General features: G+C 74.0%; 44 protein-coding genes and 3 pseudogenes. 21 read left to right on the top strand and 26 right to left on the bottom strand.

The features are described 5' to 3' along the window. Nucleotides 1-36 precede the first annotated feature (36 nt). Nucleotides 37-1,413, bottom strand: coding sequence for a DUF4331 domain-containing protein (locus ABTY61_RS36985; protein WP_350509570.1), 1,377 nt, complete (start codon nucleotides 1,411-1,413; stop codon nucleotides 37-39). Between the two features lie 94 nt (nucleotides 1,414-1,507). Then, nucleotides 1,508-1,837, bottom strand: a complete 330-nt coding sequence (locus ABTY61_RS36980) for a hypothetical protein (RefSeq protein WP_350509569.1) — start codon at nucleotides 1,835-1,837, stop codon at nucleotides 1,508-1,510. 428 nt (nucleotides 1,838-2,265) lie between these two features. Between ABTY61_RS36980 and ABTY61_RS36975 the strand changes: the two genes are divergently transcribed. From ABTY61_RS36975 to ABTY61_RS36965, 3 genes are all read left to right on the top strand, one after another. Continuing rightward, complete coding sequence (locus ABTY61_RS36975; protein WP_350509568.1) at nucleotides 2,266-2,535, top strand: twin-arginine translocase TatA/TatE family subunit; 270 nt, start codon at nucleotides 2,266-2,268, stop codon at nucleotides 2,533-2,535. A gap of 29 nt (nucleotides 2,536-2,564) precedes the next feature. Continuing rightward, nucleotides 2,565-3,452 (top strand): twin-arginine translocase subunit TatC, encoded by an 888-nt coding sequence (gene tatC / locus ABTY61_RS36970; RefSeq protein WP_350509567.1) that lies wholly within the window; start codon nucleotides 2,565-2,567, stop codon nucleotides 3,450-3,452. 94 nt (nucleotides 3,453-3,546) lie between these two features. Beyond that, nucleotides 3,547-3,924 carry a twin-arginine translocase TatA/TatE family subunit gene (locus tag ABTY61_RS36965; RefSeq protein WP_350509566.1) on the top strand — a complete coding sequence of 126 codons (378 nt, stop codon included), beginning with the start codon at nucleotides 3,547-3,549 and terminating at the stop codon, nucleotides 3,922-3,924. Between the two features lie 100 nt (nucleotides 3,925-4,024). On the opposite strand, the gene sigK is transcribed toward ABTY61_RS36965, so the two are convergent. The 9 genes and pseudogenes from sigK to ABTY61_RS36920 form a co-directional block, all read right to left on the bottom strand. After that, on the bottom strand, nucleotides 4,025-4,606 hold the full coding sequence (gene sigK, locus ABTY61_RS36960) for an ECF RNA polymerase sigma factor SigK (protein ID WP_350509565.1): 582 nt from the start codon (nucleotides 4,604-4,606) through the stop codon (nucleotides 4,025-4,027). 554 nt (nucleotides 4,607-5,160) lie between these two features. Continuing rightward, nucleotides 5,161-6,045, bottom strand: a complete 885-nt coding sequence (locus ABTY61_RS36955) for an oxygenase MpaB family protein (RefSeq protein ID WP_350509564.1) — start codon at nucleotides 6,043-6,045, stop codon at nucleotides 5,161-5,163. Further along, the gene (locus ABTY61_RS36950) at nucleotides 6,042-6,890 is read right to left on the bottom strand and encodes a YqjF family protein (RefSeq protein WP_502895495.1); all 849 of its coding nucleotides are present in this window, start codon (nucleotides 6,888-6,890) and stop codon (nucleotides 6,042-6,044) included. Before ABTY61_RS36950 ends, ABTY61_RS36955 begins: the two co-directional genes overlap by 4 nt. 168 nt (nucleotides 6,891-7,058) lie before the next feature. Beyond that, nucleotides 7,059-7,238, bottom strand: a pseudogene (locus ABTY61_RS36945) (DUF1295 domain-containing protein); the annotation flags it as partial. A 121-nt stretch (nucleotides 7,239-7,359) separates the two neighbouring features. After that, a complete protein-coding gene (locus ABTY61_RS36940; RefSeq protein WP_350509574.1) occupies nucleotides 7,360-8,631 on the bottom strand; it encodes a class I SAM-dependent methyltransferase in 1,272 nt (423 codons plus the stop codon). After that, a complete protein-coding gene (locus ABTY61_RS36935; protein ID WP_350509576.1) occupies nucleotides 8,628-9,143 on the bottom strand; it encodes a hypothetical protein in 516 nt (171 codons plus the stop codon). The genes ABTY61_RS36940 and ABTY61_RS36935 overlap by 4 nt, the downstream gene beginning before the upstream one ends. A gap of 46 nt (nucleotides 9,144-9,189) precedes the next feature. Continuing rightward, a pseudogene (locus ABTY61_RS36930) lies at nucleotides 9,190-9,459 on the bottom strand (DUF1365 family protein); the annotation flags it as partial. 64 nt (nucleotides 9,460-9,523) lie between these two features. Next, nucleotides 9,524-10,177, bottom strand: a complete 654-nt coding sequence (locus ABTY61_RS36925) for a fasciclin domain-containing protein (protein ID WP_350509563.1) — start codon at nucleotides 10,175-10,177, stop codon at nucleotides 9,524-9,526. Nucleotides 10,178-10,269: 92 nt separating this feature from the next. After that, a complete protein-coding gene (locus tag ABTY61_RS36920; RefSeq protein ID WP_502895494.1) occupies nucleotides 10,270-11,919 on the bottom strand; it encodes a molybdopterin-dependent oxidoreductase in 1,650 nt (549 codons plus the stop codon). Nucleotides 11,920-12,522: 603 nt separating this feature from the next. Here ABTY61_RS36920 and ABTY61_RS36915 point away from each other — a divergent pair. The 3 genes from ABTY61_RS36915 (at nucleotide 12,523) to ABTY61_RS36905 (ending at nucleotide 14,998) form a co-directional block, all read left to right on the top strand. Beyond that, nucleotides 12,523-13,107, top strand: a complete 585-nt coding sequence (locus ABTY61_RS36915) for a sigma-70 family RNA polymerase sigma factor (protein WP_350509561.1) — start codon at nucleotides 12,523-12,525, stop codon at nucleotides 13,105-13,107. Further along, a complete protein-coding gene (locus tag ABTY61_RS36910; protein ID WP_350509560.1) occupies nucleotides 13,104-13,847 on the top strand; it encodes an anti-sigma factor in 744 nt (247 codons plus the stop codon). The genes ABTY61_RS36915 and ABTY61_RS36910 overlap by 4 nt, the downstream gene beginning before the upstream one ends. Before the next feature lie 140 nt (nucleotides 13,848-13,987). Further along, nucleotides 13,988-14,998, top strand: a complete 1,011-nt coding sequence (locus tag ABTY61_RS36905) for an aldo/keto reductase (RefSeq protein WP_350509559.1) — start codon at nucleotides 13,988-13,990, stop codon at nucleotides 14,996-14,998. Between the two features lie 108 nt (nucleotides 14,999-15,106). Here ABTY61_RS36905 and ABTY61_RS36900 read toward each other — a convergent pair whose 3' ends face one another. The 3 genes from ABTY61_RS36900 to ABTY61_RS36890 all read right to left on the bottom strand — a co-directional run bounded on the left by ABTY61_RS36900 (nucleotide 15,107) and on the right by ABTY61_RS36890 (nucleotide 17,293). Continuing rightward, the gene (locus ABTY61_RS36900) at nucleotides 15,107-15,544 is read right to left on the bottom strand and encodes a universal stress protein (RefSeq protein ID WP_350509558.1); all 438 of its coding nucleotides are present in this window, start codon (nucleotides 15,542-15,544) and stop codon (nucleotides 15,107-15,109) included. A gap of 163 nt (nucleotides 15,545-15,707) precedes the next feature. Beyond that, the gene (locus tag ABTY61_RS36895; RefSeq protein WP_350509557.1) at nucleotides 15,708-16,418 is read right to left on the bottom strand and encodes a helix-turn-helix domain-containing protein; all 711 of its coding nucleotides are present in this window, start codon (nucleotides 16,416-16,418) and stop codon (nucleotides 15,708-15,710) included. A gap of 14 nt (nucleotides 16,419-16,432) precedes the next feature. Further along, on the bottom strand, nucleotides 16,433-17,293 hold the full coding sequence (locus ABTY61_RS36890) for a universal stress protein (RefSeq protein WP_350509556.1): 861 nt from the start codon (nucleotides 17,291-17,293) through the stop codon (nucleotides 16,433-16,435). A 294-nt stretch (nucleotides 17,294-17,587) separates the two neighbouring features. On the opposite strand from ABTY61_RS36890, the gene ABTY61_RS36885 reads away from it, so the two are divergent. The 6 genes from ABTY61_RS36885 to ABTY61_RS36860 all read left to right on the top strand — a co-directional run bounded on the left by ABTY61_RS36885 (nucleotide 17,588) and on the right by ABTY61_RS36860 (nucleotide 24,235). Next, complete coding sequence (locus ABTY61_RS36885; protein ID WP_350509555.1) at nucleotides 17,588-18,892, top strand: 4Fe-4S dicluster domain-containing protein; 1,305 nt, start codon at nucleotides 17,588-17,590, stop codon at nucleotides 18,890-18,892. A gap of 38 nt (nucleotides 18,893-18,930) precedes the next feature. Next, complete coding sequence (locus tag ABTY61_RS36880) at nucleotides 18,931-19,743, top strand: FAD/NAD(P)-binding protein (protein ID WP_350509573.1); 813 nt, start codon at nucleotides 18,931-18,933, stop codon at nucleotides 19,741-19,743. Between the two features lie 5 nt (nucleotides 19,744-19,748). Next, entirely contained in the window at nucleotides 19,749-20,531 is a 783-nt protein-coding gene (locus ABTY61_RS36875) for an NADH-quinone oxidoreductase subunit B family protein (protein WP_350509572.1), read from the top strand. Continuing rightward, nucleotides 20,528-21,823, top strand: coding sequence for a Ni/Fe hydrogenase subunit alpha (locus ABTY61_RS36870; protein ID WP_350509554.1), 1,296 nt, complete (start codon nucleotides 20,528-20,530; stop codon nucleotides 21,821-21,823). The genes ABTY61_RS36875 and ABTY61_RS36870 overlap by 4 nt, the downstream gene beginning before the upstream one ends. Nucleotides 21,824-21,828: 5 nt before the next feature. Further along, nucleotides 21,829-22,311 carry a hydrogenase maturation protease gene (locus tag ABTY61_RS36865; protein WP_350509553.1) on the top strand — a complete coding sequence of 161 codons (483 nt, stop codon included), beginning with the start codon at nucleotides 21,829-21,831 and terminating at the stop codon, nucleotides 22,309-22,311. 211 nt (nucleotides 22,312-22,522) lie between these two features. Beyond that, nucleotides 22,523-24,235, top strand: a complete 1,713-nt coding sequence (locus ABTY61_RS36860; RefSeq protein WP_350509552.1) for a sensor histidine kinase — start codon at nucleotides 22,523-22,525, stop codon at nucleotides 24,233-24,235. Nucleotides 24,236-24,250: 15 nt separating this feature from the next. Here the strand turns inward: ABTY61_RS36860 and ABTY61_RS36855 are convergent, their stop codons facing one another. Continuing rightward, nucleotides 24,251-24,949 (bottom strand): response regulator, encoded by a 699-nt coding sequence (locus ABTY61_RS36855; protein ID WP_350509551.1) that lies wholly within the window; start codon nucleotides 24,947-24,949, stop codon nucleotides 24,251-24,253. A 418-nt stretch (nucleotides 24,950-25,367) separates the two neighbouring features. On the opposite strand from ABTY61_RS36855, the gene ABTY61_RS36850 reads away from it, so the two are divergent. From ABTY61_RS36850 to pflA, 5 genes are all read left to right on the top strand, one after another. Then, entirely contained in the window at nucleotides 25,368-26,228 is an 861-nt protein-coding gene (locus ABTY61_RS36850; protein ID WP_350509550.1) for a universal stress protein, read from the top strand. A gap of 250 nt (nucleotides 26,229-26,478) precedes the next feature. Beyond that, nucleotides 26,479-27,150 carry a CBS domain-containing protein gene (locus tag ABTY61_RS36845; protein WP_350509549.1) on the top strand — a complete coding sequence of 224 codons (672 nt, stop codon included), beginning with the start codon at nucleotides 26,479-26,481 and terminating at the stop codon, nucleotides 27,148-27,150. Nucleotides 27,151-27,472: 322 nt separating this feature from the next. After that, nucleotides 27,473-30,136, top strand: a complete 2,664-nt coding sequence (gene adhE, locus ABTY61_RS36840; protein ID WP_350509548.1) for a bifunctional acetaldehyde-CoA/alcohol dehydrogenase — start codon at nucleotides 27,473-27,475, stop codon at nucleotides 30,134-30,136. A 15-nt stretch (nucleotides 30,137-30,151) separates the two neighbouring features. Then, nucleotides 30,152-32,416, top strand: coding sequence for a formate C-acetyltransferase (gene pflB / locus ABTY61_RS36835; RefSeq protein ID WP_350509547.1), 2,265 nt, complete (start codon nucleotides 30,152-30,154; stop codon nucleotides 32,414-32,416). Between the two features lie 73 nt (nucleotides 32,417-32,489). Beyond that, on the top strand, nucleotides 32,490-33,290 hold the full coding sequence (gene pflA, locus ABTY61_RS36830; protein WP_350509546.1) for a pyruvate formate-lyase-activating protein: 801 nt from the start codon (nucleotides 32,490-32,492) through the stop codon (nucleotides 33,288-33,290). A gap of 182 nt (nucleotides 33,291-33,472) precedes the next feature. On the opposite strand, the gene ABTY61_RS36825 is transcribed toward pflA, so the two are convergent. The 10 genes and pseudogenes from ABTY61_RS36825 to ABTY61_RS36785 form a co-directional block, all read right to left on the bottom strand. Continuing rightward, nucleotides 33,473-33,793 (bottom strand): dsRBD fold-containing protein, encoded by a 321-nt coding sequence (locus ABTY61_RS36825; protein ID WP_350509545.1) that lies wholly within the window; start codon nucleotides 33,791-33,793, stop codon nucleotides 33,473-33,475. Then, nucleotides 33,790-33,960, bottom strand: a complete 171-nt coding sequence (locus ABTY61_RS36820; protein ID WP_350509544.1) for an Hsp20/alpha crystallin family protein — start codon at nucleotides 33,958-33,960, stop codon at nucleotides 33,790-33,792. Before ABTY61_RS36820 ends, ABTY61_RS36825 begins: the two co-directional genes overlap by 4 nt. A 94-nt stretch (nucleotides 33,961-34,054) precedes the next feature. Further along, entirely contained in the window at nucleotides 34,055-36,418 is a 2,364-nt protein-coding gene (gene ppsA, locus ABTY61_RS36815; protein WP_350509543.1) for a phosphoenolpyruvate synthase, read from the bottom strand. Between the two features lie 198 nt (nucleotides 36,419-36,616). Next, nucleotides 36,617-37,885 carry an APC family permease gene (locus ABTY61_RS36810; protein WP_350509542.1) on the bottom strand — a complete coding sequence of 423 codons (1,269 nt, stop codon included), beginning with the start codon at nucleotides 37,883-37,885 and terminating at the stop codon, nucleotides 36,617-36,619. Nucleotides 37,886-37,956: 71 nt separating this feature from the next. Next, a pseudogene (locus ABTY61_RS42085) lies at nucleotides 37,957-38,076 on the bottom strand (hydantoinase B/oxoprolinase family protein); the annotation flags it as partial. A gap of 22 nt (nucleotides 38,077-38,098) precedes the next feature. After that, the gene (locus ABTY61_RS36805) at nucleotides 38,099-38,707 is read right to left on the bottom strand and encodes a hypothetical protein (protein WP_350509541.1); all 609 of its coding nucleotides are present in this window, start codon (nucleotides 38,705-38,707) and stop codon (nucleotides 38,099-38,101) included. Nucleotides 38,708-38,947: 240 nt separating this feature from the next. Beyond that, nucleotides 38,948-39,481, bottom strand: a complete 534-nt coding sequence (locus ABTY61_RS36800; RefSeq protein WP_350509540.1) for a flavodoxin family protein — start codon at nucleotides 39,479-39,481, stop codon at nucleotides 38,948-38,950. Between the two features lie 90 nt (nucleotides 39,482-39,571). Further along, nucleotides 39,572-40,450 carry a universal stress protein gene (locus ABTY61_RS36795; protein ID WP_350509539.1) on the bottom strand — a complete coding sequence of 293 codons (879 nt, stop codon included), beginning with the start codon at nucleotides 40,448-40,450 and terminating at the stop codon, nucleotides 39,572-39,574. After that, complete coding sequence (locus ABTY61_RS36790; protein WP_350509571.1) at nucleotides 40,389-40,808, bottom strand: hypothetical protein; 420 nt, start codon at nucleotides 40,806-40,808, stop codon at nucleotides 40,389-40,391. Before ABTY61_RS36790 ends, ABTY61_RS36795 begins: the two co-directional genes overlap by 62 nt. An 86-nt stretch (nucleotides 40,809-40,894) precedes the next feature. After that, nucleotides 40,895-41,128 carry a DUF1918 domain-containing protein gene (locus ABTY61_RS36785; RefSeq protein WP_350509538.1) on the bottom strand — a complete coding sequence of 78 codons (234 nt, stop codon included), beginning with the start codon at nucleotides 41,126-41,128 and terminating at the stop codon, nucleotides 40,895-40,897. Nucleotides 41,129-41,409: 281 nt separating this feature from the next. On the opposite strand from ABTY61_RS36785, the gene ABTY61_RS36780 reads away from it, so the two are divergent. Beyond that, entirely contained in the window at nucleotides 41,410-42,027 is a 618-nt protein-coding gene (locus ABTY61_RS36780; RefSeq protein ID WP_350509537.1) for an Rv1733c family protein, read from the top strand. Between the two features lie 81 nt (nucleotides 42,028-42,108). On the opposite strand, the gene ABTY61_RS36775 is transcribed toward ABTY61_RS36780, so the two are convergent. Then, nucleotides 42,109-44,517 (bottom strand): glycoside hydrolase family 65 protein, encoded by a 2,409-nt coding sequence (locus ABTY61_RS36775; protein WP_350509536.1) that lies wholly within the window; start codon nucleotides 44,515-44,517, stop codon nucleotides 42,109-42,111. A gap of 198 nt (nucleotides 44,518-44,715) precedes the next feature. Here ABTY61_RS36775 and ABTY61_RS36770 point away from each other — a divergent pair, with 198 nt between their 5' ends. The 3 genes from ABTY61_RS36770 to ABTY61_RS36760 form a co-directional block, all read left to right on the top strand. Then, entirely contained in the window at nucleotides 44,716-47,442 is a 2,727-nt protein-coding gene (locus ABTY61_RS36770) for a bifunctional acetate--CoA ligase family protein/GNAT family N-acetyltransferase (RefSeq protein WP_350509535.1), read from the top strand. A 6-nt stretch (nucleotides 47,443-47,448) separates the two neighbouring features. Next, a complete protein-coding gene (locus ABTY61_RS36765) occupies nucleotides 47,449-48,135 on the top strand; it encodes a CBS domain-containing protein (RefSeq protein ID WP_350509534.1) in 687 nt (228 codons plus the stop codon). 305 nt (nucleotides 48,136-48,440) lie between these two features. Further along, nucleotides 48,441-48,803, top strand: a 363-nt coding sequence (locus ABTY61_RS36760; protein WP_502895493.1) for a glycine-rich domain-containing protein, incomplete at its 3' end; no start/stop codon positions are given.

The raw sequence follows: 48,803 nt of genomic DNA, 5'->3' as shown, positions 1-48,803 counted from the left end.
GGTGCCCCGGGCACCCGCACCGCGGCACGCGGCGGGTCAGTTGGACGGGTTGTGGTAGCCGTCGTAGGGGGCGCCGAGGTAGGGGAAGGTGTCCAGGTAGGGGTTCTTGACGTCGGCGGGGGTGAGGCCGTCGGTGATGGCGCTGGTGGCGGCGTCGGGGGTGAAGGACGGGTCGACCAGGGGCAGGGTCAGGCCCGCGACGGCGCGCAGCTCCACGGTGACGACGTCGTCGAAGACGCGGCGCCCGTTGGGGAAGCCCGCGGGGTCGCCGGCGACCAGGCCCAGGATGTTGGGCTTGGCGGCCGGGGGGACGGCGACGTTCAGGCGCAGCATGTCGGCCTGGGTGTCGCCGGTGTAGTTCTGGAAGCCGGGGACGACGCCGGTGGGGATGCCGGTGAGGAGGATGGCGAGCAGGTCGGCGCGCGGCTTGGTGTAGGCGGCCAGGTTGGGGAACACGCCCGGGTACAGGGCCGGGAGGAGCTTGGCGAGTTCGGGCATGGCGACGTACTGGGCGAAGTTCTTGTCGTCGGCCGGGGGCTGGGTGTTCCACAGGTCCTTCTTCCCCATGGGGATGATGACCTCGTTGACCAGCGGGTTGCCCAGCCGGGAGACCTGGACGAAGGGGCCGGTCTCGGTGTCGTGGCCGGTGGTGTTGATGACGCGGGCCTGGCGGCGGGAGGCGGTGGTCCACACGCCGATGGTGGCGTGGGGGTCGCTCACGTTGCCGGGCTTGCGGCCGCCGAAGGTCAGGTCGGTGATCGGGACCTGGAGGGCGATGCTGTGGACGTTGAGGGCCTTGGTGGTGTTCACGCCCGGTGCGGGCTGGGTGAAGGCGGGCATGACGTGCAGCTGCTGGAAGGGGCGCAGGGTGCCGAGGTCGAAGATCGACCCGAGGTCGACATAGAAGCCCTCGGCGCGCTGCCCGGCGAAGACCTTCCGGCCACCGGCCAGTTGGTGCACCGCCGCGGTCGCCAGTGATCCGTAGTCCGGGGTGGACAGCGGGCCGATGTTGCACGGAGGGCAGGCCAGGTGTTCGGCCAGCACGCTGCGGCGGCCGTCGGCCTCGACGCGGGTGACGGTGTAGGTCTGGCGGCGGTTCCAGTTCGGGTCGTCGAGGGAGGTGATCGGCCCGGTGTTGTAGAGGAAGGAGTCGGGGTTGCGGACCTCGACCTGGAAGCGGAACTCGTAGCTGACGTCGGGGCGGCCGTCGTTGTCGTTGTCGATGTGGACGGCGTAGAGGACGTCGTCGCCGAACTCGTAGAAGTTGGGTCCGCCGGCCGGTCCCTGGAGCGGGATGTAGTTGGCGATGAGGGTGACGGTGTCGCAGTCGTCGGGGCTGACGAAGGCGTAGACGTCGGTGCTGTCGGCGACCGGGTCCTTGGAGATCTCGGGGGCTTCGCGGTGGGAGGACACTTCAACCTCACAGGGTGTGCGGGCAGGAGGGTGTGGCCGGCCGGCTCCCGGAGGAGCTGTCGGGAGCCGGCCGGCGCTTCAGGGGACGGGAAGGTCAGGCGAGGGCGCGGGCCAGGGCGGCGGCCAGGGCCGGGTCCTGGACGCGCTGGTGGCGTTCGCCGCTGTACACGTCCAGGTGGCCGGAGCGGATGTCGCGCACGTGCACGATCATCGGCTCGTCGTGGTCGGGCACCGGCGCGCGGTGCGGGTCGGCCGCCGGGGCGTCGTCGGCCGCGGCGGCCGTGCCGGCGCCCGCGCCCGTGACCAGGGTCGCGGCGAGGCCGGCGGCGCCGACCGCGGCGGCCTGGCGCATCAGGCGGCGGCGAGACAGGCCGTTGGGCGGGGTGTCGGCCGGGGTGTCGGCTGCGGGAGTGTCCGGGGACATCGAGACTCCTTCATGTCAGGAGGGAAAGGGGCGAGCCGCCGACTCGGCCTGATGTGCCGTCAGCAACGGTGCACGGTCTTGTCCCGGCGATGCGCACAGGCGGGAAAGACGATGGAAGGCGACGGCCACGGTCCCAGGTGTCGCGAGCCGGTCACGGGAAGTGAAGTGCCGACGCGATGCCCGGGTCAAGGCGGCGCGCAACCGCACGCGGTGGTTCTTCACCTCGCCGGACCAGCCGCGCCGCAGCTCAATGCCCCGGCGCTCGCCCGAGCGGGTGAAAAGGAAAGCAGGGCCCTGCCGGGACCCATCTTGCGCCCGCCACGGCACGAACAGGATGCGACAGGACGCTCCCGCCCCTCTTCCCAGGGACCGGGTGGCGGCGTCGCAGCGGCCATCGGCCATGTACGGAAGATCTGAGGTGCCAGGGCATGTTCCAGACACGCGGGTTGGAGATCGTCATCATCGGCTTGGTGGTTCTCGTGCTGTTCGGAGCCAAGCGGCTCCCGGACTCGGCACGGGCGCTGGGCAGGTCGCTGCGTATCCTCAAGGCCGAAACGAACGCGCTCAAGCACGAAGGCGCGCAGCCGGGCGAGGACGCCGGCGCTGCCGGCCTGCGGGTGGAGGCCGCCCTGCCGGAGGGCGGCTTCGTCGATCCGGCGCCCGCACCTGTGGGCGAGACCGTACGCTCCCCGCGCTGAGCCGGCGTTTCGGACGTGGAAGGGTCACCGTGAAAGCCCGCGAAACCCCCGGCCGACAGGCGGACGACCCGCTCGGTGCCGTGATGCCGCTGCGCGGCCATCTGAGGGAGCTGCGCTCCCGCCTCACGAAGGTGGCACTGTCCCTGCTGGCGGGTTCGGCGCTGGGGTGGGCCGTCCACGAGCAGGTCGTGGACGCGCTGGCGGGCCCTGCCTGCCGGATCACCCACGTGCACGGCGTCGGGGCCGCCACCGCGGCCTGCCCGAACGGATTGCTCGTCCTGCAGGGCGCGTTGAGCCCGCTCAGCTTCTCCTTCAAGGTCGCGCTGGTGGTCGGTGTGCTGCTGGCCAGCCCCGTCTGGTCCTACCAGGTGTGGGCGTTCGTCGCGCCGGGCCTGTACCGCCGTGAGCGCCGCTACGGCCTGGGCTTCGCCGGGGCGGCCGTGCCGTTGTTCACCGCCGGCGCGGCCCTGGCCTACACGGTCTTCCCCAAGACGATCGAGCTGCTGGCGTCCTTCACGCCGGCCTCGTTCGGCCTGGTCCTGCCCGGGGACGAGTTCCTGGACTTCTTCCTGCGGATGGTCGTCGTCTTCGGCCTGTCCTTCCAGTTCCCGCTGCTGCTGGTGGTCCTCAACCTGGTGGGCGTCGTCAGCGCTTCCCGGCTGCGGGGCTGGTGGCGGATCATCGTCTTCCTGATCTTCGTGTTCGCGGCCGTCGTCGTGCCCACCGGCGACCCGCTGACGATGCTGGTTCTGGCCGTGCCGATCTGCCTGCTCTTCCTCGCGGCCCTCGGCATCTGCTCACTGCACGACCGCCGCAAGGCCCGGCGGCCCGATGCGCTGCTGCCCGACGATCAGCCCTCGCCGGCCCCGACCGCCGAGGCCGTGGGCGCCGACGAACCCACCGACGCCGTCCGGTGACCCGCACACCCCCGGGGGCCCCACCGACCGGCCACGGCCTGGCCGCCCACCCCCGATCCGCCCGGTCCACCGTCAACGCCGAAGGGGTCGTCACGTGCTCGATCTGAGCCTGGTCAAGATCGCAGTCCTCACGGCGCTCGCCGTCATCATCTTCGGACCGGAGAAGGTCCCCGCGATGATCGCCGACGCCATGCGCCTGCTGCGTGCCCTCCAGGCGTTCGCCCGCGCCGGCACCGACGAACTCAAGCAGAGCCTGGGACCGGAGTTCGCCGACCTGCAGCCCCAGGATCTGCACCCCAAAGCCCTGGTGGCCCGCGCGCTCACCACCGAGGCGCCGCAGCTGTCCGGCCTCGCCGAGGACATCCGTTCGGCGGTGCAGCCGCTGGGAAACCAGCTGCGTGCGGACCTCGACGCCGGGGCACGCGCAGCCGAGCCGTCCTCGGCAGCTCCCGATGCCGGCACCCGTTCCTGAGCCCGCCTCCGCACACACGCCGTTGAGGCGGTCCGGCCGTACGGCTCTCGAAGCGCACCGGCCGAGCGACTGCCGCCCGCGCCGTACGGTGCGACGCCGTTCATGTGCTGTCCTCCATGAAGGTGCGCAGGCGCAGCAGGGCATCACGCACGCGGGACTTCGCGGTTCCCAGCGGCAGGTTCAGCCGGTCGGCCAGCTCCTGGCCGGACAGGCCCTGGTAGTAGGTCAGTTCGACGGCCTGGCGCTGGAGGTCGGTGAGGCTGCGCAGGCAGTCGCGGACCTGTTCGTGGCGCAGTCGGTGCTCGACCTGTTCGCTGACGTCGTCGAAGGCCGGAGCGTGGTCGAGCAGGCGGGCCCGCCGGTCGCGTTCGGCCGCAGCGCGTTCGGTGCGCACGCGGTCCACAGCGCGGCGGTGCGCCATGGTGGCGATCCAGGCCATGGCGGTGCCCTTGGCCGCCTCGAAGCGGTGGGCCTTGCCCCAGATCTCCAGCAGTACTTCCTGGACGACCTCCTGGGTCTGGGAGCGGTCGCGCAGGACCCTGAGCACGATGAGGAACAGGGCGGCGCTCACGGTGTCGTGGAGCTGGTTGAAAGCGCTCTCGTCGCCGTTCCCGACACGGGTGATCAGGCGGTCGACGGTGGCGTCGGGACGCTCGGTCCCGGGCGGTTCGGGGGATGTCACGTTCTGCTCACCAAAGGGGCCGAGGATGCCGAGTCGGCGCTGCGCACGAGGTCGGGCGGGACAGCGCCTGGGCCGTGCGGACGGCGACCGCGAGGGGACCGTCCGCTCCGGCGGGGCGCGCCCGAAGCCGGTCGGCGCACCGCGCGTGATCCGCACCGCGTCGCTGTTCAAGTCCGGCGACTGCTCGGTCAGTTCATCGAGCGGCCGGGTGTCCGTGCGATCTGAAGGCATCGTGCTCCCGTCTCACGCATGAGCCCGCCGTTCCCGGGCTGACGCGTGGTGGCTTCGGCGCCCTCGGCGGCACGGCTTGCCCGATCCTTCCCGGATTCACCCGACCGGGTGGGACAGCAGCACCGCTGTGTGGGCCGGGCACCCCGAGGACGGACGGCTCCCCGGGCGAGCCCGCCGGGGCCCGAAGCGCAGGGCGGTCCTGGGGCCGAGCAGCCGCCAGGACAGCGAGCGCGTCGTCCGGTTCACGGCGGGCGATGCCGCAGTGATGCTGCGCGAGTCCGTTCCGCGGGGCGGGCGCAGGCCGTGCGCTCGCGCCTGCGCCGTCACGGGACTTCGGAGTTTTCACCGGACCGCGTCCACAGATCCGGGTCGTGCCGCCGCCGGGCCGCGGCCAGATGCGGCCCCTCACGCCAGGACCGGGGTAGCCGCAGGGCGGCTTGCCGCAGCAGCCGGGCCTGCACCGTCACCAAGGGGTCCGCGGCCGGGCAGACGGGCAGGCCGTACAGGCGGCGCGCCCACGGCGGCAGCAGGCCCACCGCGCAGCCGACCAGGGACGCCCAGGCCGGACGCAGCGGGCCGGCGAGCCGGGCCCACCCGTGCAGGGGCGGCAGCACGGCGAACCTCAGCGCTTCTCGGGCCGCCGGCGTCGCCCGGAGCAGCGGGCGCACCGACACCAGGTAGGCGTCCAGTTCCCTCACGGTGGTGGGAACCGGGAACTCCCGCGGGACGCCGACGAGGTGGGCCACCGTCGCCTGCTCGGTGAGGTAGCGGTCCGCTTCGGCGGCGCTGAGGGCCAGCCCGCTTCGGCGGGCCGCGGTCACGAACGAGTCGACCTCCGCGCAGTGGACCCAGGTCAGCAGTTCCGGGTCACCGGCCGAGTAGGACCGGCCGGTTTCCGGGTCGGTCCCGCGCACGTGCTCATGGATCAGGCGAACCCGGCGGACGGCTTCGCGGACTTCACCGCCGGTTCCGTAGGTCACCGCGCCGACGAAGTGCGCTGTCCGGTAGAGCCGGCCCCACGGGTCCTCGCGGAACGCCGAGTGCTGCGCCACCGCGGCCATCGCGAGGGGGTGCAGTGCCTGCAGGAGCAGGGCCCGTAGGCCGCCCAGGACCATGGACGGGTCGGCGTGCACGGTCCAGGACACCGAGTCGGGTGTGAACAGTCCGGCGGCGGGGACCACGGGCGGGTCGGACGGCTCGCCGTTCATCGCCGGCCTTGCGGTGCTGTGCCTGTCCCGGGCCTTCGTCCCGGACCGGTTACGGAGGTCCAGGCGCCGAAACGCACCGGTACGCCCGGTGAGTAGAGCACGCTCGTCGGCGGCCCGTCGACGTCCACGCCTGCCGCGGCGGTCAGGCCTTGGGAGAGCCCGGTGAGCCGCGCCTCGTACAGGGGCCATCGCGGGTGGTCGGTCGGCAGGTGGACGGTGCGGCCCCGGACCTGGGTGTGCAGGCCCCAGCGGGCGGTCAGGAAGTCGGCCAGCGGCCCGGAGCGCTCCAGACGCTCACCGGTGCGCGCGGTGAGCGCGCAGGTCGCGTCCGCACGGCCGGGCCGCCGGGCTCGGGTCACGAGGGAGTAGGTACCGTCGCCGGCCGCGAGGCGCGTCTCGGACCACCGGTAGGGCAGGGCGAGCAGGGCCCGTGCGGTGAGGACCGCGGCCAGCCGAGGGCAGTCGAGCGAGCGGAACACGACACCGCGGCGGCCCTGCCCGTCGACGGAGTAGAGCCGCACGTTCACTTCGGGGAAGCTGCCCAGATAAGGGATGGCGGCCGAGCCGCCGGGGCCCAGGCGTTCCATGGCGAAGGCCACCAGGCCGACCCAGCTGGTGGCGTTGAAGACGTCCGGTACGACTCCGGGTGGCAGAAGCGGCGAGACAGCGGCGGGGCTGACCGGCCAGTGCAGGAAGAGGACGTGGCGCCAGTACTGGGAGAGCAGTGGCCGGCCGACCGGCCGGGCCGGGTCCACCGTCACCGGTTCGATGATCATCCGTACCTCTCCTGCTGGTGTCCTGGCCTCCGATGGTGCGCTCCTGCCGTCGCGTCGGGGAACTCGCAGCGTTGCTGCACCGGAGATCGGTGGAGCTGCCGGGAATCGGTACTGCGGCTTGCTCCGCCACTGCGGTGAGGTACTGGGCGGCCTGCACGGGCAAGGACACGAACCACACGATCGAGGCCTGCGGGAGGAGACCACGCGCAGGGCGTAGGCGTTGCGGCTCCCGGGGGCTTTGGCGAGCATCCGGTCGTAGCGCGGGTCCTCGCGGTGGCCGCGTGAGCGCGACCGGATATGGGCGGTCAGGCCCAGCCCCCACACCGTGACCAGGACCGTGACGAGCAGTCGGCGTTCCGGGTCGCCGTGGCCGGCGGGCAGAGCCCAGCCGGTCCAGGCGACGGCGGTGAAGGCCAGGCCCAGGTGACGTCGACGCCCCGGTGGCGCCCGCTGCTCACCCCGACCGCGAAGGCGGCCGGCAGCACCAGCAGGGCCGCGCCGGCCGTTTCGGCGAGGTTTGCGGCGAAGGCGGCGGCGTTCACGACGACTGCTCCTGGTACCAGCTCGCCGGGGTGGCGGGTGCGCCGCTGGTGCCGTCGGTGGTGGGGCGGACGGCGAGGATCTGGTCCACGCCCATCCTGCGCTCGGCGAAGGCGAGGGAACTGCCGGCCAGGTAGAGCTGCCACAGGCGTACGGTGGGTTCGCCGACCAGGGCGGTGAGCTCGGCGCGGTGCTCGTCGAGGCGTTCGTGCCAGGCGTCGATGGTGCGGGCGTAGTGTTCGCGCAGTGCCTCGACGTTGCGTACCTCCAGGCCGGCGGTCTCCAGGAGGGCGACGGTGTCGCCGACCGGGCGCATGTGCATGTCGGGGGCGATGTACATCTCGATGAACGCCCCGCCGCCCGGTGCCGTCGTGCCACGGGACATCTGCTGGACCAGCAGGCGGCCCTCGGGCCGCAGCAGGCTGTGCAGGCGGCGCGCGAAGGCAGGGTACTGCCGGTCGCCGACGTGCTCGCCCATCTCGACGCAGCTGACCGCGTCGAAGGGGCCGTCGGCGATCTCGCGGTAGTCGCGCAGCAGGACCCTCACCTGGTCGGTGAGGCCCGCGGTATCCACCGCCGCGGTGGCGAAGGCGTGCTGGCGCTTCGAAAGGGTGACGGCGGTGACCTGGGCGCCGAAGTGGCGGGCGGCGTGCAGCGCGAGGGCGCCCCAGCCGCAGCCGACGTCCAGCAGGCGGCTGCCGGGGGTCAGAGCGAGTTTGCGGCAGATCAGGTCGAACTTGGCTTCCTGCGCGCTCTGGAGGCTGTCGTCCTCGGGCGTCCAGTAGGCGCAGGAGTAGGCCATGGCGGGGCCGAGCAGCAGGGCGTAGAACCCGTTGGACAGGTCGTAGTGGTGGCTGATGACCGCCCGGTCCCGGGCCCGGCTGTGCAAGGTCCCGCCCACGCGGGCCCGGCCGCCCGGTGGCTGGGGGCGCGGGCCGAGGACGCCCAGGCGCGCGGCGGCGGCGAGCAGCCCGGGCCAGTCCCGCACGCCCGGGCGCACCGGACCGCGTCCGGCCAGCGCGCGCCGCACCTGCGACAGGGCGGGGGCGAGGTCGCCCTCGACGTCGAGGTCGCCGCTGATCCAGGCGTCGGCCAGGCCGAGTTCGCCGGGCTGCCACAGCAGGCGGCGCAGCGCGCGCCGATTGCGCAGCACCACCGTCGGCGCCCCGTCGGGTCCGGCGGTCGAGCCGTCCCACGCCTTGATCCGGAACGGCAGCGGGCCGGCGAGCAGGTCGGTGAGCAGGTCGGTGAGGCGGGTGGCGGGGGTCATCGGGTGGGCTCCGGGCGGGTGAGGAGGATCTGCTGGACGTCGAGGCAGCCGGTGCGGAGACCGGCCTCGGAGTAGGCGAGGTACAGCTCCCACTCCGGTGTGCTCAGCTCGCGGGCCGGCGGGCGCTGGACGTACAGGCGGCGCAGCCACCGCGCGCCGGTGGGCACCAGCGTCTCGGGAGCGGTGGCCAGTTCGCTGAGCAGCGCGACCAGATCGGGTGAGTCCCAGTCGCCGGCCTGGTAGGACTCCCCGAAGCCGATCAGCCCGCTCTCCCCGATGCGGTGGAAGAACGCTTCGGGCCGAAGCAGGCACAAGGTCGGGGCCGACGTCGGGGCGGGAGCGAGCAGGCGTGCACCGGGCAGTTCGACGCGCGGGCCGCGGCGGCGGGCGATGCGGCCCAGCAGCCGTCGCGCCACTGCGGCGCGGACCGGGACGTGCGGGAGGCGGGCCACGTCCGGCCACTGCCGCACGTCGACTGCCGTGGGCGCGAGGGACTGGGCCGGCGGTGTCACGGAGCGGAACCTCCTTCTGCGGGACGGGGTGAACAGGTCGGGGGTGGACGGGCAGGCCGCGCCGCCACAGCCGGATCCCCTGCAAGCGGATGTGGGCACTGACCGCCCAGGTGGAGATGGGGTGACGGGCTGCGGCCCGCAGCAGCCGTGCGGCTGTGGCCGGATAGCGGGTGCCGTGCAGGGTGGCGGTGAACGCCCGCCCGCCTTCTCGCTCCAGATGGATGGTCAGGGCCAGGCGCTCGCCCGGTTTGGGCAGTGCCATCCGGTAGCGGCCGTCGACGGGGAAGAACGGCGAGGCGTGGAAATCCTTCAACACCTCGGCCTGCGGTCCCCGGCCCCGGGGGGTAGGCCGGGGACCGCGGTATGTGGGCTGATGCCGGTCAGGAGGCGGGCATCAGGACGGTGTCGACGATGTAGACGGTGGCGTTGGCGGTCTGGACGTTGCCGCACAGGACCTTGGCGCTGTCGTTGACCGTGAAGTCGGGGGTGGCGCCGGTGACGGTGAGGTTGCCGGTCTCCAGGGTCTTGTGGCCGCCGGTCAGCGCGGTGGGCGCCAGGCGCTGGGGGACGACGTGGTAGGTGAGGATCTTGGTGAGCTTGTCCTTGTCGGCGAGGACGGCGTCGAGGGTGGCCTTGGGGAGCTTGGCGAACGCGTCGTTGGTGGGGGCGAAGACGGTGACGTTCTGCGCCGTGTTGAGGGTGTCGACGAGACCGGCCTTCTTGACGGCGGTGACCAGGGTGGACAGCAGCGGGTTGTTGGAGGCGGCGGTGGCGACGGGGTCCTTGGCCATGCCGGTGAAGGAGCCGGCGCCGTCCTTGGGCACGGCCGCGCAGGCGGTGCCGAAGGGCTGGTCGCTCATGGCCGCGCCCGACGCGGTGGCGGGCGCGGCGGCCGAGGACGGTGCCGCGGCGGCGGCCTTGGTCGCGGCCGACGATCCGGAGCCGCTGCTGCTGCACGCTCCCAGGCTCAGGGCGAGCGCGGTGGCGGCCACGAGGGCGGCGGCGGAGTTGCGGCGGCGGGTGACGGGGGTCATGGCGGTGTTCTCCTCGTTGCGGGTGTGAAGGTCCGGCCCATCGGGCGGGCCGGTCCGGTCGGTGGTCAGGGAAGTCGGGTGGCCGGTGCTGTTCAGGTGACGGTGACGACGGTGCTGTGCCAGCCGGTGGCGCCGGCGGGGTAGGGCGTGGTGCGGGTCTCGGTCTGGACGGCGCCGGTGGTGTCGGTGGCGCGGACCTCGATCCGGTGGGTGCCGGGTGCGGCGCCGGCCCAGGTGTGGGTCCACTGCCGCCACAGGTCGGGGCCGGCGTCGGCGGCGAGCAGCGCCTCCTGCCAGGGGCCGCCGTCGTAGCGGACCTCCACGGCGGCGATGCCGCGGTGGGTCGCCCAGGCGGTGCCGGCGACGGTGATGTCACCGGCGGGCACCCGGGCGAACGGGGCGGGGACCTCGATGCGCGAGGCGGTGCGCACCGTGCCGGTGCGGTCCCAGCCGCGTTGCACCCAGTAGGGGTCGTGGGCGGCGAAGGTGGTCACGTCCAGGTCGACGAGCCACTTGGTGGCGGAGGTGTAGCCGTAGAAGCCGGGGATGACGCTGCGGCAGGGGAAGCCGTGGGCGACGGGCAGGGCCTGCCCGTTCATGGCCACGGCGAGCAGGGCGCGGCGTCCGTCCAGGACCGACTCCAGCGGGGTGCCGATGGTCATGCCGTCCTGGGAGCGGCCGACCAGTTGGTCCGCGCCGGGGCGCACGCCCGCCCGGCGCAGCAGGGCGGGCAGGGAGGCGCCGAGCCAGCGGGTGGTTCCGACGTAGGGGCCGCCGACCTCGTTGGAGACGCAGGACAGGGTGTGGTCCAGCTCTTCCAGCGGTTCGCGCAGGAGGTCGTCGAAGGTGATGAGGAGGGGGTGGTCGACCATGCCGCGGATGCGCAGGGCCCAGCGGCGGGGGTCGATGCGGGGCAGGGTGAGGGCGGTGTCCACGCGGTAGAAGTCCGCGTTCGGGGTGGTGAACGGGGACAGGCCCGAGATGTCCGGATGGAGCGTTGCGGGCAGCGGCGGCAGCGGTCGCGCGGCCGGGGGGATGCGGACGGCGTCGCGGGCCGCGCTGATGTCATAGCGGCGGTCCGACAGCACGCGGCCGCCGACGCCGGCGAGCGCACCGAAGGCGAACGCTCCGCCGGTGGCGGCGAGTACGGCACGACGCGTGGCTCCGGCAGGTTCGGCAGCCTGTGCCTCGGCCTCCGGGCGTCCGGTCTGCGGGGAGCCGGGTGACGCGGTCCGCGCCGCGGTCGTGGTTGCGGCGCGCAGCATGCGGGCCAGCAGGAGGAGGGTTGCCGTGCCTGTCAGGCCGGCGGCCAGGGCGGGGGCGGCGTCCGCGGCGGCGGCTGAGGGGCGGGAGAGGGCGGCCCAGGTGCCGAGCAGTCCGAAGGCCGCGTAGACGCCGGCCCCGAGCAGGGGGCGGCGGGCGGCCAGGATTCCGGCGAGGGCCGCGAGCAGGGTCATTGTCAGGTAGATCCCGCCGAGGAGCACCGGCTTGTCGTCGGTGCCGAACGTGCGGACGGCGTACTCCTTGAGTGGAGTGGGTGTCAGGTCGATGGCGGCCGACCCGACGGCGATGACCGGCGCGGTGTCAGGACCGGTGAAAACGGCGACCAGTTCACCGGCTCCGAGCGCGGCCGCCGCGGCGGCCCACCCGGTCGCAGTCGCTGTACCGGCCCGCAGAATCCGGGCCCGAAGGGGCCCGGAGGGTGGCAGGGGCTGTGGTCCGTCGTTGCTCACACCCCCCATTCGTCGCACCCGACGGGCCGGATGGGTGCCCATCTCGGCAGCGGCGCGGTGGAGCGTTCTCCGGAGCACTTTTGTTCCGATGGGTCGTGGAGGGGGCGGTGAATCGGGCAGGGCGGTGGCGTCGTGACCGTCGTCGCCGCGCTCACTGAAGACGGCGGGAGGTAGCGGTGCCCGGACAAGGGGTGATGCGGTGGGGCGGCGGGTTCAGGGAGCGGTCCCGTCGTGCAGCGCGGCGGCGGGACCGCTCACCGGTGCCCGTCGCCGCCGGTGCGACGGACGCCGGTCCCGGGGAGGTCGGTCGAGGGGGCCGCAGAGCGCGGGTGCGGTGGCTTCCAGAGGCAGGGCGGGGTTGAGGTCGCTCGACCCCAGGACGTCGTCGTACTCGCCGTTGTGGTTGTAGTCGATGCCGTGGCCGCCACGTCGGCGGGGAGGGCGGCGACCGCCAGGGCCAATCCGCAGGCACGCCGGCCCCGAAGACCAAGTGCCAGCAGTTCTGTTCACCTGGCCGGTGCTCCGTCTCCGGCCGCGTCGTGGGAGGCCCTTGATGCCCGCCGCCAGCTCGTGGGGCCCGCCGCCCGCCCGTTGCCCCCGGGGGGACGCCGGATGAGCGCCGTCGTCCACCTGTCCGGCCCCGGACTGCCGGGCCCGGATCTCAAGGAGCTCCTCGCCAAGGTCGCCCGCGGCGACCAGGACGCCTTCTCCCGGCTGTACGACACGGTCGCCGCCCCGGTACTGGGCCTGGTACGCCGGGTGCTGCGCGACCCCGCGCAGTCGGAGGAGGTCGCCCAGGAGGTGCTGCTGGAGGTCTGGCGCACCGCCGCCCGCTATCGCGCCGAACGCGGCGGGGTGATGCCCTGGGTGCTCACGATCGCCCACCGGCGCGCGGTGGACCGGGTCCGGGCCGCGCAGGCCGCCGCCGACCGCGACCAGCGAGCCGCCGCCGCCTCCCACACCCCGGTGTTCGACGAGGTCGCCGAACAGGTCGAGGGCCGACTCGAACGCGAACAGGTGCGGCGCTGCATGAAGTCGCTCACCGAACTCCAGCGCGAGGCGTTGACGCTGGCCTACTACCGCGGCTACACCTACCCCCAGGTCGCCGAGGTCCTCGGCGCCCCGCTGGGCACGATCAAGACCCGCATGCGCGACGGACTGATCCGCCTGCGCGACTGCCTGGGGGTAGGAGCATGAGCGCCGCCGACCTGCACACCCTGACCGGCGCCTACGCCGCGCACGCCCTCGACCCGGACGAGAGCGCGGAGTTCGAACGCCACCTGGCCGGCTGCCCGGCCTGCGCCCAGGAGGTGGCCGAGTTCGCCGCCACCCTGGCCCGGCTCGGCTCCGCCGAGGCCGCCCTTCCCCCACCGGCCCTGAAAGCCCGGGTGATGGCCGCCCTGCCGACGCTGCGGCAGGAGGCCCCGCACACCATCCCGGCCCGGGGGCGACGGCGCGGCCGCCTCGCTTGGGGCTGGCCCAGGCTCGCTCTCGCGGCCTGCCTGGCGCTGGCCGCCGCCGCCGGCGGCGTGGCGGTGCAGCAACACCAGCAGGCCGGACAGGCCCGTGCCCGCGCTGCCGCGCTCCAGCAGCAGCAGGACCACTTCGCGGGCCTGCTCACGGCCCCCGACGCCCGCACCGCCACCGGGGCTGCCGCCGGCGGGGCCGGGGTGGGCACGGTGGTGTGGTCGCCCAGCCGCGGCCAGGCCGGCTTCCTGGCCGCCGGCATGCCCGAGCCCGCCGCCGGCAGCACCTACGAGCTGTGGTTCAACGACGCGGGGACGATGCGCCCGGCTGGCCTGATGCCGACAGGTGACGGCGTTCTATTGCTGACCGGACCGCTGGACGGAGCGAACGGGGTCGGTGTCACGGTCGAACCGGCCGGCGGTTCCACGCACCCCACCACGGCGCCGGTGATGCTCCTGTCCTTCACCTGACCTCAGTGAACCGCCTGCGGCATGCCGCAGGCGGGGCGGTGGCGGTCGAAACCTGACAGGGCACACATGCCCCACGCCTCCGGATTTCCGGACCGAAACGTCTTGCGTTGGAGCGCACTCCAACTCCTAGGTTCAGGAGCATGCGATACATCAAACTCGGAACGACCGGCCTGGAAGTCTCCGCGATCGCTCTCGGCTGCATGAGCTTCGGCGAGCCGGACCGGGGCGGCGAGCCCTGGTCGCTGGGCGCGGACGCCAGCCGGGACCTCATCAAGCAGGCCCTTGAGAGCGGCGTCAACTTCCTTGACACGGCCAATGGGTACAGCGCCGGAAGCAGCGAGGAGATCGTCGGACAGGCGGTCAAGGACTTCACCCGGCGCGAGGAGGTAGTTCTCGCCACGAAGGTCTGGATGCGGATGCGCCCCGGCCCGAACGGCGCCGGGCTGTCCCGCAAGGCGATCTTCGCCGAGCTCGACGCCTCCCTGAAGCGGTTGGGGACCGACTACATCGACCTGTACCAGATCCACCGCTGGGACTACGACACCCCGATCGAGGAGACCCTCGAGGCGCTGCACGACGCGGTCAAGTCCGGGAAGGTCCGCTACATCGGAGCCTCTTCCATGTACGCCTGGCAGTTCGCCAAGGCCCTGTTCCTGGCTGACCTGAACGGCTGGACCCGGTTCGTGTCGATGCAGGACCACTACAACCTCATCCACCGGGAGGCAGAGCGGGAGATGTTCCCGCTCTGCGCCGACCAGGGCATCGGCGTGGTCCCGTGGAGCCCGCTGGCGCGGGGCAGGCTGACGCGGGCCCGGGACACCGCCACGGCGCGTGCCGGGACCGACGAGGGCGGCAAGATCCTCTACCGCGACGAGGACCAGGCAGTGGCCGAGCGCGTCCACGAGATCGCGGGCAGGCGGGGTCTGTCCCCGGCCCAGGTCGCCCTGGCCTGGGTCATGCGCAACCCGGTGGTGACCTCGCCCATCGTCGGGGTCACCAAGCCGGCCCAGCTGGCCGACGCGGTCGCCGCGGTGGACGTCGAACTCGACGAAGGCGAGGCCGCCTACCTGGAGGAGCCCTACCAGCCGCACGAGGCCGCCTACCTGGAGGAGTCCTTCTACAAGTCGCGCCCTGTGGCGGGCTCCCGGTAGTCCCGGCTACCGCCGGGCCTTCGACGATTCCTCGGCCCCGGCCCGCCCGGTGCGGCCGGCCCGCGCCGTCGGGTCGAGGACGTCCTCGACCAGGTGGAGGGATGAGCGTCACTGCGGGCGGACGATGACCACCGGGCAGGTGGCGTGCTGGGCGCAGCGCGTGCTCACCGAACCGAGCAGCGCGCGGGTGAAACTGCTGTGCCCGTGACTGCCCACCACCAGCACCTCGGCGCCCCGGGCTGCTTTCAGGAGGACGTCCGAGGGGTCGCCCAGCACCAGGCGTTCGCGCACCTCCACCGGTCGGTCCGGTCCGAGCACCTCGTCGAGTTCATCGGCGAACCGCTGCTGGGCGAGATTCTCGTCGAAGGACGTGTCGACCACCGGGGCCGACCAGCCGTAGTGGCTCGGCGGTTCCCAGGCGCCCACCGCGTCCACGACCCCGCCGGTGAGCGTCGCGTGTCGGATCGCCCAGCGCAGTGCGGCGTACGACGACGGAGAGCCGTCGACGCCGACCACGATGCGGGGAGCGGAGTCGTTCGCGTCCATCTGTACCGTCACCGTCCTGTAGGTGCACTGTCCTGTCGGTCGTCGCCCCTCCCACCACGGTGGATGCCACCCGCCGTCACCGCCAGTACGGCCCGGCACCCGGGTGACGGCCCAGCTGCCCGGCCGGGCCGGGGACCGTCAGGCAGGACGTGCGGTTTCGCGGTCATCGCGGGAGCTCCTGCTCGATGATCGGGGGCCCGTCGGGGCGGATGATCCGGCCCGAGATCCCGGTGGGCTTGATGCGCATCCAGGTGTCCCGGGTGCCGCCCGCCCAGGGACGGGGGTCGGCGTGCTGCTGGAACCAGTGCACGGCCTCCTCCTCGGCGACCGTCGATGCGGTGCCGTTCACCAGGACGCTCCAGCCGGTGGCGAACACCTCGTCCAACTGGTCGACCTCGAAGGCGACTTCGCTGCCCGCCGCCCGGGCCAGGGTGCCGTCCGCCTCGGTGCGGCAGAGGATGGTCGCGTCCAGCACCCGGTAGTTGACGGGCAGCGCCACCAGTCCGCGCGGCGCGGCCAGGATCACCCGGCCGACGCCGCCGGGGCTGAGCCTGGCCCAGCAGGCCGCCGGGTCCAACTCCTCCAGCCGGACACGCGTGTTGGCGCGGGCCCGCCCGGCCGGGGAGTCGCGGCCGCCGCCGAGCAGGTCGGTGACGGTGGTGTCGAGCGCGTCGGCGATCCGGGTCAGGGTGGTGACGCCGACCGGGACGGGGTGCGTCTCCAGGTACTGCAGGAACCCCGGGTCCAGCCCGCCGCGCTCCGCCACCAGCTCGCGGGTGAGCCCGAGCTGGGCACGGCGGTGGGCCACACGGCGGCCGAGGTCGCCGGGGTCGGCCGGGCGGGGGTGTGGCCGGCCTTCGTTCGCGGTCCGCATGTCGACCTCCTCGGTCAGGCCTGGACGCCGTTCGGGACGATCACCAGTGGGGCGGTACAGCGGTGCACCAGGGCTCGCCCGGTGGAGCCGAACAGCAGGCCGCGGAAGCCGCCGAGACCCCTGCTGCCGATGACCAGGCAGTGGGCGCGGGTCGCGACGGCGGCCAGCATCGGAGCGGGGGAGCCGGTGAGTACCTCGCGCCGGACCCGGATGTCCGGGTACTTCTCCTGCCATCCGGCCATGGCCTCGGAGAGGTCCACCAGGGACTCCTCGATCAGTTCGGGCCGGTCGACCTCGGTGGGGCGTCGGACCTCCACGGCCTGAACGTCGGCCCCGACGAGCGAAGCCTCCTCGAAGGCGAAGCCGATTGCGGTCCGGGACGCCTCCGAGCCGTCCACCCCGACCACGACCGGCCCGGGCCCGGACAGGCCCTCGGGCGGCTCGGGAACGAGGGCGATCGGGCAGTTCAGGTGACCGACCAGGGACGCCCCCTTGGAACCGATCGGCAGCGCGGAGCGTGCCTCCGTCAGCCGGCGGATGCCGAGGACGAGCTGGGCGGCCTCGTCGGCGGCCTCGCGCAGCACCCGCACCGGGCGGCCCTCGGCCAGCTTCGTGGTGATCTCCAGCCCGGGGTGTCGCTCGGCGGCCAGCAGCCGGGCGGTGTCCAGCAGCGCGTCACCGGCGGCCCGCAGGCCGATCACCCGGTGGCGGCCCTCCTCCTCCGGCTGACCGGTCGGCCATTCCTGGGCGTGCAGCAGCTGCAGCGGCAGGCCGCGGCCGGCAGCCTCGTCCGCCGCCCAGCGCACGGCCCAGCGGCTCGCCTCGGAGCGGTCGACGCCCACGATCACGGGGCGGCGGTTCTCGAAGCGGTTCATCGCAGACTCCTTCGTCGGCCCCGGCCGGCGCCGTCACCGGCTCTGTGCGGAGCCTTGACCACCCTCATCGTCGGCCGCCGCCGACCGCGCGGGCAGGGCCGGTCGGTCCCGTGCCGCAGGCCGGTGGGCCCTGACCGGCCCCGAGCCGAGCTCACCCCGGTCAGCGATCCAGCCCGGCCGGCCCGCGGCCCGGGGCCGGTCGGCCCCTGCGGAATCCCGGGCCGCGGTGGACAGTGGAACTACGCGTGCCACCCACCCCCGGGAGGTACCGGGGACCAGCCCGAGGACAACCCGATGGAAACCACCACCGCACCGCTCGCCGAACTGGACGAACAGGGCCTCGCCGCGCTCGTCGAGGCCCTGCGGCGGCGCGGGTACACCGTGATCGGACCCACCGTGCGGGACGGTGCGATCGTGCTCGCCGAGCTGGCCTCGGCGGACGAGCTGCCGTACGGCTGGGGCGTCGAGGCCGAGGCCGGGACGTACCGGCTGCGCCCGCGTTCGGACCGGGCGGCCTTCGCCCATTCGGCCGGGCCGCAGTCCTGGAAGACCTTTCTGCACCCGCCCCGGGCCCGGCTCTGGCAGGCCGACCGCGCCGAGGGCGGCACCTTCACCGTCCGGGACGACGACGAACCGCCGCCCCGCTACGCCTTCCTCGGCGTGCGCCCCTGCGACCTGCGGGCGATCGCCGTGCAGGACCGGGTGCTGACCGGTGGCCCGTACGCCGACCCGGTGTACGGGCCGCGCCGGACCCGGGCGTTCATCGTCGTGGCCGAGTGCACCGAGCCGAGCGCGGTCTGCTTCTGCACCTCGATGGGCACCGGCCCGGGCCTGCCGCAGGGATCGTCGTACGACCTGGCGCTCACCGAGACGGCGGAACCCGACGGCCTGCACTACCTGGTGCGCGCGGGCAGCCCCGAGGGGGGGGGGGGGGGGGGCGCCCCCCCCCCCCCCCCCCCCCCCCCCCCCCCCGGCCCCCCCCCCCCCCCCCCGGGCCCCCCCCGGGGGGGGGGGGCCCCCCCCGCGGCGCCGCCCCCCGCCCGCCCCCCCCCCGGGGGGCCCGCGCCCCCCCCCCCCGGCGCCCCCCCCCCCCCCGCACTCCCCACCCGCCCCACCGACGGCGAGCAGGCCCGCCGCGCCGTCAGCGAGGCCGCCGGGCGGATGGGCCGGACCATGGACCCCACCGACCTGCGCGCGCTGATGGCCGGCACGATGACCGCCGAGCGCTGGGACCAGGTCGCCGACCGCTGCCTGACCTGCGGCAACTGCACCATGGTCTGTCCCACCTGCTTCTGCACCACCACCGAGGAGGTCACCGACCTCACCGGCGACCACGCCGAGCGGTGGCGCCGCTGGGACTCCTGCTTCGACCTCGACTTCTCCCACCTGCACGGCACCGGCCCGGTCCGCACCTCCGCCCGCAGCCGCTACCGCCAGTGGCTCACCCACAAGCTCGGCACCTGGCACGACCAGTTCGGCTCCTCGGGGTGCGTCGGCTGCGGCCGCTGCATCGCCTGGTGCCCGGTCGGCATCGACATCACCGAAGAGGTCGCCGCCCTGCGCGCCGAGGACGCGACCACGTCGGAGGGAGCCCCGTGACGCACCCGACGACCCCGGACCCGACCACCCCCGCCCCGATGACCCCGCACCCGATAACCCCGATCCCGTACCGGGTGCTCGCCCGCCGCCGGGAGAGCGCCGACACCGTCACCCTCGACCTCGTCCCGGTCGCCGCCCGGCTGCGCCGGTTCCGGCCCGGGCAGTACGCGATGCTGTACGACTTCGGCACCGGGGAGATCCCGGTCTCCGTCAGCGGCATCGACGGCGCCCTGCTCCGGCACACCGTCCGGGCGGTCGGCAAGGTCAGCGAGGCGCTGTGCCGGGCCGAGCGCGGCCACTGGATCGGTACCCGCGGACCGTACGGGACGGCCTGGCAGACCCCGCCCACCGGCAGCGACGTGCTGGTCGTCGCCGGCGGCATCGGGCTCGCCCCGCTGCGTCCCCTGATCGAGGAGGTCCTCGCCCGGGCCGAGGCGTACGGGACGGTCTCGGTGCTCACCGGGTACCGCGACCCGGGCGAGCAACTGTTCCTCGACGACGTGCCGCGCTGGCGCTCCCGGGCGGACTTCCGGACCACGGTGGACCGCCCCGAGCCCGGTTGGCCCGGCGCCACCGGGCTGGTCACCGGCCTGCTGGACGACGCCGACTTCCGCCCCGAACGCTGCGCCGCCTATCTGTGCGGTCCAGAAGTGATGATGCGCGCCACCGCTCGGGAGCTGCTGCGCCGGGGCGTTCCCGCCGAGCGGATCCGGGTCTCGCTGGAACGCAACATGCGCTGCGCGACCGCCTGGTGCGGGCACTGCCAGCTGGGGCCCGTCCTCGTCTGCCGGGACGGTCCGGTCTTCGGCTGGGACCACGCCGAGGGCCTGCTGGCCACCCCGGAGCGGTGAGCACGATGACCCGCACCCCGCGCCTGGCGGTCTGGAAGTTCTCCTCCTGCGACGGCTGCCAGCTCACCCTCCTCGACTGCGAGGACGAACTCCTCGCGCTCGCCGGGCAGGTGGAGATCGGCTACTTCCTGGAAGCCTCCAGCCGTCAACTGCCGCCGCCCTACGACCTCTCCCTGGTCGAGGGCTCCATCGCCACCGCCGCCGACCTGGAGCGCATCCGGCGGGTCCGGGAGCAGTCCCGGCACCTGGTGACCATCGGCGCCTGCGCCACCGCCGGCGGCGTCCAGGCCCTGCGCAACCTGGTGGGCCTGCCCGAGTACCGGGCCGTCGTCTATGCCCGGCCCGAGTACATCGACAGCCTCGACCGCTCCACCCCGATCGCCGCCCACGTACCGGTCGACCTGGAACTGCGCGGCTGCCCGATCGACAAGCGGCAGCTGCTGGAGGTCATCACCGCCTACCTGGCCGACCGCAAGCCCGACATCCCCACCCACAGCGTCTGCTTCGAGTGCAAGCTGCGCGGCACCACCTGCGTCACCGTCGCCCACGGCACCCCCTGCCTCGGCCCCGTCACCCAGGCCGGCTGCGGCGCCATCTGCCCCGCGTACGGGCGCGGCTGCTACGGCTGCTTCGGGCCGATGCAGACGCCCAACACCCGGGCGCTGCTGCCACTGCTGCACCGCGACGGCGTGACCGAGGCGGACGCTGCCCGCCTCTACCGCACCTTCAACGCCGAGGCCCCCGAGTTCTCCGAAGCGGCCCGCCAGGCGACCGAGGAGGCCGAATGACCCACCGCACCGAGCGGCTGCTCAGCGTCGGCGCGCTGGCCCGCGTCGAGGGCGAGGGCGCGCTGCACCTCGCCGTCCGCGACGGCGAGGTCGAGGACGTCCGGCTGCAGATCTACGAGCCTCCGCGCTACTTCGAGGCGCTGCTGCGCGGCCGCCGGTACACCGAGCCGCCCGACCTGACCTCGCGCATCTGCGGGATCTGCCCGGTCGCATACCAGATGAGCGCCTGCCGCGCGGTCGAGGACGCCTGCGGGGTCGTGGTGGACGGCCAACTCGCGCTGCTGCGCCGGCTCCTGTACTGCGGCGAGTGGATCGAGAGCCACACCCTGCACATCTACCTGCTGCACGCCCCCGACTTCCTGCGCCTGCCCGACGCCCTCGCGCTGGCCCGCACCGACCCCGCCCTGCTGCAGCGCGGGCTGCGGCTCAAGAAGGCCGGGAACGAGATCGTCGAGACGCTCGGCGGACGGGCGATCCACCCGGTCAACGTCCGGCTCGGCGGCTTCCACCGGCTCCCTGCACACGCCGAACTCGACCACCTGGCCACGGTGTTGAGACAGGCCCGGACCGACGCCGAGGACACTCTCGGCTGGGTGGCCGGGTTCGACTTCCCGCCGCTGACCGTCCGGCACGAACTCCTCGCCCTCACCGAGCCGGACGGCTACGCCATCGACTCCGGCACCCCGACCGGTGCGCCGGCCGGATCGTTCCCGGTACGGGACTTCGAGCAGCGCGTCCGGGAACACCAGGTGCCGCACTCCACCGCCCTGCACGCCACCCTCGACGGCCGGCCCCACCTGACCGGGCCGCTCGCCCGCTGGAACCTCGGCAGCGAAGGCCTGCCCGCCGAGGTCCGCGCCCTGGCCGCCGAAGCCGGACTCGGCCCGCGCTGCGACAACCCCTTCCGCAGCATCGTGGTCCGGGCCGCGGAGGTCCTGTGGGCCGTCACCGAAGCACAGCGGATCATCGAGGGGTACGAGCCCCCGCCCGCCCCCGCCGTCCCGGTCCGGCCCCGGGCGGGGAGCGGGTTCGGCGCCACCGAGGCCCCGCGCGGGCTGCTGTACCACCGCTACGACCTGGACGAAGCCGGGATCGTCCAGCGGGCCGTCATCGTCCCGCCGACCGCGCAGAACCAGAGCGCGATCGAGGCCGACCTGCGGGCCTTCGTCCAGCCCCGGCTGCACCTGGACGACGCGGAACTGACCCGCCGGTGCGAGCAGGCGATCCGCAACTACGACCCCTGCATCTCCTGCGCGGCGCACTTCCTCACCCTCACCGTGGACCGGAGGTGACGGGCATGGGCGGTGAACGCGTCGTCGTCATCGGCGTCGGCAACGAGTACCGCCACGACGACGGCGTGGCCGTGGCCGTCCTGGCGGAACTCGCCGCCGGCGGCCTGGCCGTCGCCCGGCTCACCCTGTGCGACGGCGAGCCCACCCGGCTGATGGAGCTGTGGGACGACGCGGACCTCGCGGTCGTGGTCGACGCGGTGCACAGCCATCCGGGGGAGCCGGGCCGGATCCACCAGGTCGACGTCGACGCCGACCACCTCCTCGCCGATCCACTGGCCGGGGAGGAGGCGGCGGCCGGCACCCACGGCCTGGGCCTAGGCCACGCCGTCGCCCTGGCCGCCGCACTCGCCAAGCTGCCGCGCGAACTGCTGATCATCGCGGTCGAGGGCACGGACTTCTCGATCGGCGAGGGCCTGAGCCCGGCCGTCGCCGACGCGGTGCCGCGCGTCGTCGCCGAGGTCCGCCGGGCGGTGCACGCCCGGCGATGACGGCGCGGCCGGCCAGGTGGAAGGGGTCCGTTGGGCCCTGTCGTCGCCGTCCCGCCCGCTGCTGCGCCGGGATCTCGCGCCCTGAGGACGCCCGGCCGCGCACCCGCACGCGCCGGATCCCGACGGAGGCGACCAGGTGGATCGGCACTGTCCGCGTGCCGGGCCGTCTGCCAGAATCGACGGGTCGGTCACCTGGACGAGGAGGGATCCCTTGGGCGGGGACGAGGTGCGCTCCCGGCCGCCCCAGCTGCGGCTGGACGAGCTGCTGGAAGAACTGCAGGCCCGGATCGACGACGCCCGCGGTACTCGGGACCGGGTGCACAGCCTCCTGGAAGCCGTGCTGTCGGTCGGGCGCGAACTCGACCTGACCCAGGTGCTGCGGCGCATCGTGGAGGCCGCAGCCGTGCTCGTGGACGCGCGGTACGCCGCCTTGGGCGTGATCGGTCCTGACGGGGAGACGCTCTCGCAGTTCCTGACCGTGGGCCTGTCGGAGGAGGAGATCGAGCCCATCGGCCCGTACCCGACCGGCCGGGGCATCCTGGGGGAGCTGATCCGCACCCCGGAGGCACTCCGGCTGGCGGACCTCTCCCGGCACCCCGCGTCGTACGGGTGCCCGGCGCACCACCCGGTGATGACCACTTTCCTCGGCGTCCCGGTGCGGGTGCGCGACGAGGTGTTCGGCAACCTCTACCTGACCGACAAACGCGGCGGCGAGGAGTTCGACGCGGACGACGAGGCGGTGATCTCGACCCTCGCCGTCGCGGCCGGAGTGGCGGTGGACAACGCCCGCCTGTACGAGGAGGCCCGGAGCCGGCAGCGCTGGCTGAGCGCGAGCGGGGAGGTCACCCGGGCGCTGCTGTCGGGTGCCGCGCGTGGCGACGTGATGGAGCTGATCGCGCGGCGGTCCATGGAGATCACCCGATCCGAGCTGGTCGACCTCTCGGTGCGGGGGGACGACGGCGAGGGGCTGAGGGTCGAACTCGCCCTGGGCGGCGACCCCGCCGCACGGCTGGGGATTCGGCTGTCGCTGACCGGAACGCTGTCGGGGGAAGCCTTCAGCGCCGGTTCGCCGGTCACCACCGTGGACCTGGCGGAGGACCCCCGACTCACCGATGGTCCGCGGCGGTTCGCGGGCCTGGGGCCCGCGGTGGCCGTGCCGTTGGGCCGTGCGGAGGGGCGGAGTGAGGGAGCGCTGCTGCTGGCTCGGCGGACGGGCGAACCGGCCTTCACCGAGCGGGAGATCGGCCCGCTCGTCGGCTTCTCCCACCAGGCCGCGCTGGCACTGGAGCTGGCTGAGCGGCGGCGGGACGCCGAGCAGCTGGCGATGCTGGAGGACCGCGACCGCATCGCGCGTGATCTGCATGACCTGGCGATCCAGCGGCTGTTCGCCACGGGCATGACCCTGCAGAGCGCCGCGCGCCTCATCGACCACGCCGGCGCCTCGGACCGGGTGTCGCGGGCGGTGGGTGATCTGGACGAGACGATCAAGATCATCCGGTCGACGATCTTCGGGCTGCGGGCCCGGGAAGGCGGCGCCGGCCAGGGACTGCGGGCCCGCGCCGTGCGGGCCGCGGAGGAGGCCCAGGCGGTGCTCGGCTTCGCGCCCCGGCTGAGCATGGAGGGGCTGCTCGACACCGACGTTCCCGCGGAAACCGCGGACCACGTCGTGGCGGTGCTGGGCGAGGCCCTCAGCAACGCGGCCCGGCACGCGCGGGCCGGGCGGGTCGAGATCGTGCTGCAGGCGACCGGGAAGCAGGTGGTGCTGACGGTGCAGGACGACGGTGTCGGCGTCCCGGAGCAGGGCCGTCGCAGCGGCCTGACGAACCTCGCCGCACGGGCCGACACCCTGGGGGGATCGTTCGAACTGGCGAGCCCGCCGGGCGGCGGCACGCGGCTGGTCTGGTCGGCGCCGTTGGGAGGCTGACGGCCGGCCGGCGGTTCAGCCGGCGGAGCGCCCCCGGCCGTGGTCGTGGGCCGCGAGGGTCCGGCCGGCGATGACGGCGGCCTGGACCCGGCGTTCGACGCCGAGCTTGGCGAGAAGGCGCGAGATGTGGTTCTTGACGGTCTTCTCGGCCAGGAACAGTCGCTGCCCGATCTGACGGTTGGTCAGTCCTTCGCCGATCAGGGCCAGAACCTCGCGCTCCCGTTCGGTGAGCTCGGGGAAGTCGCGGGTCCGAGGACCGGTGTCCCCGCGCAGGCGGGCCATCAGCCGGGTGGTGGCGCCGGGATCGAGCATGGACTGTCCGGACGCGACCGTCCGGACGGCGGAGACCAGATCCGTTCCGCTGATCTGCTTGAGGACGTAGCCCGCGGCACCGGCCATGATGGAGTCGAGCAGGGCCTCCTCGTCGTCGAAGGAGGTGAGCATCAAGCAGGCCAGGCCGGGCATGCGTGAGCGCAGCTCGCGGCAGGCCGTCACGCCGTCGCCGTCGGGCAGTCGCATGTCGAGGACGGCGACGTCCGGCCGCAGTGCCGGGACCCGGGTGAGCGCCTGCTCGACGGTGGCGGCCTCACCGATCACCCGCAGGCCCGGTTCGGAGTCCAGCAGGTCGCGCACGCCCCGGCGGACCACTTCGTGGTCGTCGAGCAAGAACACCTTGACGGGGTCGCCCGCCCGTTCCACCGTGCTGTCGGCCATCGCTACTCCGTAACCGTGCGCCTGCCGCCCGACCGACGGGCGAGACCTCGGAGCATTCTGCCGGGTACGCGGGCGGGCCGGTAGGGCCCAACGGCCCTGTCCGCCAACGGCCCTGTCCGCCAACGGCCGTGTCCGCCAACGGCCGTGTCTTCCGACCGGCCTTGTCCGCCGACGGCGCTGTTCGCCGACGTCCGCGATGTCCTGGCGATGTGTCACCCGCAGCGGGAGACGGACACGCACCGACGAGGTTCACGATCCGACCGGTCGCCGCGGCCGTGGACATGTGAGCGGGACCTTCGGGCCGCATCGGAGGGCTGCTCGGCCTCTGTGGCGGCCCCGGCGCGACCGCGAGTCTTTTCCGTACACCCCGGGCCGCGGGCAACCGCACGCGGCCGTCGAACACAGGAGGAACGCCATCATGTCGCATGCCGTAGTGGTCGGAGTCGACGGATCGGAACCGAGCGGGGCCGCGGCCGCGTGGGCCGCGCAGGAGGCCCGCCGCAGTGGGCGGCCGCTGCGGCTGATCCATGCCGGGGCGGCTGAGGCCTTCGCGCCCGGGGAGCCCCACGACGAAGCCGAACTCCTTCCGCGGGCGGTGCTCGCGGTGCGGGACCGCATCGCACGGACGCTGCCGGACCTGGAAATCACCTGCCGACACGTGTCCGGCAACCCGGCGTACGTGCTGGCCGCCGCCGGCGCGCGGGACGGCCTGCTGGTGGTCGGCTCGCGCGGATCGGGCGGGTTCACCGGGCTGTTGGTCGGCTCGATCGCGCTGCGCACGGCGGCGCGGGCCCACTGCCCCGTAGTCCTGGTCCGGGCCGGCGCGGACGGCGGGGAGGCCGCCTCCGGCGAGGTGGTGGTCGGCCTGGACAGCGCCCGGCCGTGCGGCGAGCTGCTCGCCTTCGCCTTCGGGCAGGCCGCCGCGCGCGGCGCGGCGCTGCGGGTTCTGGAGAGCCGGACCGTGCCCGTCGGGCCGTACGTGACGGAGGCGCCGCTGGACCAGCGTGAGATCAGGGACTCCCTGGCGGCGGCGGAGCTGACGCGTCTCCAGGACACGCTCGCCCCCTGGCGCGAGAAGTTCCCCGAGGTCCGCGTCGAGGCCGAGGTGACGGCCTGGCCGGCCGGGCGGGCACTGGTGGAGGCGTCGCGGGGGGCTTCGTTGACGGTGGTGGGCCGTCGGACGTCCGGGCTGCACGCGGCCGCGCCCTGGCTGGGAGGTGTGACCCATGCCGTCCTGCACCACGCGCACGGCCCGGTGGCGGTCGTGCCGCACGACTGAGCGTCGACCGCAGCGTCGGGAAAGCCCCGCCGGCCGTCCTGGAGCCGCACGCCGCCCTCGCGGTGACGGCCGTGGTCGGGCTGAAGGTCCCGGCCTCCGGGACCCGTTCTTCGCGACTCCGGGCGCAGCGCCGAAGGTCGAGGCAGACGAGAGCACGTTGTCGTGGTGCGCCACCGCAACGACTGACCCGTACACCCCCTGGCCGGCGCGCCGGCGCGCCGCCGATCGGAGAGGAAGGAGCGAACCGGCCATGCGACACCGGATCGTAGGAGAACTGATGACGTCGGCCGTCGTGCACGTACGGCCCGACACCGGCTTCAAGGAGATCGCCCGGCTGCTCGCCGAGCACGACATCACGGCCGTGCCGGTCCTGGACGACGAGGACCGGCCGCTCGGTGTGGTCTCCGAGGCCGACCTGCTGCTCAACGAGGCGGCCCAGGAGGACCCCGCAGGACTGCTGCTCACCCCGGATCTGACGCCGGGCGAGCGTGCCCGCAGCCGGGCGACCACCGCCGTGGGCCTGATGACCGCCCCGGCCGTGTGCGCGCGTCCGGAGTGGACGGTCGTCGAGGCGGCCCGCCTGATGGAGAGCGAGCACGTCAAGCGCCTGCCCGTCGTCGACGAGGCCGGCCGACTGGTGGGCATTGTCAGCCGCGCCAACCTGCTCCGGGTGTTCCTGCGGCACGACGGGGCCATCCGCGAGGAGATCCGCGCCGAAGTCCTGCGCCGCGCCCTGGGCATCGACCCGGACACCCTCGACGTCCAGGTCCACGGCGGCCGCGTCGTCCTCGCAGGCACGCTCGACCACCCGGGCCAGGCGCCGGTGGTGGAGAGGCTGTGCCGCAGCGTGGACGGTGTCGTGGACGTCACCAGCCGCCTCGGCCACCGCACGGATGCCGCCGCCCCGCACCGGGCCGGCTGAACCACCACCGCACCCGTCCGGCCCGCGCCCGCCGGAGTCCGGCACCCGGCCGCCGTCGAGGACCTCGACTGCGGCCGACCGGTGTCGTGCGCGCCCGGGGCGTACCGCCCCTGCCGCTGCCCCCCGAAACGGCGTTGTCGCGAGCCCGTGACCGGCGGTGCCGTACGGGACCTGCGGTTCGCGGAAGAGGGACCTTCGGCCTTCGGGTGTGCCCCATCGGCACGGTCCCCGGCCCGGGCCACCGGGGCAGATTGGAACCGTCGGCGCGAACGGAACACCCGGCGCGCGACCCTTGCTGACGAACCGAAAGGTGGCCAACGCCATGCCTCGTCACCCGCAGACGGAGGAGCAGGTCCCCGCCGTCCCGGCCCCCCACCCGGCCACGGCGCCGGGCCCCGACGCCGCTGTCGGCGCGCTGGTCGCCGACGCGCTGACGGCGCTCGACGCGTACGCGGACTTCACCCAGGAGCAGGTCGATCACATCGTCAGGAAGGCCTCGCTGGCCGCACTGGCCCGGCACACCGGGCTGGCGGCGCTGGCGGTGGAGGAGACCGGGCGAGGACTGTTCGAGGACAAGGCGGTGAAGAACGTCTTCGCCTGCGAGAACGTCACCCATGTGATGGCCCGGACGAAGACGGTCGGGGTGGTGTACCGGGACGAGATCGACGGCATCGTGGAGATCGCCGAGCCGGTCGGCGTGGTCGCCGGAATCACCCCGGTGACCAACCCGACCTCGACCGTGATCTTCAAGTGCCTGCTGGCGCTCAAGACCCGGAACCCGATCGTGTTCGCCTTCCACCCCTCGGCGCAGCGCTGCTCGGCCGAGGCGGCCCGGATCGTGCGGGACGCGGCAGTGGCGGCGGGCGCGCCGGCGCACTGCGTGCAGTGGATCGAGGAGCCGTCGATGGCGGCCACCCGCGCCCTGATGAACCATCCGGGCGTGGCCACCATCCTGGCCACCGGCGGCAACGCCATGGTGCGGGCCGCGTACTCCTGTGGCAAGCCCGCCCTGGGCGTCGGCGCGGGCAACGTCCCGGCGTACGTGGAACGGAGCGCCGACCTGAAGCGCGCCGTCAACGACCTCGTGCTGTCCAAGACCTTCGACAACGGCATGATCTGCGCCTCCGAACAGGCGGTGATCCTGGACGCGGAGATCCGCGGCGCGGCGCTCGACGAGTTCCGGAAGCTGAAGGCCCACCACGCGAGCCCGGAGGAGAAGGCGCTGCTGGAGCGGTACCTGTTCGGCTCCGGCGACGGCTCCTCCTGCGCCGGGGGGCGGCTGAACGCCGACGCGGTGGGCCGGTCGGCCGCGCAGGTCGCCGGGGCGGCGGGCTTCGAGGTGCCGGCCGACACCTCGGTGATCCTGGTGGACGCCGAGCGGGTCGGGCCGTCGGAACCGCTGACCCGCGAGAAGCTCTGCCCGGTGCTCGCCGTGCTGACCGCCCGTTCCCGCCGGGAGGGTGTCGAACTCGCTTGCGCGATGGTCGAGTTCGACGGCCTCGGGCACTCGGCGGCGGTGCACACCGAGGACGCGGCGTTCGTCGAGGAGTTCGGGCACGCGGTCAAGGCCTGCCGGATCATCTGGAACGCGCCCAGCTCGCAGGGCGGTATCGGTGACGTCTACAACGCCTTCACGCCCTCGCTGACCCTGGGCTGCGGCAGCTACGGGCACAACTCGGTGGCCGGGAACGTCTCGGCGCTGAACCTCGTCAACATCAAGCGGATCGGGCGTCGCAACACCAACATGCAGTGGTTCAAGGTCCCGCCGAAGATCTACTTCGAGCGCAACTCGGTCAAGTACCTGGCGAGCATGCCGAACGCCCACCGGATCGTCATAGTGACCGACCGGACGATGGTCGAGATCGGCCACCTGGAGCGGGTGCGCGGCATCCTGGACCGGCGCCGCGAGCCCGTTGAGGTCCGGGTCGTCGACTTCGTCGAACCCAACCCGAGCATCGACACCGTGGTCAAGGGCGCCGAGCTGATGCGCGGCTTCCGGCCCGACACCATCGTCGCCCTCGGTGGCGGGTCGCCGATGGACGCGGCGAAGGTGATGTGGCTGATGTACGAGCACCCGGAGGTGGAGTTCGCGGACCTGAAGGAGAAGTTCTTCGACATCCGCAAGCGCGCCTTCACCTTCCCCGACCTGGGGGAGAAGGCGAAACTGGTGTGCGTCCCGACCACCTCCGGGACCGGCAGCGAGGTCACTCCCTTCGCCGTCATCACCGACACCGCCACCGGCCAGAAGTACCCCCTCGCGGACTACGCGCTCACCCCGAGCGTGGCCATCGTCGACCCGGCGCTGACCACCGACCTGCCGGCGCACGTCACCGCGGACACCGGCTTCGACGCCCTCACCCACTGCATCGAGGCCTATGTCTCGGTCTACGCCAATGACTTCACCGACGGCCTCGCCCTCCAGGGGATCCGGCTGATCTTCGAGAACCTGGAGCGGGCGGTGGTGGCCGGCCCCGACGACCCGGCGGCGCGGGAGAAGATGCACAACGCCGGCACGATCGCCGGCATGGCCTTCGGATCGGCCTTCCTCGGCGCCGTGCACGCCATGGCCCACACCCTCGGCGCGACCTTCCACGTCGCCCACGGCCGCACCAACGCCCTGCTGCTGCCGCACGTGATCCGCTGGAACGGCTCCGCCCCGGCCAAGGTCACCGGCTGGCCCAAGTACCAGAGCTACACCGCCCCCGAGCGCTACCAGTCCATCGCCCGGACGCTCGGCCTGCCCGCGGCCACCCCCGAGCAGGGCGTCGAGTCCCTCGCCGCGGCCGTGGAGGACCTCCGCGACGAGGCCGGCATCCCGCGCTCCTTCAAGGAGGCCGGCGTCGACGAGGCGGCCTTCCTGGCGGCCCTGCCGCAGCAGGCGATGAACGCCTACGAGGACCAGTGCGCCCCGGCCAACCCGCGGCTGCCGATGCTGGCGGACATGCAGCAGCTGATGCGCCAGGCCTACTACGGCGACCAGGACTGAGCGGAGCACCCCGAGATGACCACCTCCCAGCAGGAGCACACCATGAGTGCCTGGCACGGCTTCAAGGGCGGACTCTGGCGGGACGCCATCGACGTCCGCGACTTCGTCCAGCACAACTACACCCCGTACGAGGGCGACGCCGCCTTCCTGGCCGGCCCCACCGAACGCACCCTCGCGGTGTGGCGGCGGATCACCGCCCTCTTCCCCGAGGAGCGGGCCAAGGGCGTCCTCGACGTCGCGTACGACGTCCCGTCGAGCATCACCGCGCACGCGCCCGGCTACATCGACCGAGAGCGGGAGTTGATCGTCGGCCTGCAGACCGACGCCCCGCTGAAGCGCGCGATCATGCCCAACGGCGGCTGGCGGATGGTCGCCGGCGCGCTGAGCACCTACGGCTACCCGGTCGACCCGGAGCTGGCGAAGGTCTTCACCGAGTACCGCAAGACCCACAACGACGGCGTCTTCGACGCCTACACCCCCGAGATCCGGGCCGCCCGCAGGTCCGGCGTCATCACCGGACTGCCGGACGCCTACGGGCGCGGCCGGATCATCGGGGACTACCGCCGGGTGGCCCTGTACGGCGTCGACCGGCTGATCGAGGCCAAGCTCGCCGAGAAGGCCGAGCTCGACCCGGCTCCCACCGAGCCCGCCCGGCTGGAGGAGACCATCCGGCTGCGTGAGGAACTCGCCGAACAGATCAGGGCGTTGGGAGAGCTCAAGCAGATGGCCGACGGCTACGGCTACGACCTCTCGGGTCCGGCCGCCACGGCCCGGGAGGCGATCCAGTGGCTGTACTTCGCCTACCTGGCGGCCGTCAAGGAACAGAACGGCGCCGCCATGTCGCTCGGCCGCACCTCCACCTTCCTCGACGTCTACCTCCAGCGTGACCTGGACGCCGGCGTTCTGACGGAACATCAGGCCCAGGAACTGGTGGACGACTTCGTCATCAAGCTGCGGATCGTCCGCTTCCTGCGCACTCCCGAGTACGACGAGCTGTTCTCCGGCGACCCGACCTGGGTCACCGAGTCCATCGGCGGGATCGGCGCGGACGGCCGTCCGCTGGTCACCCGCACCTCCTTCCGCTACCTGCAGACCCTCTACAACCTCGGCCCGGCCCCCGAACCGAACATGACCGTCCTCTGGTCGCCCCGGCTCCCGCAGGGGTTCAAGGAGTTCTGCGCCCGGGTGTCGATCGACACCTCCAGCATCCAGTACGAGTCCGATGAACTGATGCGCCCCCGCTTCGGCGACGACACCGCGATCGCCTGCTGCGTCTCCGCGATGGAGGTCGGCAAGCAGATGCAGTTCTTCGGCGCCCGGGTCAATCTCGCCAAGACCCTGCTCTATGCGGTCAACGGCGGCCGGGACGAGGTGTCGGGCGTCCAGGTCGGCCCCGACACCGGCGCGGTCACCTCCGACGTCCTCGACTACGACGAGGTGCTGGCCCGGCTCGACCGGCAGATGGACTGGTTGGCCGGGACGTACGTCCACGCGCTGAACGTCATCCACTACATGCACGACAAGTACGCCTACGAGCGCCTCGAGATGGCCCTGCACGACCGGGACGTCCGGCGCACCATGGCCTGCGGCATCGCCGGCCTCGCGGTCGCCGCGGACTCGCTGTCCGCGATCAGGTACGCCGAGGTCAGGCCCGTACGGGACGAGACCGGTCTGGTCACCGACTACCTGGTGGACGGCGACTACCCGGCGTACGGCAACAACGACGACCGGGCCGACGAGATCGCCGTCCGGCTGGTCGAGACGTTCATGGCGAAGGTGCGAGAGCACCCCGCCTACCGGGGCGCCGAGCACACCCAGTCCGTCCTGACCATCACCTCCAACGTCGTCTACGGCCGGAAGACCGGCAACACCCCGGACGGCCGACGGGCGGGCGAGCCGTTCTCCCCCGGGGCCAACCCGATGAACGGACGGGACCACCACGGCTACGTGGCGAGCGCGCTGTCCGTCGCCAAGCTGCCCTACGGCCAGGCCGAGGACGGCATCTCGCTCACCAACACCGTCACCCCGGACGCCCTCGGACGCAGTCCCGAGGAACGGGTGCACAACCTCGTGGGCGTGCTCGACGGCTACGTCACCTGCCGGGGCTTCCACATGAACGTCAACGTCCTCGACCGCGGCACCCTCCTGGACGCCATGGAGCACCCCGAGAACCACCCCCAACTCACCATCCGGGTCAGCGGCTACGCGGTCAACTTCGTCCGGCTCACCCGGGAACAGCAACTGGACGTGGTCAACCGCACCTTCCACGGCTCGCTGTAGCCGCGACCGTCCACGCGGGGGCCGGCGCCGCCCCGACCAGGGCGCCGGCACCCGCCGTCCTTCCGGAGCCGAAATGCCCCAGCCCCTCCCTCCCGCACACCCGGCCGACCGGGCCGGGACACCGGCCCCCTCCGCCCGGCGGGTGAACGGTGGGCTGCTCCACTCCTGGGACCTGTCCACCGGCGTGGACGGGCCCGGAACGCGCTTCGTGGTGTTCCTCTCCGGGTGCCCGCTGCGCTGCCTCTACTGCCACAACCCGGACACCTGGCACCTGCGCGACGGCCGGCCCGCCCCCGCCGACGACGTCGTCCGGGAAGCCGCCAAGTGCGCGGAGTTCATCGGGGCCTGCGGCGGCGGCGCCACCGTCAGCGGCGGTGAACCGCTGCTCCAGCCCTACCTCGCCGGGGGGTTGCTGCACCGCTTCAAGCACGAACTCGGGCTGCACACCGCCCTGGACACCTCCGGCTTCCTGGGCGTCCGGGCCACCGACGCACTGCTCGCCGACACCGACCTCGTCCTCCTCGACATCAAGTCCTGGGACCGGGAGCTCTACCGCCACCTGACCGGGCGGCGCCTCGCCCCCACTCTGGAGTTCGCCCGGCGGCTGGCCGAGCTCGGCACCGACGTCTGGGTCCGCTTCGTCCTGGTACCCGGGCTGACCGACGCCGCCGAGAACATCGAGGGCGTCGCCGCCTTCACCGCCTCCCTGGGCAACGTCACCCGGGTCGACGTCCTGCCCTTCCACCGGCTCGGCGCACCGAAGTGGCGCGCACTCGGCCTGGAGTACACGCCGGCGGACACCCCGGCACCCACTCCGGACCAGGTGGAGAGGGCCCGTTCCGTGTTCGCGGCCCACGGCCTGCACGCCGTCTGAAGCCGAACTCGACTGTCCGCCCGGCCCGGGGCGGGCGGCAGTGCTGCTCGCCCCGGAAGCCGGTCCGGTCGAGGGACTCGGCAACGATGACCTCGCGCCGCCCGGGAGCCCGACGGCGGCGCAGCCCGGTGCTCCGGCGGCCGCCCTGCGCTTCGATCACGGGGCGGGCCGGTTGCCGCCGGTCAGCCGCCGGCCGTGACCGTGCCGGTGGCCGGGACGGACGCGTCGACGTCCATGCCGAGGGCGTTGGCGACCGAGTCGGAGCGGCCGGCGCGAAGGAGCCGTTGGCCGAGGTCGATGAGGGCACGGGCGGCGGCGTACTCGTCGCCGATCTCGGGCACCGCCGGGTCGTGGGGGTTGCGGTGGGCGGTGGTGCGGGTTTCCAGGATGTTGTCGCCGGTGTCGAGAACCGCGTGGACCTTGGTCTCGTCGCCCTCCTCGAAGAGGTCGAGGCGCAGCTTCCACTGTTTGGTGCGCATCGTCGCCGGGGCGTTCGCGGTCATGTCGGGTCTCCTCGGGTCGGTCGGGCCCGGAGCGTGTCCGGGTAGCGGAACTCGGAGCGCTGCTTGTCCTTCTTCTCCTCGCCGCGCTCGGCCTGGACGGTCGGTACGCCGTCGTCGACGCCGATCGTGATGTTCTTGCCCGGGTCGACGCCGGGTAGCGCGGCCATGAGCTCGCCTCCGGTGTCCATCACACCGCCGTCGGGCGCTGCGCGGCAGGGCCGCTCGGCCCCATCGGCGAGGGCCGGAAGGGGGCGGCACCGCTCACACAGCGGCCTCGGCCTCGGCCACGGCGTGCTTGACGGCGGCGAAGCTGTCCGGGGTGACGGAGATCGAGTCGATCCCGGCCCCGACCAGGAAACGTGTGAAGTCCGGGTCGTTGCTTGGGCGTTGGCCGCAGAGACCGACGTGCCGGCCGGCCGCGTGGGCGGTGGCGATCAGTGACTCGATGCTGCGGGTGACGGCAGGATCGCGTTCGTCGAAGAGGTGCGCCAGCAGCCCGGAGTCGCGGTCGACGCCGAGGGTGAGCTGGGTCAGGTCGTTGCTGCCGATGGAGAAACCGTCGAAGCGTTCGGCGAACTGTTCGGCGAGCAGGATGTTGGCCGGGATCTCCGCCATGACATACACCCGCAGGCCGTTCGAGCCCCGGGCGAGCCCGTTGTCGGCCATCACGGCGAGCACCCGGTCGGCCTCCCGCGGGGTGCGGCAGAAGGGGATCATCACCACGACGTTGGTCAGCCCGAGCTCGTCGCGGGCTTGGCGCAGCGCCCGGCACTCCAGGGCGAAGCCCTCGCGGTAGCCGGGGTCGTAGTAGCGGCTCGCGCCGCGCCAGCCGATCATCGGGTTCGCCTCGGTCGGTTCGAAGGGCGCGCCGCCGACCAGCCGGGCGTACTCGTTGGTCTTGAAGTCGCTGGTACGCACCACGACCGGGTCCGGCCAGCGAGAGGCGGCGATCCGGGCCACACCGTGGGCCAGGCGGTCCACGAAGTAGTCGGTGCGGTCCGGGTGGCCGCAGGTCAGCTCGTCCACCAGCCGCCGGTCCTCGGCGGACAGCCGCTCGGGGTGGACCAGGGCCATCGGGTGGACGCGCACCTGGTGGGCGACCACGAACTCGGTCCGGGCCAGGCCCACGCCGTCGGCGGGCAGCCGCCACCAGCGGAACGCGGCGCCGGGGTCGGCCAGGTTGAGCATGACCTTGGTCCGGGTGGCAGGCATCGAGCCGAGGTCGGTCTCGGTCGCCTCGTAGGCGACCCGGCCCGCGTACACGTGGCCCTCCGCGCCCTCGGCACAGGAGACCGTGACCTCCCGCCCGTCGGCGAGCACGGCGGTCGCCGACCCGGTGCCGACCACTGCCGGCACGCCCAGCTCCCGGCTGACGATCGCGGCATGCGACGTGCGTCCGCCGTGGTCGGTGACGATGGCGGCGGCCCGCTTCATCAGCGGCTCCCAGTCCGGATCGGTGATCTCCGTGACCAGCACGGCCCCCTGCGGGAAGCGCTCCAGCCCGACCGGCTCGGCCAGCGCGCACACCGGCCCGGCGCCGACCGCCTCGCCCACCGCGATGCCGTCCACCAGGCGTTCGCCCGTACCGGTCAGCCGGAACCGGCGCAGCACCTCGCCCCGACGCCGCGACTGCACGGTCTCCGGCCGAGCCTGGACGAGGAACAGCAGCCCGCTGATACCGTCCTTGGCCCACTCCAGGTCCATCGGGCAGCCGTAGTGCTCCTCGACCGCGACCGCCCACTCGGCGAGGGTGCGGACGTCTCCCCGGCCGAGTACCGGGCGGGACCGCTCGTCCCCGTCGGTGTCCACGGTCGTGGTGGAGCCGTCCGCGCCGTACACCGCCTTCCGGCGTTTCGCGCCCGGCTGCGCCTGCACCACCGGGTCCAGGTGGTGGTCCTTGAGCACCGGCTTGAACACGGTGTACTCGTCAGGGTCGACCTGGCCGCTCACCACCGTCTCGCCCAGCCCCCAGGCGGCGCTGATCACCACCACACCCGGGAAGCCGGTCTCGGGGTCCAGCGTGAACACCACCCCCGCGCCCGCGAGATCGGACCGCACCATCGACTGAACGCCGACCGACAGGGCCAGCGAGAGGTGGTCGAAGCCCATCCGCTCGCGGTAGTCGATGGCCCGGTCGGTGAACAGCGAGGCATAGCAGCGCCGACAGGCGTCCAGCAGGGCGGCGGCGCCCCGGACGTTCAGGAACGTCTCCTGCTGGCCCGCGAAGCTGGCCTCCGGCAGGTCCTCCGCGGTGGCGCTGCTGCGCACCGCGACATCGGGGTCCTGGCGCCCGGCCTCGCGGGCGAGGTGCTCGTACGCTGCCAGGACGTCCCGGGTGAGCGGGGTGGGAAGCGGAGTGGCCAGGACGGCGGACCGGATCGCGGCGCCGACCTCGGGCAGTGGGGCGCCGCCGTGCCGCCGGTCGATCTGCTCGGCGATCCGCTCGCGCAGGCCGCCGGTGTCGAGCAGCTCACGGTAGGCGTCCGCGGTGGTGGCGAAGCCGTCGGGCACCCGGACCCCGGCCGGGCTCAGGCCGTTGATCAGCTCGCCCAGCGAGGCGTTCTTGCCGCCGACCACGGCGACGTCCTCCCGGCCGAGATCGCGGAAGTGGATGACACGGCGCATGACTGCCTCCGGGCGCGCTGGCAGGATGACCCCCGGCGCCGTGCGCGTCGGGGCCCCGTCCCTGCCACTGTCCGCCCGGCCGGGCCGACGGGCCCAGGGGCGCAGGCCTCCCGAAGCAGGTCCGACCGGTCGTGGCGGGAGGGCCGATCGGCCCTCCCCGGAGGGAACCGGGTCAGACCGGTGCCGCGCCGCAGGACGTCAGGCGCGGTGGGCCAGGCCCGCGCGCACGCCGTGGGCGGCGGCGCCGAGGGCGAGCACTGCGGCGCCCCACAGCACCGAGGCCCCGGGGAGGGCGAAGGCCAGCACCGCGCACCCGGCCAGCCCGAGCGCCGGAAGCACCCGCGGCGGGCGGCCCTCGGCGGGGGTGAGGGTCCAGGCCGAGGCGTTGGCGACGGCGTAGTAGGCGAGCACGCCGAAGGAGGAGAAGCCGATCACCCCGCGCAGGTCCGCGACGGAGGCGAGGACGGCGACGACGGCGCCGACGGTGAGTTCGGCGCGGTGCGGGACGGCGAAGCGGGGGTGGACGGCGGCGAGCCGGTGGGGCAGGTGCCGGTCGCGGGCCATCGCCAGGACGGTGCGCGAGACGCCGAGGATCAGCGCGAGCAGGGAGCCGAGGGCCGCCACCGCGGCGCCGACGCGCACCACCGGGGCCAGGCCGGGCACCCCGGCAGCCCGGACCGCCTCCGTCAGCGGCGTGCTGGTGCGGGCCAGACCCTCGGGGCCGAGGACGGCCAGGACGGCGAGCGCGACCACCGCGTAGACCACCAGCGTGATGCCCAGCGCGAGCGGGATCGCACGGGGGATGGTCCGGCGCGGGTCGCGGACCTCCTCACCGAGGGTGGCGATGCGCGCGTACCCGGCGAACGCGAAGAACAGGAACCCCGCCGCCTGGAGCACCCCGTGGAAGCCGGCGTCCGCTCCGACGGCCCAGTGGCCGGTGTCGGCGCCGGAGCCGCTGAAGCAGGCGGTGACCACGGCGGCGAGCACGGACAGGACGACGGCGACGATCACCCGCGTCAGCCAGGCGGCCTTCTGCACGCCGACGCAGTTCACCGCCGTCAGGGCCACGACCGCCGCGACCGCCACCGCGTGCGCCTGACCGGGCCACAGGTACGACCCGACCGTGAGCGCCATCGCTCCGCACGACGCGGTCTTGCCGACCACGAACCCCCACCCGGCCAGGTAGCCCCAGAACTCCCCGAGCCGCTCGCGCCCGTACACGTACGTCCCGCCGGACTGCGGGTAGCGGGCGGCCAGGCGCGCGGATGAGGTGGCGTTGCAGTACGCGACCACGGCCGCCAGCGCCAGGCCGAGCAGCAGCCCGGAGCCGGCCGCCGCCGCCGCGGGAGCGAGCGCGGCGAAGATCCCGGCGCCGATCATCGACCCCAGCCCGATCATCACCGCGTCGAACACGCCCAGGTGCCGCCGCAGTTCCTCGGGGCCGGCCGCCGGTGCCGTTGAACTCATGGATCCGTGCCTTCCGACGGTCTTCGGTGTCGGCGCGCACCCTACTGGACGGAGAGCGCCGTCGTTCAGGTGGGGCGCAGCTGCCGGCCGCGGTGGCGGATCAGCTCCCGGACGGTGGTTCCCATCGAGCCGAGGTGGACCTGGACCTGCGGGGCGTCGGCGACGAGGTTGCCGTCCGGGCCGAAGAGGGCGCCCCCGGGCTGCCGTAGCGCCTCATGCCGCGGTGTGCGCGAACAGCCCCGCGTACCGGGCGATCGCCCCCGCGTGCTCGGCACACTGCCGGTAGTAGCAGGACAGGCGCACCAGGTCGGCGGCGTCGACCGGGTCCGCCTCCTCCGTGCGCAGCAGGAGTTCGTACAGCAGCCGTTGCCGCTGACCGATGTCGTGCGACTCGGTGAGCACGTCCGCGACGCTCCCGGGCGCCCCGGACTCCAGCACGTCGGCCGCTCGGGAGACCGAGTCCAGGGCCGAGTCGGCGACTGCGCGCAGCGGGGCCAGTAGCGGCTCGTCGAACGGATCCCGCAGCCGGCGCGCCCAGGCCGCCTCCAGCAGCCGCTGCGCCAGCTGTCCGAGGGCCTCGGCCTCGCACCCGACGTGGACGCCCAGCACGACCCCGGCGCGGCCGCCGAGGGTGTCGGCGGCGTCCTCCTCGATCCGGGACCGCAGTTCGGCAAGGGCCCTCTCGGCGGCCGGGACGCCGTCGCCGCCCGCCGGTCCGGTCAGTGCGGCCGTCGCACCGCAGAGCGCCGCGTGGGCCAGCCGCACCAAGCCCGCCAGCTCTCCGACCAGGGCGCGGTACCCGCCGCCTGCGCCGTCAGCCATCGCCTGTACTCCCGTCCTCCGGCCCCTCGACCAGTGTCTCCCCGTCGCCGCGGGCCGTCACGGTCGCGGCGGCTCCAGGGGGCTGCCGAACGGTTCGCGGCCGGGTATGCCCGGGGGCGGGACGTCATGCCGAAAGGCTCACAGCGGGCGCTGTGGTGCGCCCGCCGCTGCCGTGCGACGAACCGGGCTCCCGGTCCGGTTCCCGCCGGCCGATCGGTGACGGCGGCCTTCCGGCCGCGGTCAGACCAGCCCCGCGCCCCAGGCGCGGGCGCGGTCGAGCTCGCCGGCCCGCAGCGGGCCGTCGTTGTCCTCCACGATGAAGCCCTCGGGTTCGGCCACCACGTCGTAGTGGTGGCCGGAGAGCCGGTGGGCGATGCCGTTGGCGGCTCCGCCGGCCCGGGGCATGTCGACCCGGGTGTCGAATGCGGCGGCGTAGGTGCCCGACTCGGGCTGTGGCAGGTCGCGGAACCAGGCCCGCAGACCCGGTCCCTCGGCCGTCTCCCGTGCCTCGGCGGTGGCCGCCTCACGGTCCTCCTTGTGGGCCTCGGCGGCCACGGCCATCCGCCGGCTGAGCCCGGAGGACATGCCGTGCATGTGGGTGGGCCCGCCGACCACCAGCAGGTCCGCGGAGCGGGTGGTCTCCGCGTCCGCCTCGGCCACCGGGAGGCAGTCCACGGCCGCCCCGGGGTCGGCCTGGTGGACGCCCTCGGCGATCGCCTCGGCGATCTCCCGGGTGTTGCCGTACATGCTCTCGTACACGATCACGGTGTGCATGGTCTCCACCTTTCGTCATTCCCGGGCCGCTCCGGAGCAGCGTCCGGGCGCGGGCCGTCCGGCCCGGATCGGGCCGTCGTACATGTGGGCTCAGTCCGGGGCGGCGGGCACCGTGATGACCGGGCAGTCGGCGCGGTGCAGCAGGCCGTGCGGGACGGAGCCGAGGCGCATACCGGTGAAGCCGCCGTTGCCGCGGCGGCCGACGACCACGGCGAGGGCGTGCTCGGAGGCGATGCCGAGTTCCTCGACCGGGTGGCCGTGCACCAGCTCGTGGGTGACCGCCACATCGGGGTGGCGCTCCTGCCGGCCGGCCGTGGATTCGAAGAGCAGCCGCCGGAGGAGCTGCACGGTGGCGTGTTCGTCGAGGTTGCCGACCGGTGGGCGGTGCCAGACCCACAGGATGCGCAGGGCCGCCCGCCGCTCGTCCGCGAGGTCGAAGGCGAAGTCGACGGCGGGGTCCGAGGAGGGGCTGCCGTCCACGTCGAGCACGAGGTAGGGCGGGTCCTGGGTGGTGTGCTCCGGACCGCGGACGACGGCCACCGGGCAGTGGGACTGGGCGCTCACCGGAACGGCCACCGAGTAGGCACTCAGCGCCTCCGCCGTGCGGCTCAGCCGTCGGGAGCCCAGGACCACCAGCGCGGCCTCGCGGGACTCCCGGCACAGGGCCGGGGCAGGGAGGTCCTCACTGACGTCCGTCGTCAGCGCCAGAGCGGGATGGCGGGCCCAGGCCACGGCGGCGGCCCGGTCCAGTGCCTGTTCGGCGCGCTCGACCAGGGCCTTGTGGTAGCGGCCCTGGTCGAAGGGGCGGAACTCGCGGTACACCGACGGGACGGCGTGCACCAGCCGTAGCGGCAGGCCGCGCCGGGCTGCCTCGTCGGCGGCCCAGGCCGCGGTCATGCTGCCGGTGTCACGGGCGTCGACGCCGAGGACGACGGATCGGAGTCCGTCCTGGGGGCTTGCGGATGTCATGGCTCCTCCTCGGTCCTGCTGCGACCGGATCCTGTTCCCACGCTAGGCGGGCCCGGCGCCGGCCACGAGGGCCGACCGGCCCAGGGCCGGAGCCCGGCGTACCCCACCTGGCGCCGCCCGACCGGTCGCCGGTGTCGGCCCGGCGGGCCCTCGGCCTCGCGCGCCGCATCAGATCCCTTGCTTGCGGAGCCGGGCCGTGGCGAACCGGAACAGGACGCTCTGCCAGGGGTGTTCGCCGCCGTGGGCCCAGAGCCGCGCCGAGCGACGCGGCCGCGACGACGACGCCGAGCAGCAGTACCCGCTGCCAGACCCCGGCGCCCAGGATGTGCTGGTGCGGCGGTCGCGGGGGGCGGGCCATCGCACCGGGTGAGAGCGGTTCCGCGCCCATGGCGACGCCGCCCGCGCTCCGGGGCGTCGGCGGCGACGGTCATGGCCTCGGGCCCGTCAGTCCGCGAACAGGTGCGGTTGGGAGGGGGCTGTCTCGTCCGCGTGCCGGTAGTGGTGGATCCGGGCGTCCGGGCCGGGGAAGTACTCGGTCACCCGACCGTCGTCGGACCAGCGCACGTCGTACGGCGGGCTGCCGTCCGGGTGGTGCAGGCCGATGATCTCGCCGTCCCGCCGGGCCGCGCCGGGCCGGGTGCCCTGGACGATGATGCGGTCTCCCACGGCGGCTTCCATGCCGTCCTCCCTGGGTCGGTACCGGGCCGGGGCGCGCCCCGGCCGTCCGTACTCCCATGGCACCACCGCGGGCCGGATCCGACAGGGGCCGGACGGTCCCGGGTTCCGGGCCCGGTTGCCCCGGCCACCGCCCGGTGGCGAGGCCGGGCCGGGACCAGCGGTCCGGAACGAGTGGACCGTCGGGGCCCGGGGGCGGGGCCGTCAGGCCCTCGGGCGAGCGGGGGCGGATCGGAAGACTGAGGGACGGGAGCACCTGCCACCCCGGTACGAGGAGGCGCGAGATGTCCGCCGCAACCACCACCCCCAGCCACCCGTCCTCGCACACGTCCCTGCGCCGCCACGTCCGCCGGGCGACCGGACGGGACCTCAGCCCCCTCTGCCGCCCGCTCGACCAGGCGTACAGCCGTCTGGTGGCCGGGCTGGCGGTGGCGATGCTGGCCACGCTGGTCGTGGCTGCGGTCGCCGCCCTGCTGGTCTACCGTGCGGAGACGCACACCGCGCAGCAGACCGCGCGGCACCAGCATGTCGTCACCGCCGTCACCACGGGTGCGGCGCTGTCGGGCGGTTCGCGTACCGGCGGTCTGCGGGAGTACGCCCCGGCCCGCTGGACGTACCCCGTCGGGCCAGGTGCCGGGAGAGTGCCCGTGCCGGACGGCACCCCCGCCGGGACGACCGTTCCGGTCGGCCTGAACGACGCCGGAAACCCCGTCGCCGGGCCCAAACCGGCCGATCTGATCGCCATGGACGCCGTCCTGGTCGGCTGCGGCACGGTGACCGTGCTCGGTTTCGGCGCGCAGGGCGCCTTCGCGTTGCGCCGCCGCGCGCTGGACCGGCGGGCGGAGAAGGGTTGGGAGGCCGCCTGGGAGCTGGTGGAGCCGCGCTGGTCCGGGCGTCGGTGACGACGCGCGGGGCGCGGGGCGCGCGGTGGGCCGGTGCCCGGCCGGTTCAGTGGCCAGAGCCCGACACCGCTGCCGTGGGCGTCAGAGGTGGAAGCGCCGGGTCCCGCCGGGTCGGACGGTCGCCTCCGCGCCGCGCACCCGGATCCGGACCGGTTCCTGGCGGTCCTCGCGCAGGCTCACCGTGACGGTCCGGCGGTCGACGGCGATCGTCAGGCCCCAGTGCCCCCGGTAGCGCAGGTCCAGCTCCAGCCGGCCGAGGGCGGACGGCAGACGGGGATCGAGCCAGAGGGCGTCCTCGCGGACCTCCAGTCCGGTGTAGCAGCGTTGCAGCAGGTCGACCGCGCCCGCCATGGCGCCCAGATGGACGCCCTCGGCCGTGGTCCCGTGCTGGCTGTCCCGCAGGTCCGCGACCAGGGCGTCGCGGAAGTGGTGCCAGGAGGCGCGGCGGTCGGAGCGGGTGAGCACCCAGGCGTGCACCACCGAACTGAGCGTCGAGCCGTGAACGGTGCGCCGCAGGTAGTAGTGGGTCGTGCGGCGCAGCAGCTCGTGCCCGGCCGGGTGGCCGAGGCGGCGCAGCAGGTCGCGGACCTCACGGGCGGAGAACAGGAACCAGAGCATCAGCGCGTCGGCCTGCTTGGAGACCTGGTAGCGGTTGACGGTGTCGCCCTCGGCCTCCAGGATCCGGTCGAGCCGGCGCAGGTCGGGGTAGCGGCGCCGGTAGCCCTCCCAGTCGAGTTCGGCGAGCCGCTCGTAGCCGTCGAACTGGCTCAACACGCCCTGGTGGAAGGGGACGTGGAGGTGGCGGCCGACGTCCTGCCAGCGGTCCAGTTCCCGGTCGTCCAAGGCGAGGCGTTCGCGCAGCTCGTCGCGCCGGTGGCCGGGCAGGACGTCCAGGGCGTCCTGGGCCCGGGCGAGCACCCAGGAGGCCAGCACGTTGGTGTACGCGTTGTCGTCCAGGCCCGGCCGGTCCGCCCACGGGTAGGCGTCGTGGTACTCGTCGGGGCCCAGTACGCCGCGGATCGACCAGTGCCCCCGGGCCGGGTCGTGCACGGCGGCCGAGGACCAGAACCGGGCGATCTCCAGCAGCATCTCGGCGCCGGCCGTGGCGAGGAAGTCCCGGTCCCCGGTGGACTGGTAGTACTGCCAGATGTTGTACGCGACGGCCGAGCCGACGTGCCGCTGGAGGTGGCTGTGGTCGGGCAGCCAGCGGCCGGAGAGCGGGTTGAGGTGCAGTTGTTGCGACTCCTCCCGGCCGTCGGCGGCGCTCTGCCACGGGTACGCCGCCCCGCGCAGCCCGAGCGAGTGGGCCTCCCGCCGGGCGGCGTCCAGGCGGCGGTGGCGGTAGCGGAGCACGGCGCGGGCCAGTTCGGGGAAGCGCAGGTTGAGCAGCCGCAGCACGAACAGCTCGTCCCAGAACACGTGGCCCCGGTACGCCTCACCGTGCAGGCCGCGGGCCGGGATGCCGACGTCCAGGTCGACGGAGTGCTCCGAGTGGGTCTGGAGCAGGTGGAACAGGTTCAGGTGCAGCGGGCCGACGCCGTCGAAGTCGGCTTCGATCCGGCAACGGCGCCACAACTCCGCCCAGCGCAAAGAGTGTTGGGCGAGCAGCTGGGCGAAGGTCCCCGCCTCGGCGGCGAGTTGGCGGGAGGCGCGCAGCGGCGTCTCGATCGCCCGGTCGCGGGAGGTGTGCACCGCGACCGTCTTCGTCACGGTGACGGGCTCGCCCCGCACGGCGTCCAGGGTGAGGAGGTGGGCCGCCCACCCCGCGCGGCACTCGGTGGTCACTCGTACCCGGTCCGCACGCATCCGGTCCGCACTCGTCCGGGCGCACAGGGCGATCCGCAGCGGTGAGCCGATCGCCTCGCTCTCCAGCCAGAGCAGCCCGACGTCGTCGACCCCCTGACCGACCGGGGTGAGGTGGCGCTCGGTCAGCCCCCGGTAGCGGCGGACACCGGTGTTGGCGACATCCCCGTCCAGGCCGGAGCGGACCTCCAGCGGCCCGGACCAGTTCTCCGGCGTGAAGGTGCTCTCCAGCGTGAGCAGGTGCGGCTGCGCCTGGCTGGCGAGGCGGCGCTGCACCAGTGCGGTCCGCCGGCCCAGCGCGTCCACCACCAGTGCCCGTCGGGTCAGCACGCCCCGGCGCAGGTCCAGTTCCAGGGTCTGTTCGGCCGGGGGCCCGGTGAACCAGGTGCCGCCGACCGGGCGGAAGGTCAGCGGCAGCCAGTTCGGGCCGTTGACCAGGTCCTCGTTGGAGACGGTCCGACCGGCGACGGTCGACCCCGCCCGGTCGTAGCAGCCGGCCAGGTACGTCCCCGGGTAGTGGACGCCGTCCGCGACGGACTCCGGCGCGGCGCCCCGGCTGACCAGGTAGCCGTTGCCGACGGCGCACAGCGCCTCGCGCAGCCCCTCCTCGCCGGGGTCGAAGCCCTGGTAGCGGAGCGTCCACGGGTCCGGCATGTCGGGGTACCCCGCCGGCGGGTCTGGTGCCACGAGGTGACCTCCCGTGCCGACTGGCCTTCCTCCAGTCTGCGCACGGTGCCGCCGGGCTGCTCGCCGTCGGGTCGGTCGCCGCCGCGTCGGTCCGGGCCGGGCCGCTCGGCGTGCCGGGCGGGGCCGGTCGGCCCTCGTGGCGTGCGGCGTTGGAGGCGGAGTCTGGAGGGGTAGAACGGCGACGGCCGAGGAGGCGCCATGTCCACCGTCCATCCGTCGCGGAGCACCGCGGAGGCCCTGCTGGCCGACGGCACCACCGTCGAACTCCGCCCGCTCGGTCCGGGCGACCACAAGGCGGTGCTGGACCTGCACGCCGAGGGGATGTCCGAGGAGAGCCGCCGGATGCGGTTCTTCGGGGTGAGCCGCAACGCGCCCGCGCGGGCCGCCGACCGGCTGTGCGGGCCGCCCCGGGCGGGCCTGCTGGCACTCGGCGCCTGGGTGGGGGAGGAGCTGATCGGGGAGGCGGACTGCGAGCTGCTGGACGGGCCCCCGGAGACTGCCGAGCTGGCCCTCGCGGTGGCCGACCGCTGGCACGGCCGGGGCGCGGCCACCCTGCTGCTGGAACATCTGGTGCACACCGCCCGGGCCGCGGGCATCCGCTTCTTCGAGGCCGACACCCTGTTCGGCAACCGGGCCGTCCACCGGGTCTTCGCCGACCTCGGGCTGCCGGTCGAGCGCCGGTACGCCCAGGGGGAGGTCAGGGTCCGGGTGCCGCTGGACGAAGAGGGCGGTGAGCGCTACCGCTCCGCCGTGGACGAGCGCGGCCGCCGCGCCGATGTCGCGAGCCTGGCGGCGCTGCTGCGTCCGGCGTCGGTGGCGGTGATCGGGGCGTCCCGGCGGGCGGGTTCGGTCGGCCGGACCGTCCTCGGGAAGATCCGGCGGGGCGGCTTCGCGGGGGAGGCCTGGGCGGTCAACCCGCACACCCGGGAGATCGACGGCCGGGCCGCGTACCCGTCCGTCCGCGCGCTGCCCGCCGTGCCCGACCTCGCGGTGCTGGCCGTGCCCGCGGGAGCCGTCCCCGCGGTGGCCGAGGAGTGCGGTGCTGCCGGGGTCCGGGCACTGGTGGTGCTCACCTCCGGCCTCGGGCCGGAGCAGGCTCGCGGGCTGATGCGCGCCTGCCGCCGGCACAGCATGCGCCTGGTCGGGCCGAACAGCCTCGGCATGGCCCAGACCGACCCCGCCGTCCGGTTGGACGCCGAGTTCGGCGGGGCCTTCCCCCGGCCGGGCACCGCCGGGGTGGCGGTGCAGAGCGGCGGGGTGGGGATCGCGCTGCTCCAGCGGTTGGCCTGGCTGGGTATCGGGGTGTCGAGTTTCGTATCGCTCGGCGACAAGTACGACGTCAGCGGCAACGACCTGTTGCAGTGGTGGGAGGCGGACGGTAGGACCGACCTCGCACTGCTCCACCTGGAGTCCTTCGGCAGTCCGCGCGCCTTCGCCCGCACCGCCCGGCGGGTCACCCGGACGATCCCGGTGCTGACCGTGGACGCCGGGCGCTCCGCGGCCGGCCGCCGGGGCGCCGCCTCGCACACGGCGGCAGCCGCCACCCCCACCGTCACCCGGGAGGCGCTGTTCCGCCAGGCCGGGATCACCGCGACCCGCAGCATCGAGGAACTCGTCGAGGTGGCGGCCCTCCTGCACGCCCAGCCGCTGCCCGATCCGCGCGGCGCGGTGGCCGTGGTGTCCAACGCCGGCGGCATCGGCATCCTGGCCGCCGACGCCTGCGCCGAGGCGGGGCTGATCCTGCCGGAACTCCCGGCCCGGCTCGCGGACCTGCTCCCGCCCGGCGCCTCCGTCCATAACCCGGTGGACACGACGGCGGCGGTGGGTCCGACCGAACTCGCGCTGTTCCTCCGTGCGTTGGAGCGTGAGGAGGCCGTCGACGCGATCCTGGTGTGCATCGCGCCGACGGCGCTGTGCGAGAGCCCCGGGCAGGATCCGGTGCGCGCCCTGCTGGAGGGTCCGGCCCGGCGCCGGGTCCCGATCGCGGCCGTCCTGCTCGACCAGCAGGTGCCCGTCCGCTACCGCGGCTGCGCCGACGGCGGCATGCTGCCCACGTACTCCGACGGCCTCTCCGCCGCCCGTGCCCTCGCCCATGCCCGGGACCGCGCCCGTCGGCTCGCGGAGCCGTTCTCGCCCCCGGCCGACGCCCCGGACTGCGACCGGCGCGCCGCCCGCAGCCTGGTCGACGGCCACCTCACCGCCCACCCGGAGGGCGGCTGGCTCGACCCGCTGTCCACCGCCGACCTGCTGGAGGCGTACGGGCTGCCGCTCACCACGACCGTCTGGGCCCGCGACGAGCACACGGCGTCCGTCGCCGCGAGCGGTCTGCGCCGGCTCGGGCACGAGGGGAAGGTCGCGCTCAAGGCGTACTGGCCCGGGCAGGTGCACAAGAGCGTCTCCGGGGCGGTCCGCACCGGCCTGGGTAGCGATGCCGAAGTGCGCTCCGCCTACCGGGAGTTCACCCGTCGGTTCGGGGGCGAGCTGGCTGGGGCGGTGGTCCAGCCGATGGCCGCGCCCGGCGTCGAGCTGCTCGCGGGCGTCGTCCAGGACCAGGTCTTCGGCCCGCTGATCGTCCTCGGCCTGGGCGGCACCGCCGCCGACGTGCTGGCCGACCGGGTGGCCCGGCTCGCCCCGCTGAGCGAGCTGGACCTGACCGCCATGGTCGCCGAACTGCGCAGCGCGCCACTGCTGGTGGGCAACGGAGGGGCCCCTCCGGTCGACCTCGCCGCGGTACGGTCCGTCCTCGCCCGGCTGTCCCGGCTGGCCGACGACTTCCCCGAACTCGTCGAGGCCGACCTCAATCCCGTCATCGCCCGCCCCGACGGCGCGCTCTGCGTGGACGCCCGGGTCCGCCTCGAACGCCGGCCGTCCTTCGACCCCTACCTGCGACGACTGCGGCGTCCGGCGGCCGCCGAAGCGGAGTGAACCGCCATGAAACACAGCATCCTCGACGGTACGGCGGCCGACACCTTCCCGGCCTCCGAGCCGGTACGGCCACCCGGCCGCACGCCGGTCCGCGACTGCATGAGCCGGCCCGGCGTCGCCGTCACCCCCGGCACCGACTTCGCGACCGTCGCCGCGGTGCTGAGCGCCTCCCGGCAGGGCATCGTGCCCGTGGTGTCCGACGACGGCATCGTCACCGGGGTGGTCGCCGCCTCCGACCTGCTCGCCGCCTACACCGAGGAAGACCCGGGCCAGGAACTGCCCGCCCGCGACCTCATGGCCACCCCGGCGGTCACCGTCACCGAGGACACCAGCGTCACCGAGGCGGCCGCCCTGGTCGCCGAACACTCCCTCCACCACCTGCCCGTGGTGGATGCCGACGGCCGGCTCACCGGCCTGCTCTCCACCCACGACCTGCTCGACGCACTGCGCCGCGAGGACGAGGCCGTCCGCGACGAGGCCCTCGCCCTCGCCCTCACCCCCGGCAGCGGCGTCGCCCCCGGCTCCCTGCACGTCCGCTGCGAACGAGGCCTGCTCGCGGTCACCGGCCGCACCCGCACCCGCGGCGACGCCGCCGCCCTGATCCTCCAACTCGCCCGCGTCGACGGCCTCAACGGGCTCGCCGACCACCTCACCTGGGACCAGGACGACATCGATGCGGCGCCCGGACGCTGACGGCGCGGACGCGGTGGCCCCGAGGTGAGCTGCCCGGCGCCCCGGCCGGGCGTTCGGCGTGCCGTCGGCCGCCGGTCCCCTTTTGCGAACCGTGAGTACTCGTACTAATACTCTCCGTGATGGATGGCGGGGTCGTGGAACTCCCATCCGCGACGAGAGGTACGGGAGGCTGAGGCGGTATGCGGGGAAGAGGGATGCTGAAGAGGGGCAGAGGGCGAGGCTGCCGACTGCTGGGCGCGGTGGTTCCGTCGGCGGCGGCGGGTGCTGTCGGGGCGGTCGGCGCGGCTGCTGCTGCCGGGTGTCCGGTGCAGAACGGTACGGCGGCCTGCGCGACCGCCGGTGCCTACACGTACACGGTCCCGCAGGACGCGCTGGAGGTGCGGTTCACCGTCATCGGCGGGGGCGGCGGGGGAGGCGGCTTGCCGGGCGCCGGGGGCGGTGCCGGCGCCGCGATCGCCTGCACGGTCACCGGCCTGTCGGCCGGCACGGTGGTGGCGGTGACCGTGCCCGAGGGGGGTGCGGGCGGCGGGCTGCTCGAGGGCTCCCAGGTGCTGAGTCCCGCGGGCGGCGGCCAGGCGGCCTCCGTCATCGCTCCGGGTCTGGCCGTCTCGGCCGCCGGGGGCGGGGGAGGCGGCGGCGCCGGCGGCGATGGCGGGGGGGGGGCCGGC

It is taken from the genome of Kitasatospora sp. NPDC096128, assembly GCF_040303105.1.
GTDB lineage: Bacteria > Actinomycetota > Actinomycetes > Streptomycetales > Streptomycetaceae > Kitasatospora.
The sequence above is the reverse complement of the archived record's forward strand: the minus strand, read 5'-3'. Positions and strand labels throughout refer to the sequence as shown.

Excerpts from the sequence above, each read along its gene's own strand:
- ABTY61_RS36890 (WP_350509556.1), bottom strand. The coding sequence starts at position 17,293 with ATGAACCGCTTCGAGAACCGCCGCCCCGTGATCGTGGGCGTCGACCGC.
- ABTY61_RS36975 (WP_350509568.1), top strand. The coding sequence starts at position 2,266 with ATGTTCCAGACACGCGGGTTGGAGATCGTCATCATCGGCTTGGTGGTT.
- ABTY61_RS36905 (WP_350509559.1), top strand. The coding sequence starts at position 13,988 with ATGCGATACATCAAACTCGGAACGACCGGCCTGGAAGTCTCCGCGATC.
- ppsA (WP_350509543.1), bottom strand. The coding sequence starts at position 36,418 with ATGCGCCGTGTCATCCACTTCCGCGATCTCGGCCGGGAGGACGTCGCC.
- ABTY61_RS36850 (WP_350509550.1), top strand. The coding sequence starts at position 25,368 with ATGTCGCATGCCGTAGTGGTCGGAGTCGACGGATCGGAACCGAGCGGG.
- ABTY61_RS36875 (WP_350509572.1), top strand. The coding sequence starts at position 19,749 with ATGACCCGCACCCCGCGCCTGGCGGTCTGGAAGTTCTCCTCCTGCGAC.
- pflA (WP_350509546.1), top strand. The coding sequence starts at position 32,490 with ATGCCCCAGCCCCTCCCTCCCGCACACCCGGCCGACCGGGCCGGGACA.
- ABTY61_RS36820 (WP_350509544.1), bottom strand. The coding sequence starts at position 33,960 with ATGGCCGCGCTACCCGGCGTCGACCCGGGCAAGAACATCACGATCGGC.
- ABTY61_RS36805 (WP_350509541.1), bottom strand. The coding sequence starts at position 38,707 with ATGGCTGACGGCGCAGGCGGCGGGTACCGCGCCCTGGTCGGAGAGCTG.
- ABTY61_RS36795 (WP_350509539.1), bottom strand. The coding sequence starts at position 40,450 with ATGACATCCGCAAGCCCCCAGGACGGACTCCGATCCGTCGTCCTCGGC.
- ABTY61_RS36780 (WP_350509537.1), top strand. The coding sequence starts at position 41,410 with ATGTCCGCCGCAACCACCACCCCCAGCCACCCGTCCTCGCACACGTCC.
- ABTY61_RS36810 (WP_350509542.1), bottom strand. The coding sequence starts at position 37,885 with ATGAGTTCAACGGCACCGGCGGCCGGCCCCGAGGAACTGCGGCGGCAC.
- ABTY61_RS36865 (WP_350509553.1), top strand. The coding sequence starts at position 21,829 with ATGGGCGGTGAACGCGTCGTCGTCATCGGCGTCGGCAACGAGTACCGC.
- ABTY61_RS36885 (WP_350509555.1), top strand. The coding sequence starts at position 17,588 with ATGGAAACCACCACCGCACCGCTCGCCGAACTGGACGAACAGGGCCTC.
- ABTY61_RS36845 (WP_350509549.1), top strand. The coding sequence starts at position 26,479 with ATGCGACACCGGATCGTAGGAGAACTGATGACGTCGGCCGTCGTGCAC.
- ABTY61_RS36770 (WP_350509535.1), top strand. The coding sequence starts at position 44,716 with ATGTCCACCGTCCATCCGTCGCGGAGCACCGCGGAGGCCCTGCTGGCC.
- ABTY61_RS36765 (WP_350509534.1), top strand. The coding sequence starts at position 47,449 with ATGAAACACAGCATCCTCGACGGTACGGCGGCCGACACCTTCCCGGCC.
- pflB (WP_350509547.1), top strand. The coding sequence starts at position 30,152 with ATGACCACCTCCCAGCAGGAGCACACCATGAGTGCCTGGCACGGCTTC.
- ABTY61_RS36955 (WP_350509564.1), bottom strand. The coding sequence starts at position 6,045 with ATGAACGGCGAGCCGTCCGACCCGCCCGTGGTCCCCGCCGCCGGACTG.
- ABTY61_RS36895 (WP_350509557.1), bottom strand. The coding sequence starts at position 16,418 with ATGCGGACCGCGAACGAAGGCCGGCCACACCCCCGCCCGGCCGACCCC.
- ABTY61_RS36855 (WP_350509551.1), bottom strand. The coding sequence starts at position 24,949 with ATGGCCGACAGCACGGTGGAACGGGCGGGCGACCCCGTCAAGGTGTTC.
- ABTY61_RS36790 (WP_350509571.1), bottom strand. The coding sequence starts at position 40,808 with ATGGCCCGCCCCCCGCGACCGCCGCACCAGCACATCCTGGGCGCCGGG.
- ABTY61_RS36785 (WP_350509538.1), bottom strand. The coding sequence starts at position 41,128 with ATGGAAGCCGCCGTGGGAGACCGCATCATCGTCCAGGGCACCCGGCCC.
- ABTY61_RS36800 (WP_350509540.1), bottom strand. The coding sequence starts at position 39,481 with ATGCACACCGTGATCGTGTACGAGAGCATGTACGGCAACACCCGGGAG.
- ABTY61_RS36980 (WP_350509569.1), bottom strand. The coding sequence starts at position 1,837 with ATGTCCCCGGACACTCCCGCAGCCGACACCCCGGCCGACACCCCGCCC.
- ABTY61_RS36925 (WP_350509563.1), bottom strand. The coding sequence starts at position 10,177 with ATGACCCCCGTCACCCGCCGCCGCAACTCCGCCGCCGCCCTCGTGGCC.
- adhE (WP_350509548.1), top strand. The coding sequence starts at position 27,473 with ATGCCTCGTCACCCGCAGACGGAGGAGCAGGTCCCCGCCGTCCCGGCC.
- ABTY61_RS36915 (WP_350509561.1), top strand. The coding sequence starts at position 12,523 with ATGAGCGCCGTCGTCCACCTGTCCGGCCCCGGACTGCCGGGCCCGGAT.
- ABTY61_RS36910 (WP_350509560.1), top strand. The coding sequence starts at position 13,104 with ATGAGCGCCGCCGACCTGCACACCCTGACCGGCGCCTACGCCGCGCAC.
- ABTY61_RS36940 (WP_350509574.1), bottom strand. The coding sequence starts at position 8,631 with ATGACCCCCGCCACCCGCCTCACCGACCTGCTCACCGACCTGCTCGCC.
- ABTY61_RS36880 (WP_350509573.1), top strand. The coding sequence starts at position 18,931 with ATGACCCCGCACCCGATAACCCCGATCCCGTACCGGGTGCTCGCCCGC.
- ABTY61_RS36920 (WP_502895494.1), bottom strand. The coding sequence starts at position 11,919 with ATGGGGGGTGTGAGCAACGACGGACCACAGCCCCTGCCACCCTCCGGG.
- ABTY61_RS36900 (WP_350509558.1), bottom strand. The coding sequence starts at position 15,544 with ATGGACGCGAACGACTCCGCTCCCCGCATCGTGGTCGGCGTCGACGGC.
- ABTY61_RS36870 (WP_350509554.1), top strand. The coding sequence starts at position 20,528 with ATGACCCACCGCACCGAGCGGCTGCTCAGCGTCGGCGCGCTGGCCCGC.
- ABTY61_RS36825 (WP_350509545.1), bottom strand. The coding sequence starts at position 33,793 with ATGACCGCGAACGCCCCGGCGACGATGCGCACCAAACAGTGGAAGCTG.